This window comes from Brevundimonas sp. GW456-12-10-14-LB3 (assembly GCF_059424365.1).
The window spans coordinates 1-55744 of sequence record NZ_JBWKZJ010000007.1; the positions used below are offsets into that span (position 1 = coordinate 1).

The 55744-nt window shown below is 68.5% G+C and carries 52 protein-coding genes and 1 riboswitch (1 of these 53 cut by a window edge); of the genes, 23 read left to right on the top strand and 29 right to left on the bottom strand.

The window, feature by feature from the left end:
• The coding region (locus AC07XS_RS04675) for a hypothetical protein (protein ID WP_494732653.1) at positions 1-739 on the bottom strand (739 nt) is incomplete at its 3' end.
• 60 nt (positions 740-799) lie between these two features.
• Entirely contained in the window at positions 800-1057 is a 258-nt protein-coding gene (locus tag AC07XS_RS04680) for a DUF1674 domain-containing protein (RefSeq protein WP_054764382.1), read from the bottom strand.
• 93 nt (positions 1058-1150) lie between these two features.
• On the opposite strand from AC07XS_RS04680, the gene htpX reads away from it, so the two are divergent.
• Entirely contained in the window at positions 1151-2137 is a 987-nt protein-coding gene (gene htpX / locus AC07XS_RS04685; protein ID WP_182713781.1) for a zinc metalloprotease HtpX, read from the top strand.
• Positions 2138-2301: 164 nt separating this feature from the next.
• The gene (locus AC07XS_RS04690; RefSeq protein WP_054764380.1) at positions 2302-3906 is read left to right on the top strand and encodes a M20/M25/M40 family metallo-hydrolase; all 1605 of its coding nucleotides are present in this window, start codon (positions 2302-2304) and stop codon (positions 3904-3906) included.
• A 191-nt stretch (positions 3907-4097) separates the two neighbouring features.
• Here the strand turns inward: AC07XS_RS04690 and AC07XS_RS04695 are convergent, their stop codons facing one another.
• Positions 4098-5273, bottom strand: coding sequence for an acetyl-CoA C-acetyltransferase (locus AC07XS_RS04695; RefSeq protein ID WP_182713780.1), 1176 nt, complete (start codon positions 5271-5273; stop codon positions 4098-4100).
• 157 nt (positions 5274-5430) lie between these two features.
• On the opposite strand from AC07XS_RS04695, the gene trhA reads away from it, so the two are divergent.
• The 3 genes from trhA to AC07XS_RS04710 all read left to right on the top strand — a co-directional run bounded on the left by trhA (position 5431) and on the right by AC07XS_RS04710 (position 7207).
• Positions 5431-6144, top strand: coding sequence for a PAQR family membrane homeostasis protein TrhA (gene trhA / locus AC07XS_RS04700; protein WP_054764378.1), 714 nt, complete (start codon positions 5431-5433; stop codon positions 6142-6144).
• An 86-nt stretch (positions 6145-6230) separates the two neighbouring features.
• Entirely contained in the window at positions 6231-6848 is a 618-nt protein-coding gene (phaR, locus tag AC07XS_RS04705) for a polyhydroxyalkanoate synthesis repressor PhaR (RefSeq protein WP_182713779.1), read from the top strand.
• Complete coding sequence (locus tag AC07XS_RS04710; RefSeq protein WP_054764376.1) at positions 6845-7207, top strand: hypothetical protein; 363 nt, start codon at positions 6845-6847, stop codon at positions 7205-7207. Before phaR ends, AC07XS_RS04710 begins: the two co-directional genes overlap by 4 nt.
• A 179-nt stretch (positions 7208-7386) precedes the next feature.
• Here the strand turns inward: AC07XS_RS04710 and AC07XS_RS04715 are convergent, their stop codons facing one another.
• From AC07XS_RS04715 to AC07XS_RS04725, 3 genes are all read right to left on the bottom strand, one after another.
• A complete protein-coding gene (locus tag AC07XS_RS04715; protein WP_182713778.1) occupies positions 7387-7809 on the bottom strand; it encodes a hypothetical protein in 423 nt (140 codons plus the stop codon).
• 68 nt (positions 7810-7877) lie between these two features.
• Entirely contained in the window at positions 7878-8792 is a 915-nt protein-coding gene (locus tag AC07XS_RS04720) for a hydroxymethylglutaryl-CoA lyase (protein ID WP_182713777.1), read from the bottom strand.
• Positions 8789-10492 (bottom strand): ArnT family glycosyltransferase, encoded by a 1704-nt coding sequence (locus tag AC07XS_RS04725; protein WP_182713776.1) that lies wholly within the window; start codon positions 10490-10492, stop codon positions 8789-8791. Before AC07XS_RS04725 ends, AC07XS_RS04720 begins: the two co-directional genes overlap by 4 nt.
• 75 nt (positions 10493-10567) lie before the next feature.
• On the opposite strand from AC07XS_RS04725, the gene AC07XS_RS04730 reads away from it, so the two are divergent.
• Positions 10568-11308: a glycosyltransferase family 2 protein gene (locus AC07XS_RS04730; protein WP_054764372.1), complete on the top strand. Its 741-nt coding sequence runs from the start codon at positions 10568-10570 to the stop codon at positions 11306-11308.
• Between the two features lie 99 nt (positions 11309-11407).
• Here the strand turns inward: AC07XS_RS04730 and groL are convergent, their stop codons facing one another.
• Positions 11408-13054: a chaperonin GroEL gene (groL, locus tag AC07XS_RS04735; protein WP_054764371.1), complete on the bottom strand. Its 1647-nt coding sequence runs from the start codon at positions 13052-13054 to the stop codon at positions 11408-11410.
• 138 nt (positions 13055-13192) lie between these two features.
• On the bottom strand, positions 13193-13480 hold the full coding sequence (gene groES / locus AC07XS_RS04740; protein ID WP_054764370.1) for a co-chaperone GroES: 288 nt from the start codon (positions 13478-13480) through the stop codon (positions 13193-13195).
• Positions 13481-13755: 275 nt separating this feature from the next.
• On the opposite strand from groES, the gene AC07XS_RS04745 reads away from it, so the two are divergent.
• On the top strand, positions 13756-14181 hold the full coding sequence (locus tag AC07XS_RS04745) for a YMGG-like glycine zipper-containing protein (protein WP_182713775.1): 426 nt from the start codon (positions 13756-13758) through the stop codon (positions 14179-14181).
• A 48-nt stretch (positions 14182-14229) separates the two neighbouring features.
• On the opposite strand, the gene zigA is transcribed toward AC07XS_RS04745, so the two are convergent.
• A complete protein-coding gene (gene zigA, locus AC07XS_RS04750) occupies positions 14230-15450 on the bottom strand; it encodes a zinc metallochaperone GTPase ZigA (RefSeq protein ID WP_182713774.1) in 1221 nt (406 codons plus the stop codon).
• Between the two features lie 96 nt (positions 15451-15546).
• Here zigA and AC07XS_RS04755 point away from each other — a divergent pair, with 96 nt between their 5' ends.
• Positions 15547-16116, top strand: coding sequence for a DUF1826 domain-containing protein (locus AC07XS_RS04755; protein WP_182713773.1), 570 nt, complete (start codon positions 15547-15549; stop codon positions 16114-16116).
• A 3-nt stretch (positions 16117-16119) separates the two neighbouring features.
• On the opposite strand, the gene pgi is transcribed toward AC07XS_RS04755, so the two are convergent.
• Positions 16120-17727, bottom strand: a complete 1608-nt coding sequence (gene pgi, locus AC07XS_RS04760; protein WP_182713772.1) for a glucose-6-phosphate isomerase — start codon at positions 17725-17727, stop codon at positions 16120-16122.
• Between the two features lie 113 nt (positions 17728-17840).
• On the opposite strand from pgi, the gene AC07XS_RS04765 reads away from it, so the two are divergent.
• Positions 17841-18317 (top strand): hypothetical protein, encoded by a 477-nt coding sequence (locus AC07XS_RS04765; RefSeq protein WP_182713771.1) that lies wholly within the window; start codon positions 17841-17843, stop codon positions 18315-18317.
• On the opposite strand, the gene AC07XS_RS04770 is transcribed toward AC07XS_RS04765, so the two are convergent.
• The 3 genes from AC07XS_RS04770 to AC07XS_RS04780 all read right to left on the bottom strand — a co-directional run bounded on the left by AC07XS_RS04770 (position 18289) and on the right by AC07XS_RS04780 (position 21496).
• Positions 18289-20550, bottom strand: a complete 2262-nt coding sequence (locus AC07XS_RS04770; protein WP_182713770.1) for a thioredoxin family protein — start codon at positions 20548-20550, stop codon at positions 18289-18291. The two genes, AC07XS_RS04765 and AC07XS_RS04770, sit on opposite strands and share 29 nt — an antisense overlap.
• A gap of 51 nt (positions 20551-20601) precedes the next feature.
• A complete protein-coding gene (locus tag AC07XS_RS04775) occupies positions 20602-21042 on the bottom strand; it encodes an OmpA family protein (protein ID WP_054764363.1) in 441 nt (146 codons plus the stop codon).
• A 112-nt stretch (positions 21043-21154) separates the two neighbouring features.
• Positions 21155-21496 carry a YMGG-like glycine zipper-containing protein gene (locus AC07XS_RS04780; protein WP_054764362.1) on the bottom strand — a complete coding sequence of 114 codons (342 nt, stop codon included), beginning with the start codon at positions 21494-21496 and terminating at the stop codon, positions 21155-21157.
• 134 nt (positions 21497-21630) lie between these two features.
• Between AC07XS_RS04780 and AC07XS_RS04785 the strand changes: the two genes are divergently transcribed.
• The 3 genes from AC07XS_RS04785 (at position 21631) to AC07XS_RS04795 (ending at position 23771) form a co-directional block, all read left to right on the top strand.
• On the top strand, positions 21631-21897 hold the full coding sequence (locus tag AC07XS_RS04785; RefSeq protein WP_182713769.1) for a hypothetical protein: 267 nt from the start codon (positions 21631-21633) through the stop codon (positions 21895-21897).
• Between the two features lie 66 nt (positions 21898-21963).
• Positions 21964-22920 carry a diacylglycerol kinase family protein gene (locus AC07XS_RS04790; RefSeq protein WP_182713768.1) on the top strand — a complete coding sequence of 319 codons (957 nt, stop codon included), beginning with the start codon at positions 21964-21966 and terminating at the stop codon, positions 22918-22920.
• Positions 22920-23771 (top strand): metallophosphoesterase family protein, encoded by an 852-nt coding sequence (locus AC07XS_RS04795; protein ID WP_182713767.1) that lies wholly within the window; start codon positions 22920-22922, stop codon positions 23769-23771. Before AC07XS_RS04790 ends, AC07XS_RS04795 begins: the two co-directional genes overlap by 1 nt.
• Positions 23772-23871: 100 nt before the next feature.
• Here AC07XS_RS04795 and AC07XS_RS04800 read toward each other — a convergent pair whose 3' ends face one another.
• From AC07XS_RS04800 to AC07XS_RS04810, 3 genes are all read right to left on the bottom strand, one after another.
• Entirely contained in the window at positions 23872-24051 is a 180-nt protein-coding gene (locus AC07XS_RS04800; protein WP_008262305.1) for a DUF1328 domain-containing protein, read from the bottom strand.
• A 112-nt stretch (positions 24052-24163) separates the two neighbouring features.
• Positions 24164-24574, bottom strand: coding sequence for a hypothetical protein (locus AC07XS_RS04805; protein ID WP_054764359.1), 411 nt, complete (start codon positions 24572-24574; stop codon positions 24164-24166).
• The gene (locus AC07XS_RS04810) at positions 24574-24918 is read right to left on the bottom strand and encodes an ElaB/YgaM/YqjD family protein (protein WP_054764358.1); all 345 of its coding nucleotides are present in this window, start codon (positions 24916-24918) and stop codon (positions 24574-24576) included. Before AC07XS_RS04810 ends, AC07XS_RS04805 begins: the two co-directional genes overlap by 1 nt.
• A 137-nt stretch (positions 24919-25055) precedes the next feature.
• On the opposite strand from AC07XS_RS04810, the gene AC07XS_RS04815 reads away from it, so the two are divergent.
• The 3 genes from AC07XS_RS04815 (at position 25056) to AC07XS_RS04825 (ending at position 27355) form a co-directional block, all read left to right on the top strand.
• Positions 25056-25709: a fumarylacetoacetate hydrolase family protein gene (locus AC07XS_RS04815; protein WP_182713766.1), complete on the top strand. Its 654-nt coding sequence runs from the start codon at positions 25056-25058 to the stop codon at positions 25707-25709.
• The gene (gene maiA, locus AC07XS_RS04820) at positions 25709-26344 is read left to right on the top strand and encodes a maleylacetoacetate isomerase (protein WP_054764356.1); all 636 of its coding nucleotides are present in this window, start codon (positions 25709-25711) and stop codon (positions 26342-26344) included. Before AC07XS_RS04815 ends, maiA begins: the two co-directional genes overlap by 1 nt.
• 90 nt (positions 26345-26434) lie before the next feature.
• Positions 26435-27355 carry an aldo/keto reductase gene (locus AC07XS_RS04825; RefSeq protein WP_494732654.1) on the top strand — a complete coding sequence of 307 codons (921 nt, stop codon included), beginning with the start codon at positions 26435-26437 and terminating at the stop codon, positions 27353-27355.
• On the opposite strand, the gene AC07XS_RS04830 is transcribed toward AC07XS_RS04825, so the two are convergent.
• Entirely contained in the window at positions 27339-29162 is a 1824-nt protein-coding gene (locus AC07XS_RS04830) for a TonB-dependent receptor domain-containing protein (RefSeq protein ID WP_182713764.1), read from the bottom strand. The two genes, AC07XS_RS04825 and AC07XS_RS04830, sit on opposite strands and share 17 nt — an antisense overlap.
• 145 nt (positions 29163-29307) lie before the next feature.
• Positions 29308-29515, bottom strand: a riboswitch (cobalamin riboswitch).
• A gap of 50 nt (positions 29516-29565) precedes the next feature.
• Between AC07XS_RS04830 and mutS the strand changes: the two genes are divergently transcribed.
• Positions 29566-32250, top strand: a complete 2685-nt coding sequence (gene mutS / locus AC07XS_RS04835; protein ID WP_182713763.1) for a DNA mismatch repair protein MutS — start codon at positions 29566-29568, stop codon at positions 32248-32250.
• Between the two features lie 86 nt (positions 32251-32336).
• Positions 32337-34163: a methyl-accepting chemotaxis protein gene (locus AC07XS_RS04840; RefSeq protein WP_182713762.1), complete on the top strand. Its 1827-nt coding sequence runs from the start codon at positions 32337-32339 to the stop codon at positions 34161-34163.
• An 88-nt stretch (positions 34164-34251) separates the two neighbouring features.
• On the opposite strand, the gene lpdA is transcribed toward AC07XS_RS04840, so the two are convergent.
• The 3 genes from lpdA to AC07XS_RS04855 all read right to left on the bottom strand — a co-directional run bounded on the left by lpdA (position 34252) and on the right by AC07XS_RS04855 (position 40704).
• Positions 34252-35658 (bottom strand): dihydrolipoyl dehydrogenase, encoded by a 1407-nt coding sequence (gene lpdA, locus AC07XS_RS04845; protein ID WP_054764351.1) that lies wholly within the window; start codon positions 35656-35658, stop codon positions 34252-34254.
• A 112-nt stretch (positions 35659-35770) separates the two neighbouring features.
• On the bottom strand, positions 35771-37651 hold the full coding sequence (locus AC07XS_RS04850) for a PAS domain-containing sensor histidine kinase (RefSeq protein WP_182713761.1): 1881 nt from the start codon (positions 37649-37651) through the stop codon (positions 35771-35773).
• 203 nt (positions 37652-37854) lie between these two features.
• The gene (locus AC07XS_RS04855) at positions 37855-40704 is read right to left on the bottom strand and encodes a TonB-dependent receptor (RefSeq protein WP_182713760.1); all 2850 of its coding nucleotides are present in this window, start codon (positions 40702-40704) and stop codon (positions 37855-37857) included.
• 237 nt (positions 40705-40941) lie between these two features.
• Between AC07XS_RS04855 and AC07XS_RS04860 the strand changes: the two genes are divergently transcribed.
• Complete coding sequence (locus AC07XS_RS04860; protein ID WP_182713759.1) at positions 40942-42045, top strand: phytase; 1104 nt, start codon at positions 40942-40944, stop codon at positions 42043-42045.
• Positions 42046-42057: 12 nt separating this feature from the next.
• Here the strand turns inward: AC07XS_RS04860 and AC07XS_RS04865 are convergent, their stop codons facing one another.
• From AC07XS_RS04865 to chvI, 5 genes are all read right to left on the bottom strand, one after another.
• Positions 42058-42330 carry an HPr family phosphocarrier protein gene (locus AC07XS_RS04865; RefSeq protein ID WP_054764348.1) on the bottom strand — a complete coding sequence of 91 codons (273 nt, stop codon included), beginning with the start codon at positions 42328-42330 and terminating at the stop codon, positions 42058-42060.
• Complete coding sequence (locus AC07XS_RS04870) at positions 42327-42731, bottom strand: PTS sugar transporter subunit IIA (protein WP_054764347.1); 405 nt, start codon at positions 42729-42731, stop codon at positions 42327-42329. Before AC07XS_RS04870 ends, AC07XS_RS04865 begins: the two co-directional genes overlap by 4 nt.
• Before the next feature lie 117 nt (positions 42732-42848).
• Entirely contained in the window at positions 42849-43283 is a 435-nt protein-coding gene (locus AC07XS_RS04875) for an HPr kinase/phosphorylase (RefSeq protein ID WP_182713758.1), read from the bottom strand.
• Positions 43280-44905: a two-component sensor histidine kinase ChvG gene (gene chvG, locus AC07XS_RS04880; protein WP_182713757.1), complete on the bottom strand. Its 1626-nt coding sequence runs from the start codon at positions 44903-44905 to the stop codon at positions 43280-43282. Before chvG ends, AC07XS_RS04875 begins: the two co-directional genes overlap by 4 nt.
• A complete protein-coding gene (gene chvI, locus AC07XS_RS04885; protein WP_054764344.1) occupies positions 44874-45578 on the bottom strand; it encodes a two-component response regulator ChvI in 705 nt (234 codons plus the stop codon). The genes chvG and chvI overlap by 32 nt, the downstream gene beginning before the upstream one ends.
• Before the next feature lie 198 nt (positions 45579-45776).
• On the opposite strand from chvI, the gene AC07XS_RS04890 reads away from it, so the two are divergent.
• A complete protein-coding gene (locus AC07XS_RS04890; protein WP_182713756.1) occupies positions 45777-47495 on the top strand; it encodes a hypothetical protein in 1719 nt (572 codons plus the stop codon).
• Positions 47496-47498: 3 nt separating this feature from the next.
• Here the strand turns inward: AC07XS_RS04890 and AC07XS_RS04895 are convergent, their stop codons facing one another.
• The 3 genes from AC07XS_RS04895 to ahcY all read right to left on the bottom strand — a co-directional run bounded on the left by AC07XS_RS04895 (position 47499) and on the right by ahcY (position 50728).
• A complete protein-coding gene (locus AC07XS_RS04895; protein ID WP_182713755.1) occupies positions 47499-47804 on the bottom strand; it encodes a TFIIB-type zinc ribbon-containing protein in 306 nt (101 codons plus the stop codon).
• Between the two features lie 302 nt (positions 47805-48106).
• A complete protein-coding gene (locus tag AC07XS_RS04900; RefSeq protein ID WP_182713754.1) occupies positions 48107-49312 on the bottom strand; it encodes a BaiN/RdsA family NAD(P)/FAD-dependent oxidoreductase in 1206 nt (401 codons plus the stop codon).
• Positions 49313-49336: 24 nt separating this feature from the next.
• Positions 49337-50728 (bottom strand): adenosylhomocysteinase, encoded by a 1392-nt coding sequence (ahcY, locus tag AC07XS_RS04905; protein WP_182713753.1) that lies wholly within the window; start codon positions 50726-50728, stop codon positions 49337-49339.
• Positions 50729-50864: 136 nt separating this feature from the next.
• On the opposite strand from ahcY, the gene AC07XS_RS04910 reads away from it, so the two are divergent.
• Positions 50865-51278 carry a Tat pathway signal protein gene (locus tag AC07XS_RS04910; protein WP_182713752.1) on the top strand — a complete coding sequence of 138 codons (414 nt, stop codon included), beginning with the start codon at positions 50865-50867 and terminating at the stop codon, positions 51276-51278.
• A 28-nt stretch (positions 51279-51306) separates the two neighbouring features.
• Here the strand turns inward: AC07XS_RS04910 and AC07XS_RS04915 are convergent, their stop codons facing one another.
• A complete protein-coding gene (locus AC07XS_RS04915) occupies positions 51307-53469 on the bottom strand; it encodes a primosomal protein N' (protein ID WP_182713751.1) in 2163 nt (720 codons plus the stop codon).
• Between the two features lie 30 nt (positions 53470-53499).
• Here AC07XS_RS04915 and fsa point away from each other — a divergent pair, with 30 nt between their 5' ends.
• From fsa to AC07XS_RS04930, 3 genes are all read left to right on the top strand, one after another.
• Positions 53500-54153, top strand: a complete 654-nt coding sequence (gene fsa / locus AC07XS_RS04920) for a fructose-6-phosphate aldolase (RefSeq protein WP_054766781.1) — start codon at positions 53500-53502, stop codon at positions 54151-54153.
• Positions 54154-54189: 36 nt separating this feature from the next.
• Positions 54190-54903 carry a DUF484 family protein gene (locus tag AC07XS_RS04925; protein WP_182713784.1) on the top strand — a complete coding sequence of 238 codons (714 nt, stop codon included), beginning with the start codon at positions 54190-54192 and terminating at the stop codon, positions 54901-54903.
• A 157-nt stretch (positions 54904-55060) separates the two neighbouring features.
• Positions 55061-55744: the 5' portion of a tyrosine recombinase XerC gene (locus tag AC07XS_RS04930; protein ID WP_182713750.1), read on the top strand. 240 nt of this gene lie beyond the right edge of the window; only the first 684 of its 924 coding nucleotides appear in the window; the start codon lies at positions 55061-55063; its stop codon lies beyond the right edge, outside the window.

Below are 55744 nucleotides of genomic sequence, written 5' to 3' on the forward strand. Positions count from 1 at the left end.
GAGGGGGAGGCGGCGGCAGGGGTTCAGGCTCCCCGTAGATCGGCGGGTGTTCGACATAGGGCGTCGGCGCCGGAACGGACTCTTCCTCCCTGTAATAGCCGCCCGCCTCATAGGCCTGCTCTTCATAGGCGCGCTCTTCATAGGCGCGCTCTTCGTAGACGTGCGCCTCATAGGCGTCTCGGCGGCTCAGGTCGCGCCGATCCTCGTAGCGCATCTCGCGGTCGTGACCGGGATACGGCGGGCGGCAGCCGCAGTCGATCGGCGGGTGAGGCCGATAGGGGCGCCAGCCGATATAGTCGCGACCGAAGCCATAGACCGGATAGCCGACAGGGGCGCTGACGGGCGCAGGCCCCACGAAGACCACCGCCGGGGCGGACGCATAGCTCCCGCCGACGGCGCCGCCCTCGGCATAGCCGCCGCCGACATAAACGACCCCGCCCCCGCCTCCGCCGTGACGGCTGAAGCTGGACGACTGGGAATAGGCGCGGGCGTTGATCGCCGAATAGGCCGAAGCCCCGGCGTAGGCCGAGGCGTTGGCCCCCGCATTCGCATTCACGTTCACATTGACGTTGCTGTTGTGGCCGCCGCCGTAATGACCGCCGCCGGGGTGTCCGCCCTGATGCCCGCCGCCGCAGCCTCCACAGCCGCCGCCGTGAGCGCCGGAAGGACCGCCCGCCAGAGCGGGTGCGGCGGAAAGCAGGAGGACCGCAGACGCGGCGGCGATGATGGGCTGTGTCATTGCGGGACAGACTCCTTGACTTGAGTCTTGTCTCGGCAATTGTCGCGCCGTCGGCGCCCGTCAGAAATCGACGGCCAGACCCTTTTTCTCCCAATCGCCGTAGCGGGTCGGTTCAGGCCCCGTCGGACCGCCGTATTCGGTTTCGGCCGCCGCGCCCTCCTCGGCCATGCGGCGTTCGGCCGCCTCCAGCAGGGCACGGCGGGCGACCGTGCTCAGCGGTCTTTCGGGCGTGGCGTGGGGGACGTCCTGGTTGAAGGCGGGGGTTTCCCCATCCTCCGCCGCAGCTTCGGCCGGATCGGGGGTGGGATGTTCGGTCACAGGTCGGCTCCCTTGAGGACGGCGGCTCATGGCCTCAAATAGTCGATCAAAGCCGCGACGCCACAAAAAGCCGCCGACGGTCCCGGAACGACGATGAACCATCTGAAGACCTTCATTCTTCTGGCCGCCCTCACCGCCCTTTTCGCGGGGCTCGGCTATCTGATCGGCGGCGCGACCGGCATGGCGATCGCCCTGGTCTTCGCCGGCGGCATGAATCTGTTCAGCTATTGGAACGCCGACAAGATCGTCATGAAGATGTACCGGGCCCAGCCGGTCGATGAGCAGCATCCCAATGCGGTGGTCCGCAACTATGTCGCCGACGTGCGCCAGATGGCGCGCGACGCCGGCCTGCCCCAGCCCCAGGTCGCCATCATCCCCAGCGACCAGCCCAACGCCTTCGCCACCGGCCGGAACCCTGAACGCGCCGCCGTCTGCGCCACCACCGGTCTTCTGGACATGCTGACCCGCGACGAGGTGCGCGGCGTGATGGCGCACGAGCTGGCCCATGTGAAGAACCGCGACACCCTGATCATGACGGTGACGGCCACCATCGCCGGGGCCATCGCCGCCCTGGCCAATTTCGCCCTGTTCTTCCAGGGCGGCGACGACCGCGAGCGGCCCGGCGGCCTTATCGGAACCCTGGCCCTGATGATCCTGGCGCCCATGGCGGCCGGCCTGGTGCAGATGGCGATCTCGCGCAGCCGCGAATATGAGGCCGATCGCGTCGGGGCGGAGATCGCCAATGACCCTCACGCCCTGGCCTCCGCCCTGCAGAAGATCGAGGCCTACGCCAAGCGGATCCACAATCCGACGGCCGAGCGCAATCCCGCCTCCGGACAGCTGTTCATCATCAACCCCCTGGCCGGGCGCGGGGCGGACAATCTGTTCTCGACCCACCCGGCGACCGGAAATCGCGTTCGGGCTCTGGTGGAACTGGGCGCGAAGATGGGGATGCGGCCGCGCCAGGCGGCACCCGCGTCCGCCCCGGCGGTTCCGATCTCGGCGGTCCCCGCGACGCATCGGCGCCTGACGACAGGCGTGCCCGCCACGCCGGCCGAACCGCGCGGTCCCTGGGGTTGAGCGTCGCGCCGGGCCTTTTGGATTTGCACTTCAGTCGAGGATTCCGTCAGATAGCAGACGAGAGCATGCTCTCGCTTCGATCTGGAGCCTGATTCACCGTTTCAGCGGAACCGCGAAGCGGTTCCTCCTCAACGGATCAGGCTCTAAGCCAATCAGGGGGTCCTATGTCGCGTCTGCTCGCCTTCGTTTCCGCCGCCGCTCTTCTGGCCACGCCGGTCGCGGCCCAGTCCGTCAACCGGACCACCGTCAACGGCATCATCGACCAGGGGCTGAACCACAGCCAGGTGATGCAGACGGCCGCCTATTTGACGGATCGGATCGGCGGGCGAATGACCAATTCGCCGCAGATGCGCGAGGCGGAACGCTGGACCCAACAGCAGTTCCGCGACTGGGGCCTGTCGAACGTCCGGGCCGAAGGGTTCGAGTTCGGGCGGGGCTGGTCCATCGTCCGCTCCAGCGCCCGCATGACGGCCCCGCGGCCGCTGGACCTGAGGGCCATTCCGGTGGCCTGGACGCCTTCGACCAACGGGGTGATCAGCGGCGGCGTCATCGTGGCGCCGATCTCCAAGGTCGAGGATTTCGACAAATGGCGGGGCAAGCTGTCGGGCAAGATCGTCATGCTGTCCCAGCCCGGCACGGGGTCCGAACCGACCGAGCCGGCCTTCAAACGCTGGACCAGCGCCGAGCTGGCCGAGCGCAACACCTATGTCCAACCCCAGTATTCGCCCGCTGCGATCGAGCGTCAGCTGAAGACGGCCGATTTCGCGGCGCGGCTCGACGCCTTCCTGGTCGAACAGGGCGCCCTGGCCTGGGTGAGGATTTCCCAGCGGGACGGCGGCCTGCTGCACGGCACGGGCTATACCTATCAGGTCGGCGCGACGCCCAAGCTGGCGGGCATGGAGCTGGCGGCTGAGGACTATCGTCGTCTGGCCCGACTGGCCCTGACCGATACGCCGCCCACGCTGGAACTGATGAGCGAGGTCCAGTTCCATGACGAGGACGTCAACGCCTACAACATCCTGGCCGACATCCCCGGCAGCGGGGGAACCAGCGAATACGTCATGGCGGGCGCCCATCTGGACAGCTGGGTCGCTTCGGACGGAGCGGTGGACAACGCCGCCGGCAGCGCAGTGGTCATGGAGGCCGCACGCATCCTTAAGACCCTGAACGTGAGGCCCAAACGCACCATCCGTTTCGCCCTATGGAGCGGCGAGGAACAGGGCATCCTGGGCTCTTTGGCCTATGTCGACAGGCATCTGGCCACTCGCGCGCCCTCGAACGATCCAGCGTTGGCGAACCTGCCGAACAACCGAACCTGGCGCAGCCGCTGGCCGATCGAGCCGCGCGAAGGCTATCGGGATCTGGTCGCCTATTTCAACCTGGACAACGGCTCGGGCAAGATTCGGGGCATCAACGCCGAGGGCAATGTGGCCGCAGTCCCGATCTTCCAGGAATGGCTTGCGCCCTTCGCCAGCATGGGGGCGACCACCGTGTCCCTGCGCCCTTCGGGCGGCACCGACCACGTCTATATGCAGACGGTCGGCGTGCCGGGGTATCAGTTCATTCAGGATCCGCTCGACTATTCCAGCCGCCTGCACCACACCAGTATCGACAGCTATGACCACCTGAAGCCGGAGGACATGCGTCAGGCGGCGATTATCCTGGCCAGCTTCCTGCTGAACGCGGCCAACCGCGACGAGCCCCTGCCGCGCATGCCCCTGCCGACCGAGCCGACGCCGACCGATCCCTTCGAATATCCGGCGGACTGAAGTTGGACTCCCTCTCCCGGCGGGAGAGGGCTTGAGCACACGGCGGCGGAGCCGTCGTCTTTGTGCGATCCGAAGGGCGGCGCGAAGCAGCCGAAGGGTGAGGGTTCGGTGGGTGCGACTTGGCGCACCGCCTGTCCCTCATCCGTCCGCTTCGCGGCCACCTTCTCCCAAAGGGAGAAGGAAGTTTCAGGTCACCCCCGCTCCACGCACATCGCCACGCCCATTCCCCCGCCGATGCACAGGGTGGCGAGGCCCTTCTTCGCGCCGGACCGCTTCATCTCGAACAGAAGCGTGGTCAGGATGCGCGCGCCCGAGGCGCCGATGGGGTGGCCGATGGCGATGGCGCCGCCGTTGACGTTGACCTTGGCCGGGTCGAGGCCCAGCTCCTTGACCACGCACAGGCTCTGGGCGGCGAAGGCCTCGTTGGATTCGATCAGGTCCAAATCCGCGACCGTCCAACCCGCCTTTTCCAGCGCCTTCTTCGAGGCGGGGATCGGCCCCGTGCCCATGATCGACGGATCGACCCCGGCGGTGGCGGAGGCGGCGATGCGGGCCAGGGGCTCAAGCCCGCGCGCCTTCGCCTCTTCGGCGCTCATCAGCACCAGGGCGGCGGCGCCGTCGTTCAGGCCCGAGGCGTTGGCGGCGGTGACGCTGCCCTCCTTGGCGAAGGCCGGACGCAGCTTCTGCATCAGCTCCAGGGTGGCGCCGTGGCGGATGTATTCGTCCTGGTCCACGACCACGTCGCCCTTTTTGCCGGGGATGACCACCGGGGCGATCTCCTCGGCGAATCTGCCGGCCTTCTGCGCCGCCTCGGCCTTGTGCTGGCTGGCCAGGGCGAACTCGTCCTGGGCCTCGCGGGTGATGCCCCATTTGTCGGCGATGTTCTCGGCGGTCTGGCCCATGTGATAGCCGTTGAAGGCGTCCCACAGCCCGTCCTTGATCATGGTGTCGATCAGGGCGACGTCGCCCATCTTGTGGCCCGTGCGCAGCTGCTGGGCGTGGGGCGCCTGGCTCATGCTCTCCTGGCCGCCGGCGACCACGATCCCGGCGTCGCCCAGGGCGATCTGTTGGGCGGCGACGGCGACGGCCCGCAGGCCGGAACCGCAGATCTGGTTCAGGCTCCAGGCCGGGGCGGACTGGCGCACGCCGGCGCCGACCGCCGCCTGACGCGCCGGGCCCTGGCCGGCCGCAGCCTGAAGCACATGGCCCAGGATCACCTCGTCCACCTCATCACCCGCGACCCCGGCCCGCTCCAGCGCCGCCTTGATGGCGATCTCGCCCAGCTTGGAGGCGGGCAAGGACGACAGGGCGCCGAGGAACGACCCGACGGGGGTGCGGGCGGCGGAGACGATGACGACCTCGGTCATGGGATTTCACTCTCTGCGGAATTATCGAGTGGCTCTTTTGCCGCATATGGGCGGCTTCGTCACCTGTCGGAGCAAACACCGCCTCGGATTCAGTCCTTCGTCATCCTGACGGCGCATTGTGTCGGAACGATAGGGACGATCTTGGATTTGATTGGCCATGCTGGGAACGCTGAAACGCCTTGTCACCCATGTCTGCACGCCGGACGAGCTGGACATGATCGAGCACTATCAGACCCGCGCCGAAAGGCTGGCGGACCTCTGGGTCCATGCCGTGGGTCTGATGCTGGCGGCCGTCGGCGGGGTCGTTCTGGCGGGCTTGGCAGGGGTCTATACGGGGGTCGGAGGCGTTCTGGCCACGGCCATCTACGCCCTGTGCCTGATCGGCATGCTGACCGCCTCGACCCTGTATAACTGGACCAACCCGTGCGCGGCCCGTCCGGTGCTGCGCCGCCTGGATGAGGCGGCCATCTTCCTGATGATCGCCGGCAGCTACACCCCCTTCACCACCCAGAGGTTCGAAGGCCTCTGGTCGATCGGCTTCACCGCCCTGATCTGGACCCTGGCCTTCGTGGGCGCCGGGGTGAAGCTGTTCGCGCCGCGCATTTCGGACCGGTTCTGGAGCGCGGTCTATGTCGTTTTCGGCTGGCTGGCCGTCGCGGCTCTGAAGCCGATGGTGGAGACGGTCCACCCCGTCGCCCTGGCCCTGCTGGTTCTGGGCGGGTTGATCTATACGGCGGGGGTGCTGGTCTTCATCAGCCCGAAGGTGCCGTTCCGCCGCGCCATCTGGCACGGGTTCGTCGTCACCGGGGCGACGGTGCATTGGACCGCCGTCCTGGTCGGCGTCGTCCTGGCTCCGGCCATGAGCCACTGAGGCCTTGCGGCGCGCTTGGGATCAGCCTCTAGCGCTTCGCGCCGCAACGGACGATAGTGGCGCGTTGCAAAATCGCGAGAACAAGCGTGGCTGACGAAAACATCAAGGGCGGAAAGATTGGCGAAGGCGATCAGGTCGTCATCAAGAAGTATGCGAACCGGCGTCTCTACAATACGCGCAGCAGCACCTATGTGACCTTGGACGACCTTGCCGCCATGGTGCGCGAGGGGACCGAGTTCGTCGTCTATGACGCCAAGACCAACGACGACCTGACGCGCCAGATCCTGACGCAGATCATCTTCGAAGAGGAAAGCCGGGGCGAGGCCCTGCTGCCGGTCCAGTTCCTGCGTCAGCTGATCGGCTTCTACGGCGGCTCGATGCAGGGCGTTCTGCCCTCCTATCTGGAAATGTCCCTGACCAACTTCAGCCGTCAGCAGGAGCAGTTCGCCAGTCAGATGAGCCGGGCCTTCGGCGCCGGCGCCGGCGCGACCCTGATCGAGGAGGCGGCCAAGACCAATATGGCCGTGTTCGAACGGGCGATGCAGATGTTCCCCGGCTTCGGCTATGGCCGAAGCGAGCCGGCCGCCCCGCCGGCGGCGGAAACCAAGGCGGCCGCAGACAGCGACGCCCTGGAGGAGATGCGCCGCCAGATGGACGAAATGCGCGCCCAGATCGACCGTCTCGCCGAGTCCAAGCCGAAATGACCGATCGGATCCAGGCGGTCAGCGGACCTGAGCGCGTGGATCGCCGCGAAGGTGAAAGGCGCGAGCGCGAACGGCGCGCTCAGCAGGCGGCGGCCAAGGCCCTGGTCCCGGCGCCGCTGACCGAGGCTGAGGCCGAGGCTGCAACGGGGTCCTCGGCAAGACCTGCCGTCCATACGGCCGGCGAACCCGGCGCGGCGGCCTTTGTGGCCCAGCAGATGGGCCAGAAGGGGCAAAGGCGCGGCCTGAAGGGCGGTCCTCCGGTTCTGAACGCCGCGCGCGCCGCCTATTTGGGGGCTGAGTATTCGGGCGAGGCCGAGCGACGGCCGCCGGTCGGGCGCGCGTCCAAGACCGACGTCTGATCGGGCGTTAGGCGTCGGGCGGCACGGAACTTGCTGAAGGCGTATCGAAACGCCTCCGCCAGGACACGCCATGCCCGCCGCCCTCAGCCTCGCCGCCAAGGTCTTCGACGTCGCCGTCGTGGCGCTGATCTTCACCGCCTTTTCCTAAATCGTCTTTTCGCCGCCCCGCGCACCGGCCGTCAGTTGGCTAGGTCGAAATCCTTGCGCGACGCGATGATGGTCACGATGAAGCCGGCCAGCACGTCCAGCAGGATCATCACCACGATCAGAAAGAAGGTCGAGGTGGCGAAGCCGCGGATCAGCAGGAATTCGACCAGGACGATGATGAACAGCACCATCGACAGGGCGTGATTGACGATGGCCACCCTCTGGCTTGACGTCGACTTGACCAGTTCGAAGAACAGCAGGATCAGGCCGACGAACAGGATCAGGTCGCCCGAGCCGACGTTCCACTGCGCGCCGGACGCCATGGGGATGGAGAACAGCGGATCGCGCAGCAGGGCGTCGGCCTGGCTCATGCCGCCGTTTCCGTCGGCGCCGAACAGCACGACGATATTGTAGAGGATCACCGGGATCAGCAGCAGGGGTATGGCGATCAGCATGGCGGCTCCTCTCCCCGGCGCAACGGCTGCGCTTCCTTAAGCCTGATTAACCCTATTGCGAGCGTTCGTCACGCGCGGGGAAAGCCGCCGGCGCGACTGAGGGCGGACGGCGCCGGGCGCCCCAGGGCCGCACCGATCCAGCACGCCGTCTCGATCAGGGCGTCCAGATCATAGCCGGTCTGAAAACCCGCGCGCTCCAGCATATAGACCAGATCTTCGGTGGCGATGTTTCCGGTGGCGCCGGGCGCGAAGGGACAGCCGCCTATGCCCCCGACCGAGGCGTCCAGCACGTCCACCCCCGCCTCCACCCCGGCATAGGCGTTCGCCAGCCCCGTGTTGCGCGTGTCGTGGAAGTGCAGGCGAAGGCGCGCCTCCGGCGCCGCCCGGCGGGCGGCCTCGACCTTGCGCGTCACCGCCCAGGGATCTCCGGCGCCGATGGTGTCGGCCAGGGCGATTTCACCGACGCCCAAGGCGCCGATCGCCCCCACAAGGTCGCCGACCTGCTGAACCGAGACTTCTCCGTCAAACGGACAGCCCCAGACGCATGACAGGGTCGCCGACAGAGAGGGGACAACGTCGGACGTCTGGCTGTTGTGACGGCGGGCGACGATCTCGCCCAGCATAGCCAGCTGGTCCTTGACGACCAGGCCCTGGTTCTTCAGGCCGAAGCCGTCGGTGGCGGAAAGCGAGACATTGACCTCGTCCACGGCCGTGGTCAGGGCGCGATCATAGCCTCGGCCGTTCAGCACCAGACCGATGCGGCTGCGTCCGGCTTCGTGAGGCAGGGCCGCCATCACCGTTTCCGCCCCGGCCATCTGCGGCACATATTTAGGATGGACGAAGGAGACGGCCTCGATCCGCCGGGCTCCGGCCGCCTCCAGCCGCCGCACCAGCTCGGCGCGGACGGCGGGGTCCAGCACGGCCTTTTCGTTTTGAAGCCCGTCACGGGGCCCGACCTCGACGATCTGGATGAAGCGGCTCATCGCGTCGCCGCCGTCGCGGGGGCGGCTTGCGTCGCAGGCTCCGCCGTGCGGGGCGGAGGCGCATAGACGGTCAGGCTCACCTCGTCTCCGGCGGAATAGTTGTAGCCCCGCACCACCCCGACCGCCCGGCCCGCCACACCCAGCCGCCCGGCGGCGGCGCGGAAGGCGTCGGCGTCGCGTCCCTCGACGATGGCCGGCCGTCCTTCGGCCAGGGCGTCGGCCGCGCCTTGGGCGTCGGTCAGATCCGTGTCCCGACCGGTCAGGAAGACGAAGCTGGGCTCATGGAAGCCGGTGATGGCGACCGGTCCGGGGGTGCGGCCCTGGCGAGGATGCAGGTCCGCCGCCTCAAGGGTTTTCTCCAGTCTCGGTGCGATGGCCAGGGGGCGCAGTTGGCGGATGGTGCCCGACAAGGCGGCGTGGGCCACGATTCCAAAGGCCAGGGACGCGACCAGCGCCGCCACCGGCGCCCGGTTCAACAGCAGGAAGCCGCCGACAGCCGCCGCCGCCAGGGTCGATCCGACCGTCAGAGCCGCCCAGGTCTGGGCCGTCGAGGTGCCGTAGACGGTCAAGCCATAGACGGTGATGCCGCAGATCAGGACGGCGGCGAATACCGCCAGGGCCGCGCCGGTGATCCGCGAGACCTTGCCGATCGGCCGGGCCAGGGCGGCGGCGGCCAACAGGGCCAGGGCGCCGAAGGTCGGCAGGGTGTAGTGCCACAGCTTGGTCGGGGCCAGTTCGAACATCAGCCAGCCGGGAACCAGCCAGCAGACCAGGAAGCGGATGGCCGGCTCGGCCCGACGGGACCAGCCGGTCGCGACCGCGGCCGGCAGCAGCAGGGTCGAGGGGAAGAACAGCAGGGGCGCGAGAAGCACATACATTCCCGGGAAGCCGGAATGGCTTTCATGGGCCCCGGCGATCTTGGGCGCCAGGTCGCCGCCGATGGCTTCGCGCCAGAAGCCCCCGTCGGTGGCGATGGTGATGGCGATCGCCCAGGGGCCGACCATCAGGGCCACCAGCGGCAGGCCCCAGCCCCAGCCCAGCCGGCCCAGCCAGCGGACGTCGCGGTCCCAGATCGACAGGGCCAGGATCGCCAGGGCCACGACCAGAAGGCCGATCGGCCCCTTGATCAGGATCGACAGCCCCAGGCCCAGCCAGAACAGAAGCTTGTGGGGCCGGATCGGTCGTTCCCCGGCTCGGGTCGCCATATAGATTCGCGCCAGGGCGGCCATGGCCAGGGTGGTGGCGCCGCACAGCATGGCGTCCGTCTTGGCGATCCCGGCCTCGGTGGACAGAAGGAAGGTCGCCCCCATGATCGCGCCGCCGAAGAAGCCGACGCGCGCGCCCAGCAGGGCCGAACCCGCCCAGGCGACAGCCCAGGCGGCCAGCATGGCCCCCAGGAGAGAGGGGATCCGATAGGGGGCGATCTCGCGATCCTCGGGGTCCGAGGTCAGGGCGACGGCGGCGGCCTGCAGCCAATAGATGCCGACCGGCTTCTTCCAGCGCGGCTCGTCCTGGAAGCGGATGTCCACATAGTCGCCGCTCTCCAGCATCTGGACGGTGGCCTGGGCGAAGCGGCTTTCGTCCCGATCCAGCGGCGGCAGGAGCAGCAGGCCCGGCAGGCCGGCGACCAGCGTCAACAGGGCCGCCAGCAGGGGGCCTCTCCAGCCGGCGATGCGGCGATCCAGATCGAAGCTCTTCATGAGAGACTCCTTACACGGGGACCGGGCCGGCGTCAGCCGTCTCCCCTAAGCCGTCGATCTCGTCTATGGAGCGGCATGACCGCCCAAATCGCTCCTGACGCGCCCCAGATCTCCGTCGTGGTTCCCGTTCACGACGAGGCCGGCGCCGCCGTGCCCCTGGCGCGTGAAATCGCGGCCGCCTTCGCCGGCCGGTCCTATGAAATGATCTTCGTCGACGACGCCTCCAGGGACGCGACCTTGGCCGAGCTGAAGGCGGCCATGGCCGAACTGCCGACCTTGCGGGTTCTGGCCCACGGAACCAATGCGGGCCAGAGCCGGGCGGTGCGCACCGGGGTGCTGGCGGCGCGGGGATCGGTGGTGGTGACGATGGACGGCGACGGTCAGAACCCGCCGGCCGATGCGCCCCGGCTGGTGGACGCCCTGCTTGCGGCCCCCGCAGACGTCGGTCTGATCGGCGGGCGACGGGCCAAGCGCCAGGACAGCGCCGCCAAACGCCAAGCCTCGGTCTGGGCGAACCGCATCCGTCGTCGACTGCTGGGCGACGACGCCGACGACACCGGCTGCGGGCTGAAGGCCTTTCGCCGCGACGTCTTCCTGCGGCTTCCCTATTTCGATCACATCCACCGCTATCTGCCGGCCCTGATGATCCGCGAGGGTTACCGAAACCAGTATCTGGACGTCGATCACCGCCACCGCGAAACCGGCCGGTCGAAATACACCAACTGGGGCCGGCTGAAGGTCGCCTTCGCCGATCTCTTGGGCGTCATGTGGCTGAAGAGCCGGTCGCGCCGGCCGGGGGCGATCTCCGAATTCTGAGCGCGATAATCCAGACGCTCACAGAACGGGCGCGACAATAGAAAAGGGCGGGACCTCGCGGTCCCGCCCTTCTGCATTTCAGCGTCGGAAGGCTTGGACTTAGAAGTCCATGCCACCCATGCCGCCCATGCCGCCCATGTCAGGAGCGGCGGCGCCGCCCGACTTCTTGGGGGCGTCGGCGACGGCGGCTTCCGTGGTGATCAGGATGCCGGCCACCGAAGCGGCGTCTTGCAGGGCCGTGCGGACGACCTTGGCGGGGTCGATGACGCCCATCTTGACCAGGTCGCCGTACTCTTCCGTCTGGGCGTTGAAGCCGAAGGAGGCGTCGTTGTTCTCCAGCACCTTGCCGACCACGATCGAGCCTTCGACGCCGGCGTTTTCGGCGATCTGACGGATCGGGGCCTGCAGGGCGCGACGGATGATGGCGATGCCGGCGTTCTGGTCGGCGTTGTCGCCCTTGACGTCGGCCAGGATCTTGGAGGCCTTCAACAGGGCGATGCCGCCGCCGGGAACGATGCCTTCGTCAGCCGCAGCGCGGGTGGCGTTCAGGGCGTCGTCGACGCGGTCCTTCTTTTCCTTCACTTCGACTTCGGTCGAGCCGCCGACGCGGAGAACCGCGACGCCGCCGGCCAGCTTGGCCAGACGTTCCTGCAGCTTTTCCTTGTCGTAGTCGGAGGTGGTGTCTTCGATCTGGCGCTTGATCTGGGCCACGCGGGCTTCGATGTCGGCCTTCTCACCCACGCCTTCGACGATGGTGGTGTCGTCCTTGGTGATCGAGACCTTCTTGGCCTTGCCGAGCATGTCGAGCGTGACGCTCTCCAGCTTGATGCCCAGGTCTTCCGAGATGACTTGGCCGCCCGTCAGGATGGCGATGTCTTCCAGCATGGCCTTGCGGCGGTCGCCGAAGCCCGGCGCCTTGACGGCGGCGACGCGCAGGCCGCCGCGCAGCTTGTTGACCACCAGGGTGGCCAGGGCTTCGCCTTCGATGTCCTCGGCGATGATCAGCAGCGGACGGCCCGACTGCACCACGGCTTCCAGGATCGGCAGCATGGCCTGCAGCGAGGTCAGCTTCTTCTCGAACAGCAGGATCAGCGGCTCTTCGAGAACGGCCTCCATCTTGTCGGCGTTGGTGATGAAGTAGGGGCTCAGATAGCCGCGGTCGAACTGCATGCCTTCGACGACGTCGACGGTGGTGTCGGCGGTCTTGGCTTCTTCGACGGTGATCACGCCTTCATTGCCGACCTTGGCCATGGCCTGGGCGATCAGCTCGCCGATTTCGGAGTCGCCGTTGGCCGAAATGGTGCCGACCTGGGCGATTTCCGAGTTGTTGGAGACGGGCTTGGAGTTGGTCTTGACCTCTTCCAGGACCAGGCCGACGGCCTTGTCGATGCCGCGCTTCAGATCCATCGGGTTCATGCCGGCGGCGACGGCCTTCAGGCCCTCTTGCACGATGGCTTGAGCCAGAACGGTCGCGGTGGTGGTGCCGTCGCCCGCCTTGTCGTTCGTCTTCGAAGCGACTTCGCGGATCATCTGGGCGCCCATGTTCTCGAAGGCGTCTTCCAGCTCGATTTCCTTGGCGACCGAGACGCCGTCCTTGGTGGAGCGCGGGGCGCCGAAGGACTTCTGGATCACGACGTTGCGGCCCTTCGGACCCAGGGTCACCTTGACGGCGTTGGCGAGGACGTTGACGCCGCGCAGCATCTTGTCGCGCGCGTCGGTGTTGAACTGTACGATTTTAGCGGCCATGCGGGCAGCTCCTTTGGTGTGAGTGGCGAGTGGTTAGTGGCGAGTGGCGAGGGATCTAAGATTGGGGCGACGGCGGCGGTTTCATCCGGAAACCTGCTCGCCACTCGCCACTGATCACTCGCCACTGAGGGCTGAGCCTTAGCTCAGCACTCCAAGCACGTCCGACTCTTTCATGATGATCAGGTCTTCGCCGTCGATCTTCACTTCCGTGCCCGACCACTTGCCGAACAGGATGCGGTCGCCGGCCTTCAGCTCCAGGGCGTTAACCTTGCCAGAGTCGTCGCGGGCGCCGGGGCCGACGGCGACGACTTCGCCTTCCTGAGGCTTTTCCTTGGCGGTGTCGGGGATGATGATCCCGCCCTTGGTCTTGGATTCTTCTTCAACGCGCTTGACCAGCACGCGGTCGCCGAGCGGACGAAACGCCATCGGTTGTCTCCCTTGATCCCCCGAATGGGGCGATTTGAACAATGGGTCAGCCTCTCCGCGACCGCCGTTTTAGCAGCCGACCACGGAGAGTGCTAACGCGAGCGGGAGTTAGTCAGAGGGCGGCGGGGCGTCAAGCGCCGCCGCGTGTGAAACTTCCGCGACGGATGAACGCGCGATGAACCACGGCCTCCGAACCCGTTCAAACGGCGCGCGCTAAAACCACCTCAACGCTCGCGATCCCCGGAAGACGCGAGGCGATTCAGAGGAGACGGACCATGTCCAAGCTGTTGAAAATCACCGCCGCCGTTGTCGTCCCCGCCGCCGCCCTGGCCTTGACCGCCGCCCCGGCTTCGGCCCAGTCGCGTGACCGCGACGACACCGCCCGCAACGCCCTGATCGGCGCCGCCGTCGGCGGACTGGCGGGCGCCGTCTACGGCAATGGCGACGGAACCTATATTGCGGGCGGCGCCTTGGCCGGCGCGGCCCTGGGCGCGGTCGCCTCGTCCAACCGCGGGTCGGACTGCGGCTATTATCGCGGCGGCCGCTGCTACCGGAACCAGGGCCACTGGGAGCGCGAACACGGCATCAACAGCCGCGATCCGCGCTGGGAGCAGCGCCGCGACTATCGCGACTATCGCCGCGACCAACGTTACGACCGTCGCGATGACCGGCGCGACTACCGCTACGATCGCCGCTGGTAGGCGACAGGCCTGAATGAAGAAGGGGCGCCGATCGAGGCGCCCCTTTTGTCATGCCGCGTCCCGACGCGGCCCCCAATGCGGGAAAGGGTCCTCCAGCCTGGCCCAGCCCCTGGGTCCGCGTTCCATCTCGAACCGGGTCAAGAGGGCGGCGTCGAACATAAAGGTCAGCAGATCGCGGTTCATGTCCTTGCCGATCAGGACGATCTCCTGACGCCGGTCGCCGTAGGGCTGACGCCAGACGGCCTCGATCGCCTTCAGCCATTCGGGATTGTCGTCGGGCCAGCGCTCGCGCGGCGCCGAGGCCCACCACAGTCCGCCCCATTCATGTTCGGTCACCGCCCCGGCCTGGCTCCAGGAACCGACATAGTCCATCCGGCTGGCCAGCCAGAAGAAGCCCTTGGAGCGCCAGACGCCGGGCCATTCGCGCTTCAGCAGCTCGTAGAAGCGCCGGGGATGAAAGGGTCTGCGCGCCCTGTAGACGAAGGTCGAGACGCCGTATTCCTCAGTCTCGGGCGTGACCTCGCCGCGCAGGGCCTGGGACCAGCCGGCGGCCTGTTCCGCCCGCTCCATGTCGAACAGGCCCGTGCCGACGACCTGATCCAGGGGCACGGCGCCGCGCACCGCCTGAATGATGCGGGCGCGCGGATTGAACTGGGCCATCATGGCCTTCAGCGTCCCGAGCTGCGTTTCCTCCAGCAGGTCGCACTTGTTCAACACGATGACGTCGGCGAACTCGATCTGGTCGATCAGCAGATTGGCGACCGTGCGCTCGTCGTCCTCGCCGAGATGCTCGCCGCGGGTCTTCAGCCGGTCGGTGGAGGGATAGTCGCGGTGGAAGTTGAAGGCGTCCACCACGGTCACCATGGTGTCGATCCGGGCCAGGTCCGACAGGCTGAACCCGTCCTCGTCGCGGAAGTCGAAGGTGGCGGCGACCGGCATGGGTTCGGAGATTCCGGTCGATTCGATCAGCAGACAGTCGAACCGACCCTCGCGCGCCAGCTTGCCGACCTCGATCAGCAGATCCTCGCGCAGGGTGCAGCAGATACAGCCGTTGGACATCTCCACCAGCCGTTCCTCGGTCCGCGACAGGTCCGCCCCGCCCCCGTCGCGCACCAGGGCGGCGTCAATGTTCACCTCGCTCATGTCATTGACGATCACCGCGACCCGCAGCCCGTCGCGGTTCGCCAGGACGTGGTTCAGCAGGGTCGTCTTGCCGGCTCCGAGGAAGCCGGACAGGACGGTGACGGGCAGGGTCTTGAACTCGGACATGACGGCGCTCCACGGCTGCTGCGCCGAGCTTGACCACAGCCCGGCGACTGTGAGAGTTACGTTATATTATAACATGCACAGTCAGCAAGGTTTTCCATGGCGGTCGGCGCAGTCGTCCAGGGGCAGGCGCCCACGGTCTTCACCACCCTGTTCGAGCCGCAGGTGCGGATGGCGATCTGGTCGCGGCCCAGTCCCATGCCGCCGGACGCCTTGCCCCCGCCGGACTTCACCGCCGACTGCGACGGGCGCTGGATCGCCCTATCGGGCGCGGCGCCCGAGTGGTTTCTCCAGGACATCGAACGATTGGCGGAGATTGTGGCGACGGTCAGCGGATGCGAGGCCTGGCGGGCGCGGTGCGAGACCGTGACCCGCCGCGCCTGCCCGCGGTTTCATCAGGACGCCGTGCCGGTGCGCCTGATCGTCGCCTATGAGGGGCCGGGGCCGGAATGGGCCTTCGCCGGCGAGATCGGCGAGGATCTGGACGGACGCAAGATCGGCACGCGTCGTCGGGTCCGCACCCTTCACCCTGGCGACGTCGCCGTCATGAAGGGCACGGCGCCGGGCTGGGAGGCCTGGCCGGACTTGCCGGTGGTCCTGCACCGCTCGCCGCCGGCCGGGAGACGCGCCCCCCGGCGCGTCTTGACGATCGACGCCGCGCCGGCGTGAGCGTCAGCCCATCAACCGCGTCATCAGGCCGGCGGTCGAAGGGTCCAGATCGGCGGAGGGGCCGCCGGCGTGGACGTCCTTCAGGATCGCCTTGGCCAGGACCTTGCCCAGCTCCACGCCCCATTGGTCGAAGCTGTTGATGTCCCAGATCACGCCCTCGACGAAGGTCTTGTGCTCATAGAGGGCCAGAAGGGCGCCCAGGGTCTGGGGCGTCAGACGGTCCATCAGTATGGCGGTCGAGGGGCGGTTTCCGGTGAAGGTCCGGTGGGTCGCCAAACGGGTCGCCTCTTCTTCCGACAGGCCCTGGGCCAGGCCTTCCGCCTTGGCGGCTTCGGTGGTCTTGCCCAGCATCAGGGCCTGACCCTGGGCCAGGGCGTTTGACCAGAGGGGGGATTCCGGCGCGTCTCCGTGGGTCTTGGCCACGATGACGAACTCGGCCGGGACGATCTTGGGGCCCTGGTGGATCTGTTGGAAGAAGGCGTGCTGGCCGTTGGTGCCGGGCTCGCCGAAGACGACGGGGCAGGTCTGGCGCGTCACGGGCGCGCCGTCGCGATGCACCCGCTTGCCGTTCGACTCCATCTCCAGCTGCTGCAGGAAAGACGGCAGGCGGCGCAGGGCGTGGGCATAGGGGGCCACCGTGCGGTCCGGCCGGTTCAGGCCGTCAACGTTGAAGACCTGGGCCAGGGCCAGAAGGATCGGGGCGTTCCGCTCCAGCGGGGCCGAGACGAAGTGATCGTCCATGGCCGCCGCCCCGGCCAGCATGGCCTCGAACACGTCCCAGCCCAGGGCGATGGCGCACGACAGGCTGACCGCCGACCACAGCGAATAGCGTCCGCCGACCCAGTCCCTGAACGCGAAGGTGCGGCCGCAGCCGAAGGCCGCCGCCTTGTCCGGCGCCGCCGTCACCCCGATGAAGTGTTTCGTCATGCCTTCGACCGGCAGGGCGGCCGCCAGCCAGGCCTTGGCCGCCTCGGCGTTGGCCAGGGTTTCCTGGGTGGTGAAGGTCTTGGACACCACCACGACCAGGGTGGTCTCGGGATCGAGCCCCGTCAGGGCCTCGGCCATGTCGCGGGGGTCGATGTTGGCGACGAAACGCAGGTCGATGGACGGCTCCAGCGGCCGCAGGGCGTCCCACACCACGCGCGGACCCAGGTCCGAGCCGCCGATGCCGACATGGACGATGGCTTTGAACCGTTTGCCCGTCGCCCCCGCCTCGGCGCCCGCGCGCACGGCTTCGGCATAGGTCTTCATGTCGGCGCGCACCGCGTCCACCTCGGCCGAGACCGGCTCGCCCAGGGCCTTGAAGTCGGCGCCGGCCGGGGCCCGCAGGGCCGGATGCAGCACGGCCCGGCCCTCGGTCAGGTTGACGGCCTCGCCGGCGAACAGGGCGGCGCGACGGCCCTCGACGTCGCAGGCGTGGGCCAGGTCCAGACAGGCCTCGAAGGCGTCCCGGGTCCAGCTCTGTTTCGACAGATCCAGATAGAGACCCGCCGCCTCGACCGACATCCGCGCCAGCCGGTCCGGATCGGCGGCGAACTGGTCCACGATACGGGCTTTGCCCGCCGTTGCGGCGGCGGCGTCGAAGGCGGTCCAGGCGTCGTTGCGGGTCATCAGTCGTCCTCGGGAGGAGAAATCTTGGGAAGACAAGGAAGGTAAACACTCGTTTACGGGTCGAGCGTATGCCGGTTCAACGTCCTAGCCGACGCTGAAACAGGAAGTCACCCATGTCCTGCGGCCTTGCTCTCACGATCGCCCTGACCCTGTCCAATCCCGCCGTGGCCCTGGCGGCTGATCAGCCCGCTGCGGCCGCCGGCGCCCCCGTGTCCGTGGCGGCCGAGCCCCTGTTCGCCGACATCGTGGCCCGGTCCGGGAGGCTGAAGGCGATGGTGGACGGCTGGGCGGCGTCAAAGGCTGCGGACGACGCTGGTTTCTTCACCAGCCAGGCCTTCACCGGCTTCAAGGCCCAGGCGGACGAACTGGCGGCCCTGGACCTGCAGGGCCATCTGATTCTGAAGGAACGGGGCACCGACGGCGATCTGAAATGCATCCTGCGCGGCATCTCCGAGGACATGCCGAAAAAGGTTGAGGCGGTTCAGGCCGCCGCTACCCCCGCAGAGCGCGCTACGGCCCTGTCGGAACTGTCTTATTTGCTGAACGACAATGTCGAAGTGATCACCGCCCCGCCTCAGCCTGAGGTCTAGTCGTTTTGACGGGGCGGAGCGCCTCGAGGACCAGGCCTTCAGTCAACAGTTGCGGCAGAACGCGGGGCTCGCCGCCTTCCGCCGGATACAGCAGATACAGGGGCACGCCCGAGCGGCCGTGACGCTCCAGTTCACGGCTGATGGCGTCGTCGCGGCGGGTCCAGTCGCCGACCAGATAGAGGGTGTTCGACGCCTTCATGGCCTCGGCGACGCGGGGCGAGGACAGGGCGGCGCGCTCATTGATCTTGCAGGTGACGCACCAGTCGGCGGTGAAGTTGACCAGGACGGGACGGCCTGCGGCCTGGGCGGCGCGGACGGCCTCGGCCGACCAGTGGGCGGCTGTGAGGGAACCGGTCTCGGCCGCCGCCGCGGACGGCGGCCGGGTGGCGGCCAGACCGGCGAAACCGACGGCGAAGAGCAGGGCCAGGGTGGCGGCGACGGCGCTGACCACGGCGGTCCCGCCCTGGGCCCGGCGCGCCTGGTTCATGCCGGACAGCCACAGACCGAAGGCCAGCATCAGGCCCGCAGCGAGGACCAGGGCCAAGGCGTCGGGTCCCGTCTGGCGCGAAAAGACCCAGACCAGCCACAGGGCCGCGCCGTACATGGGGAAGGCCAGCAGGGCCTTCAGCCGCTCCATCCACGGCCCCGGCCGGGGGAAGCGTCGCAACAGGCCGGGCGACAGGCTGATCGCCACATAGGGCAGGGCCAGGCCCAGGCCCAGCATCAGGAAGATCGCCAGGGCCGCCGGCCAGGGCGCCAGCAGGGCTGCGCCGAGGGCGGCGGCCATGAAGGGGGCGGTGCAGGGGGCGGCGACGACCACGGCCAGCACCCCGGTGAAGAAGGCCCCCACGCCGCCGGGCAGCCGCGACAGGGGACTGGCGCCGGCCCCCTGCAGCCCTGCCCCGACATGGAAGACGCCCGACAGGTTCAGACCGACGCCCAGCATCAGCAGGGCCAGGCCCGCGATCACCGCCGGCGACTGAAGCTGGAAGCCCCAGCCTATGGCCTCGCCGCCCGCGCGCAGGATCAGCAGGGCGCCCGCCAGGACCAGGAAGCTGGACAGGACCCCGGCCAGGAACATCAGGCCGTCGCGCCGCGCCTCGCCGGCCTGATGGGCCGAGACGGCCAGGGCGGCGGCCTTCATCGCCAGTATGGGGAAGACGCAGGGCATCAGGTTCAGGATCAGTCCGCCGACGAAGGCGAACAGGATCGACTGCAGGATCAAGCCCGCGCCGGCCCCTTCGGCGGGGGGGGCGGCCTCGCCGCTGAGGGCCGCGCCGCCGGCCGTTCCGGGCAGGGGGGGACCGGGCTGGGCCGTGATCTCCCAGGCGCCGGCGTCGGTGGCCAGGACGCCGGACACCGGCCGGGTCAGGCCCTGAGCCTTCAGATCGGCCCCGGGAGTCAGGGTCAGGCTCAGCCCCCGGGGGCCGGCCTGGCCCGACTGGGCCGCCGCATGGTCGATCACGCCGCCGTCATAGGGATAGAAATAGGCCTGGGTCACGCCCGGCGCGCGGCCCATGATCTCCGCCAGCGGTCCGCCCGCCGCCGACAGGGTCAGGACGCCGTTCTCGAGCGCGGCGCGCGCCTCGATCCCCGCAGGGCGTGGCGCGGCCTCGAGCACGGCCTGGAGCGCCCGGCCGTGATCCGGGTCCAGCGGCGGCGCCCCCTCCCGGATCGGCAGGTCCAGCCTCAGGCTCATCTGCACCGGCACGCACATCTGGTCGCTGCACACCAGAAGCAGGGCGTCGGCGACCAGGGGCAGGGTGGTGCCGGGTCGGGCCGAGGCCGGGATCTCGATCGGCACGGGCAGATAGACCTCGCCCGAATAGCCGTAGTTGACCAGGCTCATCAGCCGCTGGCGGGTCGGCAGGGGCCAGACGATGTCGCCGGCCTCGACCCCCGGCGGAAGGCGCCAGTTCAGGGTGGTGGGGCCCCCGGAATCGCCGGGGTTGCGCCAATAGGTGTGCCACCCCTCGGCGATCTGCTGTCGCACCGCCACCACGGCGGTGGAACCCGGCGCCGCCCAGCGCGTCAGAGGAATGAGTTCCGCCCGGATGTTCTCCTCGCCCTGAGCGCCCGTCTCGACGGGGGCTTGGCTTCGGACCTGGGCCAGGGCCGGAGAGGCCAGGCCCAGCAGCAGGCCCAGGTTCAAGACCAGCAGCAGGCGCACCCCGACTCTGGAGCCGTCGCGGAGCCGGCCGGCCTTGAACAGGATGGAGAAAAGAAGGCGCATGATCGGCCTTTTAGGCCGGGAGACCGCCCCTGTCAGGGCGCCTTTACGGGATCAGCGAGGATGGGCGTCGATCGCCACCTCGGTGCGGCGGCGCAACGGCTCGGCAGCGCCCTCGGTCGTGACTGCGCCGACGTCCCCGGCGGCGGCCACGTCGAAGACGGGGGCGGGCAGGCCGGCGGTGTTCAAGGCCTGGGCCACGGACCGCGCCCTCTGTTGAGAGAGGCTGAGGTTGGCCGCAGACCCGCCCGTGGCGTCCGCGAGGCCCAGCACTTGGACCCGCCGAACGTCGCAGGTCTTCAGCACATTCGCCGCCGCCGTGATCGCCTGATCGGCCGCAGGCGTAAGCCGAGCCTCGCCTTCACGGAAATAGATGTCGAACCGCACCGGCGCGCACGGAGATTCCCCCGTCACGATTGCGTCTCGCGAAGGCGCGGTGGCGCAGGCCGACACGGCCGCAGCCAAACCCAATGCCGAAATCGTCAGATATCTCATACCGTCCCCCTCGGTTGTGCGTCTGCAGACGCAAAAAGGGCGGCCCGTCGCCGACGAGCCGCCCGGTTGAACGGACGCGAACCGTCTCACGTCCGTTCAGAAACCCTGAAGCTCAATAGCGCCGTTGGCCATTGTCCCAGTAGCATTCGTCCTGGCGGTTGTCGTAGCAGTAGTAGTAGCGACCTTGGCTGTCGCGATAACGCTGCTGGTTGTTGCGGTCCGCCTGAGAGCCGCGCACCGCGCCGGCCGCACCGCCCAGGGCGCCGCCGATCAGGGCGCCGGTGGCCGCATTGCCGCCGCCGACATTGTTGCCGATGACCGCGCCCGCCACGGCGCCGAGGCCCGCGCCGATGGCGCCCTGGCGCACCGTCTGGTTGGTGCCGCCGTAAGGATCGCTGGCGCAGGCTGAAGCCAGAAGACCGGCGCCGGCTATGGCGATGATGGCCTTGTTCATGGTGAATTCCTTTATCCTGGGTTCGCCCCGAATACGAGAACGCTGGACTCCCGCACCGGTTCCCTTGTCTATCACTGTTCCGCTGAAGCGGCTAAAATCGCCGCACGGCAGTCAAGCTTATGGGGGGCAGGACGATGCGATTTTCCACACTGACGCGGGCTTCGGCCGGCGCCGAGGGACCGATCTGGTCGCGGCCTCGCAAACGCAAGCGCAGAGTCTCGGCGGCGTCCCTGGTCAACACCCTGCTGGTTCTGCTGGCCTTGATCGGCGCCCTGACGCTGGTTCTGTCGATCAGGGCGGGTTCGGTCGAGACCGCCGGCCGGACCATGGACGGATGGATCGCGACGGCCTGGGCCCACGGTCAAGCCTTGATCGGCCGAACGCCCAGCCCCAGCCGCTGAGGCGTCAAAGCGACGTTCGAGTCATGCTGAGGGGAACGGCTCGGCTTGGCAGGCGTTCGGCCCGACATGACCGACATCCTGAGCTCTGAGCCCGACACAGGGGCGGGCGGGCCGCGCCCGGACGCGGGCCGCGTCCTGACGCCTCATGCGTCGCTGAAGCGGTTGGTCATTCTGGTGAATCCGCTGTCAGGCGGCGTCGGATCGCGCGCCGTCGCAGAGGTCGAGGCGATCCTGGCCGACTATCAGGTGGAGAGCCAGGTCATGCTGTTGCAAGGCGGCGGCTTCGACCAGGCCATCGCCGACGCCTTCGCCGCAACGCCCGACGTCATCTTCGTTCTTGCCGGGGACGGCACGGCCCGTTCGGTGGCGGCCAAGGCCAGGCCGGACGGTCCGATGATCGCCCCCCTGCCCGGCGGCACCATGAACATGTTGCCCAAGGCGCTTTACGGCACCGGCGATTGGAAGGCGGCCTTGCGCCACGCCCTGGAGGAGGGCGAGCCCCAGACGGTGTCCGGCGGCGAGGTCGGCGGGGAATATTTCTACTGCGCGGCCATCCTGGGATCGCCGGCCCTTTGGGCCCCGGCGCGGGAGGCGATGCGGACCGGAAAGCTGAGACTGGCCTGGGCCTATGCTCGACGGGCGCTGAAGCGAGCCTTTTCCGGCCGATTGAGGTTCAGCCTGGACGGAGGCGGCCGTCGCCGCGCCGAAGCCCTGGTGTTGATCAGCCCGATGATCTCCAAGGCGATGGAGGAGCCGACGGGGCTGGAGGCGGCGGCGCTGGATCCGTCGGACGCCACCCAGGCCTTCCGACTGGCGGCGACGGCCCTGTTCAGCGACTGGCGCCATGATCCCGCGGTCTCGACCCGCCCCGCCAAGCGGATCGACGTGCGCGCCCGGTCCAAGATTCCCGCCGTGATCGACGGCGAACCCCTTCTTCTGAGCCCCGAGGCGACGGTGCGGTTCATTCCCAAGGCGTTTCGCGCCCTGGCGCCCAAACCCCCCGCCGCCGAGGACAGTCTGTAATGGGGCGTATTCTCCAGTTTTCCGATGTTCATTTCGGATGTGAGCACAAGGGGGCGGTCGCCGCCGCCCTGGAATACGCCCACGCCACGCCCAACGACCTGGTCCTGATCACAGGCGACATCACCCAGAAGGGCTATCCCAAGGAGTTCGCGGCGGCGGGTCGTTGGATGCGCGCCATGCCCGAGCCGCGCTTCGTCATCGTCGGCAACCACGACGTCCCCTACTGGGACGCGGTCGCAAGGCTGTTCCATCCCTGGAAAGCGTTCGAGACGGCGACCGGGTTTCCGGCCCACGACGGCCAGTTCTGCAATGAGACCGTCATGGTGCGCGGCGTCGTCACCGCACGCGGCTGGCAGGCCCGGCCCAACTGGTCAAAGGGGGTCATCGATCTGGACCAGACCCGGCGCGCGGCCGAGGCCCTGCGGCAGGCGCCGATCGGGGCGCTGCGCATCCTCGCCTGTCACCATCCGCTGATCGAGATGATCGGGGCGCCGATGACCGGTGAGGTCAAGCGCGGGGACGAGGCGGCGCTGATCTTCGCCGAGGCGGGCGTGGATCTGATCATGACGGGCCATGTCCATGTGCCCTTCGCCCTGGCGATCGACCTGGCGGATCGCTGTTCCTATGCGGTGGGTTGCGGAACCTTGTCGCATCGGGAGCGGGGATCGCCGCCCGGCTTCAATCAGGTGGATTGGGACGCTAAGACCATCACGGTCACCGCCCTGGCCTGGGACGGCGCGGCCTACAGGCCGCATCAGGTGTGGAGGCTTCCGCGTCGCCAGGACACCCGCCGCGCGGCGACGGCGCCCGATCCGAACGCGCCGGGCATGCTGGAAAAGGCGGCGGTCTGACGCCGCCCTTCCATCTCGGCCACGGCCCATAAGGACCTCGGCATGAAGAAAGGGCCGGAACTCGCGTTCCGGCCCTTTCCGTTTTGAAGCTCGACGCCCTTTACAATCGAGGCGCGCCGCGTCCGCGAAGTCCGCCGGCCACAAGGGCGATGACGAACAGGATGATGGCGATCACGGCGATGAATTTGGCGATCTCGAACGAGAAGTTCGCGATGCCGCCGAAGCCGAGAACGGCTGCGATCAAAGCCACGACCAGGAAGATAATTGCCCAGCGAATCATGGGTTTAGCTCCTGCGTTGATGTTTCCGACGGCGGCCTCGCAGCCGTTCGTCCGTCGGTGGATCAACGTTCCCGGTCGCGGGGGGTTCCGCCCGCGACAGAGAAAGGAAAGACTATCGCCGCCGGCGACGGCCGTAGCCGCGATGCTCCATCTTGCGGTCCGCCACCATGCCGGCCACGATCGCGGCCAGGGCGGGATTGCGCAGCAGCAGGAAGGCGGCCCCCAGTCCGCCGACCACCCCGATGACAGGGCGCTCGCGCACCATATGCAGGATCTTGCCGGCCAGACCCTCCGGCTCCTCCTCCTCGTCCTCATCGTCCCCTTCGGCGCGCTTCAGGAAGACGAGGGCGACGATCAGGGCCGTCAAGGCGAACAGGCCGAAGGTGATGGCGGCCGCGCCCAAGGGCGTGGTCATCAATTGGAGGGCGTAGAACACAGCGACGCCCAGGAAGATGACGGCCAAAAAGACGCTGGCGGCGACCACGGCGGTCGCCACGGCGCGCTTGAGGATGCCCTTGAACATCAGCGGCGGCGACCGGCCAGCAGCATGCCCAGCACCAGACCGACGCCCAGGGCGATGGCCGTGGACTGGAGCGGACGCTCCTGCACCCGTTCGACGACATAGCGCTGGGCTTCGTCCAGGCGCTCGGCGGCGTCGTCGTAATATTCGCGGCCCCGAACGCGGGCGGCGTCGTAATAGGTGCGGGCCTGTTCGCGCACTTCCTCGCTCTTGGCGCGCAGGCGGGCCTCGGCCTCCTCGGCCTTTTCGCGCAGGCGCTGGGTTTCTTCGCGAGCGCCGGCCTTCAGATCCTCCTTCAGGGTCTTCAGATCGGCCTTGATGTCTTCTCGAGCCTTGGTGGTGGCCATGATGCGCGCTCCAGTTTCAAGCTTGGCATTAGAATAGGGAACCCCGTCTGCCAACGCCACACCCCTATCGAGGTTCCGTCGTCGCCAATGTCGGTGAAGGCCTCGTCACCTCCGTCCCGGCGCCCTAGATTGGCGCCATGACCGCCTTTCTGTTCGAGCCCCCACCCCAGCCCAGCCTGCCGATCATCGGCGATGCGCGACGGTTTCCCGTGCGGCGGATTCTGTGCGTGGGCCAGAACTACGCCGCCCATGCGCGCGAAATGGGGTCGGATCCCGAGAAGCAGACGCCCTTCTTCTTTTCGAAGCCGGCCGACGCCGTGGTGACCGACGGCGCCGACCCGGCCTACCCGTCCGCGACGGCCCAGCTGCACTATGAGGCCGAGCTGGTGGCGGCCATCGGCGAAGGCGGGCGGATCGTCGGCTGGGCCGCCGGGTGCGATCTGACCCGACGCGATCTGCAGGCCCAGGCCAAGGCGGCTGGCCGCCCCTGGGACGCCGCCAAGGGGTTTGATCAGTCGGCGCCCTGCGGCGCCATAACCCTGGGCGCCCTGCCGAAGCCGGACGGGTCCATCGTCCTGACCGTCAATGGCGAAACCCGCCAATCCAGCGTCCTCAGCGACATGATCCTGAACCCGGACCAGATCGTCGCGGCGGCGGGCGGGCTGTGGACGCTTCAGCCGGGCGACCTGATCTTCACCGGAACCCCGTCCGGCGTCGGGCCGATCGTGCGCGGCGACAAGGTGGCGGTCGCCATCGAGGGTCTAGCGCCCCTGAGCTTCGAGATCGTCTGATGATCCTGCACGGCTATTGGCGGTCCGGCGCCAGCTATCGGGTCCGCATCGGCCTGGGGCTGAAGGGACTGGCTTATCAGACTGCGGCCCTTGATCTGCGCAAGGGCGAACAGAAGGCCCCCGCCTTTCTGGCGATCAATCCCCAGGGCATGACCCCCGCCTTGCAGCAGGGGGAGACGGTCCTGACCCAAAGCCCGGCGATCCTGGAATGGCTGGAGGAGACCCATCCCGAGCCGCCCCTGTTGCCGAAGGACGCCCAGGACCGCGCCCAGGTCCGGGCCATGGCGGCCCTGATCGGCTGCGACATCCATCCGCTGAACAATCTTCGCGTCCTGACCGCCCTGCGTCAGGAGTTCGGCGCCGATCAGGCGACGGTCGACGCCTGGGCGGGGCGCTGGATTACGCCGGGCTTCGACGCTCTGGAGGTCCTGGTCGCGCGCCACGGTGCGGGTTGGAGTTTCGGCGATCGTCCCGGACTGGCGGACTGCTATCTGATTCCACAGCTCTATTCGGCGCGGCGGTTCAATCTGGCCCTGACGCCCTGGCCGCGCCTTCTGGCGGTCGAGGCCGCCGCCCAGGCCCATCCGGCCTTTCAGGCGGCCCACCCGGACCGGCAGCCCGACGCCGACGGCTGAGCGCGCCCGACCCATATCGGTGGTCGATGAGTAAGACTCGCGTAAGGTCTTGATCAACCTCCCTTAAGCTTTGGGGGGCATGATCGGGGGGTGACGCAGTCCCCACCCTCTCCCTCGGCGCCGTCGCCGGTCGATCGCCTGGCCCTGGCCGTGGTGACCGAGCCCGAGCGCGCCGCCAAGCCCCTCATGGCCGCCCCGTCGGGCGCCCGCGAGGACGCGATGCGTTTCCTGTTGCAGACGGGAGCGGACGCGGGGGTCAAGGTGATCGCGACCAAGCCGACCGGCGACGGCGAACGGCTGTTGGGCCAGGCCTGGCCCTTCCCCTCCCCCTTCCACGTCACGGTTCGCACCGTCGGCCTGGGCGAAGGACTGGATCGGGTTGAGGCGCGGGCGCGCCGCTCCTTGGAACGTCTGGGCCTGCCGCGGGGCGAGGCCCTGCTGGTCAACAATCCCGCCGACCTGGCCGGCGCCGAGGGGCGGGCCCTTTGGGACCGGCTGCAGGCCTTGAAGGCCCGCGGCCTGTTTCGCAGCATCGGCTTTTGCGCCACGGTCGAGGACGGACCCGTCCTCCTAGCCCGGCGCCTGGAGGCCGATGTGGTTCAGGTCGCCTGCAATCTTCTGGATCAGCGCGCGGCGGCCGAGGGAATTCTGGATGAGATCAAGGCCCTGGGGGCCCAGGTCCACCTGTCTTCGGTCTTCGCCGGCGGCCTGTTGTTCGCCCCCGGCGACGATCTTCCGGCCCATTTGACCGGCTATGATCAGGCCCTGTCGCGCATCCGACGGCGCCTGGCGGAACGGCGCTGCGATCCGATGCAGGCCGCCCTGGCCTACGCCTTTTCTCTGGAGGCGGTGGACCGGGTGGTGGCCAGCGTGGCCTCCGCCGCCGAGCTGCGCGCCATATTGGCGGCCGCCCATGCGCCCGGTCCCGACCTGGACTGGTCGGAACTGGCGCTGGAGGCGCCGGCGGCCTTCGCCGCCGACGCCCGCAACCTGATCAGTAGCGCAGCCTGACCCCGACATAGGCCGACCGGCCGGGCTCTCCATAGCCGAACACCTGCTGATAGTGTTCGTCGCCCAGGTTCTCGATCCGCGCCGTCAGGGCGACCTTGTCCGTCAAAGCGTAGGCCGCGTTCAGATTGGCCGTGACGAAACCCTTGCGGACCACGGTCGAGAAGCCGCCGGAATCGTCCTGCTCGCCTTCCGCCCGCACGGTCAGGGCGCCCGACAGTCGATCCCCCGTCCAGCCCAGGGTCGCCGAACCGGCGTGTTCGGGCACGCGGAGCAGCCGGGCGCCCGTGGTGCGGTCCGCAGCGTCGGTCCAGGCGTAGGCCAAGGTCAGGTCGAAACCGGCGCCGAGGCGCGCGCGGCCTTCCAGCTCGAGCCCGTCCGACCGCGTCTTGGCGACGTTGACGTAGCGGCCGGCGGAATAGGTGATTTGGTCCTCGACGTTCAGCCGATACAGGGTCGCGCGTCCCTCGAACCGACCGCCGGCGGAGGCCCAGCCCAGGGCGATCTCGACGCTGTCGGCCGTCTCCGGCTTCAGCGCGGGCCACGGCTGGGGCGCGAAACAATAGTCGCACACCGCCTGGCTGACGGTCGGGGCCTTGAAGCCCGTGCCATAGGCGCCCGACAGGATGAAGCCGCCGGCCAGATCATAGGCCGCCGAAATCCGCCCCGTGGTCTTGGAGCCGAAGTCGTCCGTGTCGTCATAGCGCAAACCGCCGGTCAGGTTCAGGGCGCCCAGGTCCGCTTGCGCCATGCCGAACGCCGAGGTGATCGCCAGGTCGCGCGACAGGCCCGAGTACAGGTTGGCTGACGCCTCGTTGCGCTCGATCCCGAAAGCGTAGTCGATGCCTCGGGTTTCGCCGTCCGCCTGCCAGCGATAGGCTTGGCGGTCGCCGTTGAAGGTCAAGGGCGTGCCGTCGCTGTAGGAGGTGCGCTCCAGCTCCGAGGCCGAAATGCTGAACTGATGCGTCAGACCCAGAGCCTGGGCCGTGACACGGCCGAAGCCCGACCACTGTTCGCTGTCCTGGGCGTCGTCGGTGTCGGCCAGCACATAGTCAGGCGCGGGGAAGCCGTCGATGTCGGCGTGGCTGTCGTTCCAGCGCGCCGCGCCTTCGACCTTGACCGCGTCGGACAGGACATAGCGGCCCTTGGCGCCCAGGGTCGTGCTGCGAAAGCCGTCGGTCTCGGGATTGCCGTCCGCCTTGTCCGCCGCCGAAATCCCGTCGGTCTGGAAGCGCGAGACATAGGCGCTGAAGGCGTAGGTCTCATTGGCGACGCCGGCCGACAGACGACCGCGCGCCGTGTCGAAGCTGCCCGCCTCGGCCTCGGCGCGAACGCCATCGATTTCGCGCGTGGTGAAGGAAATCACCCCGCCGATGGCGTCCGATCCCCACAGGGACGACTGCGGACCGCTGAGCACCTCGATCCGGTCGATGTCGGCCAGTTCGAAGCTGGAGAAGTCATAGGCGCCGTTCGGTTCGGCCGCATCATTGACCGGCGCGCCGTCCACCAGCACCAGGGTCTTGCCCGGCGTCGCGCCGCGCATGCGGACCTGGGCGATCCCGCCGAAAGCCCCCGTTCGCGTCACCGACAGGCCAGGCACGTCGGACAGGATGTCGGCGGCGAAGACGGCGCCGCGTTGCTCAATGATCCTGGAATCGATGACCCGGGCGCCGGGCGTCTCGGCGACGATGGCGGGCAGGCGGGTGGCGGTGACCACGATCTCGTCCAGCTGGGTCGCCTCATCGGCGAAAGCGGGTGCGGCGATGACGGCGGCCATGGCCGCCGTCGATGAAAGAATGGAGCGCTTCATTGTGAGCGATGTCCCCGTATCGGCCCGGCGAATGCGCGCGCAGGGTCGTGACCAGCGAGCCGATCCGCCCGGCCGCGAGGCCGGGACGACGCAAGATCGGGTCGCTTCCACGGAGAAACCGCGCCTCTGTCTGGTCCCGGACAGGAGCGAGCGACGTCGGCGGCCAGGTCTCCTGGCTTGCGGGTCATAAACCGCCGTCCTCGCCTTCCCAGTCACCCAGTGGCGCCGAGGTCTAGACCCCGGACGGACGACGCTCTCGCCGCCTACAGTTGCGGGCACAGCCACGGTGTCTCACCGTGTTCCCTTAACCGCCTGATCCGGCCTATCGCAGGGGCGACAAGCCTGTGCAAGAGCCGGTCAACGGGCTTGAGCGCCAGGACGCGATCCGTCACCCTGTCGCAACATGAACGCCCCTGTCTCTCACCCGCCTGACATCGCCGCCGCTCTGGAGGGCGCCACCCCCTTCATGGCCCAGTATCTGACGGCCAAGGCCGGTCAGCCGGACGCCATCCTGTTCTTCCGCATGGGCGACTTCTACGAGCTGTTCTTCAAGGACGCCGAGGTGGCGGCGGCGGCTCTGGGCATCACCCTGACCAGGCGGGGCAAGCACCAGGGCGAGGACATCCCCATGGCCGGGGTGCCGGTCCACGCCATGGAGGGCTATCTGGCCCGGCTGATCCGCCTGGGTCACAAGGTGGCCATCTGCGAACAGCTGGAAGACCCGGCCGAGGCCAAGAAGCGCGGCGGCAAGGCGGTCGTTCAGCGCGGCGTGGTGCGGGTGGTGACGCCCGGCACCCTGACCGAGGACAGTCTCTTGGATGCGCGCGGCGCCAACCGGCTGGCCGCCGCAGCGGTGCGCAAGGGTCGCGCGGCCGTGGCGGTGGTCGAACTGTCTTCCGGCGCGGTGGACAGCGTCGCCTGTGCGCTGGAGGATCTCGGGGCGACGCTCGCCGCCTTCCGCCCGTCCGAGGTCCTGGTCACTGACCGCATCTATTCCGACCCGACGACGCGGGACGCCCTGGACGGGTCCGGCGGCGTGGTTCAGGCCCTGGCCTCGGCCATCGCCGAGCCCCAGGCGGCGCGGACGCGGGTCGAGCGGCTGTACGGGGTTGCGGCCCTGGACGGATTCGGCGCCTTCGAGGAGGCCGAGGTCTCGGCGCTCGGCCTGATCGCCGCCTATCTGGAGACGACCCAGGCCGGCAAGGTTCCGGCCCTGGCCCCGCCCCGCCGTCTGGGCGAGAGCGGGTTTCTGGCCATCGACCCGGCGACCCGGGCCAGTCTGGAGATCGACCGGACGCAGAGGGGCGAACGCGAAGGCTCGCTCTTGGCCTGTATCGACCGCACCGTCACCTCGGGCGGGGCCCGGGCCCTGGCGGAACGGATCGCCCGGCCGCTGCGCGACCCCCTGGCGATCAATGAACAGCTCGACGCGGTCGAATGGCTGCTGGAGCGGCGCGATCTGCGGCGCGACCTCCGCGACGGTCTGAAGGCCTCGGCCGATGTGGCGCGGGCGGTCGGACGGCTGGCCCTGGGGCGCGGCGGTCCGCGCGATCTGGCGGCGGTGCGGGTGGGCCTGTCCGTCGCCGAGGGGATCGCGGGCCTGTTCATCGGTCAGGTGGACCCGCTCACCGGCCAGCCCCGCCGCATCGCCCTGGCCCTGGACCGACTGAGCCTGTCGCCTGAGGTGTCGCGGCTGAAGGCCGATCTGATCGACGGCCTGGTGGACGAACCGTCCCATCTGGCCCGCGACGGCGGTTTCGTGCGCCCCGACTATCGGCCTGAACTGGACGCCGCCCGCACCCTGCGCGACGACAGCCGCCGGGTGGTGGCCGATCTGGAGGCGCGGGCGGTCGCCGAGTCCGGCGTGCCCTTCAAGGTCAAGCACAACGCCGTCCTGGGCTATTTCCTGGAAACCTCGGCCAAGGCGGCGGAGGGCCTGTTGCGGGCGGGGCCGGACAGCCCCTTCATCCACCGTCAGACCCTGGCCAGCCAAGTGCGGTTCACCACGGTCGAACTGTCGGAGCTGGACGCCCGGATCAGCCAGGCCGGTCACCGCGCCCTGGCCATCGAGGCCGAGACCTTCGAGGGCTGGCGGCGCGAGGTCGCCCGCCTGGCCCAGCCGCTGCAGGCGGTCGCGGAGGCTCTGGCCGAGTTGGACGCCCATGCAGCCCTGGCGGAATGGGCCCAGGAGGCCGGGGCGACCCGGCCGGTGGTGGACGACAGTCTGGTCTTCTCGGTCGAGGCCGGGCGGCATCCGGTGGTCGAGGCGGCGGTCAAGGCGGCCGGCGATCCCTATACGCCCAACAACGCCCGGCTGGACGGGTCTGGATCGGACTGCGCCCGGCTGGCTATCGTCACCGGGCCGAACATGGCCGGTAAGTCGACCTTCCTGCGCCAGAACGCGCTTTTGGTGATCCTGGCCCAGGCCGGGGCCTTCGTGCCGGCGCGGGCGATGCGTCTGGGCGTGGTGGACCGGCTGTTCAGCCGCGTCGGCGCCGGCGACGACCTGGCGCGCGGCCGCTCCACCTTCATGATGGAGATGGTCGAGACCGCCGCCATCCTGACCCAGGCCACGCCGCGCAGCTTCGTGGTTCTGGACGAGATCGGCCGCGGCACGGCCACCTATGACGGCCTGGCCATCGCCTGGGCCACGGCCGAGGCCCTGCACGACGTCAACCGCGCCCGCACCCTGTTCGCCACCCACTATCACGAGCTGGCCCAGCTGGAGACGCGGCTGGACCACGTCTGCAACCTGTCCATGACGGCCAAGGAGTGGAACGGCGATCTGGTCTTTCTGCACGAGGCGGCGCCGGGGGCGGCGGACCGATCCTACGGCGTTCAGGTGGCCAAGCTGGCCGGGGCGCCGGCCGCGGTGGTGGCGCGGGCCAAGGCGGTGCTGGAGCGGCTGGAAGGGGAGAAGGCGGCAGCGGCCCGCCTGGACGATCTGCCGCTGTTCGCCGTGGCCGAGCCGGAGCCGCCGCGCGCGCCTTCCAAGCTGGAGGCGGCCTTGCAGGCGGTGGACCCCGACGCCCTGACGCCGCGCGAGGCTCTGGAGACCCTCTACAGGTTGAAGAGCCTGGCTGATTGAGAAGGTCGGCCCTTGCCAGGGATAGAAATCCAGACCCTGTTCGGTAACAGTCGTGGTCCGCCAGACCGAATCGCTGAGGATCGGCCATGAAGCCCAGCGCGCTTTCCCTTTCCGGCAAGACGGCCTTGATGGTCATTACGGCCCTGGGCGTCCTGACCCTGGTGCTGACGGCTGTCGCTGCGGTCCTGCTGACCCGCGACGCTGAGGCCCAGGCCGCCGAGCGTCAGGAAGCCAATATGCGGGTCGCCTGGGACGTGCTGGCCGATTATGGCGACGGCTTCACGGCGCGCGACGGCAGGCTGTATGTCGGATCGACCCCGATGAACGACTTCGTCGAGCCGGTGGATCGGATCAAGACACTCGTCGGGGGTACGGCCACCGTCTTTCTGAACGACCTGCGCGTGACCACCAATGTGGTCAAGGACGACGGCTCGCGCGCCGTCGGCACTCGGCTGAAGCCCGGCCCCGTCTATGATGCGGTGCTGAAGGCGGGCGAGCCCTATCGAGGCCAGGCCGACATTCTGGGCAAGCCTTATTTCGTCGCCTACGACCCGATCAAGACCAGGGCCGGCCAGACCATCGGCGTGCTGTATGTCGGCATCCCCAAGGCGGACTTCATGGCCTCGGTGAACCAGGTGATGATCGCTCTGTTCGTGTGCGGCTTGGCCGCCGCCCTGCTGGGGGTCGGGCTGTGTCTGATCGTTTCCCGCCGGATGTTTTCGCCTCTCAAGGCTCTGTGCGAGCGGATGGAAGCCCTGCGCCAGGGCCGAACCGACTTCGACACGCCCTGGGCCATGCGTGAAGACGACATCGGCCAGATGGCCCGCGCCGTCGCCGCCTTCCGCGACGCTGCGGTGCGCCAGAAGGCCGCGGAAGCCGAGACCGAGGCCATGCGTGAGGCCGCCCGTGTGACGCAAGAGGCGGGAGAAGCGGAACGGGACCGTCTGGCTGAGGAAAACGCCCTGGTGGCGGAGGCGCTCGGACAAGGTCTGGCGGCCCTGGCGCGCGGAGATCTGAGCCATCGGATCACCGCAGACTTCGCCGAGCGCAGCCGCAAGCTGAAGGACGACTATAACGCCGCCGTGGACACGCTGGCGGCGACCATGGCCGACATCGTAGACCTGGTTGAGGCGATGCGGGCTGCAACATCGGAGGTGACGACGGCGACCGACGACCTGTCGCGCCGCACCGAAAGACAGGCCGCCGCCCTGGAACAGACCGCCGCCGCCCTCGATCAGATCACGGTCACGGTGCGCAAGACTGCGCAAGGCGCCCGGTCCGCCGCCGACATCACCGCCGAGGCCCGAAGCGGCGCCGCGACGCGAGAGCAGATCATCGCCGAGACCACAGCCGCCATGGGCGAGATCGAGGCGACCTCGGGCCGGATCGGGGAAATCATCGGGGTGATCGACGAAATCGCCTTCCAGACCAATCTCCTGGCCCTGAACGCCGGGGTCGAGGCGGCGCGGGCGGGCGAGGCCGGTCGCGGTTTCGCGGTGGTGGCCTCAGAGGTTCGCGCCCTGGCCCAGAGGTCGGCGGGGGCCGCGCGGGAGATCAAAGACCTGATCGCCGCCTCCAGCGCCAGCGTCGGCGAAGGCGCCCGACTGGTGTCCCAGACCGGTGCGGCCCTGACCGCCTTGATCGGCCAGGTGGCCGAAATCAACCAGCTGGCCGGCGAGATCGCCGCCTCGGCCAAGGCGCAGGCCGAGGGGCTGGCCGAGGTCAATACGGCCGTCAACCAGATGGACCAGACCACCCAGCAGAACGCCGCCATGGTCCAACAGACCACCGCCGCCAACCAGGCGCTCAGCCAGGAGGCGGAACGGCTGGCCGAACTGGTGTCGCGCTTCCGTCTGGGCGACGGGGCGCCATACGGCGACGCTCAGGACGAACGGACGGTCTGGGCCGCCTGAGCGGGATCGAACAGGCGCAAATGAAAGGCCCGCCCGGATCCTCCGGGCGGGCCTTGTCACATCGACTGACAGGTCGACGGGGGCCGGATCAGGCCTGCATCATCCAGCCTTCGACGTCCATGGCCGCCTGACGGACGGCTTCCGAACGGGTGGGGTGGGCGTGGCAGGTGCGGGCGATGTCTTCCGAGGCGCCGCCGAAGCTCATGGTGACGGCGGCTTCGTGGATCATTTCGCCGGCCTGGGGGCCCATGATGTGGACGCCCAGAACCTTGTCGGTGGCGGCGTCGGCCAGAACCTTAACGAAGCCGTCGGTCTCGTGGTTGATCTTGGCGCGGCTGTTGGCGGTGAAGGGGAATTTGCCCTTCTTGTAGGCGACGCCTGCGGCCTTCAGCTGATCCTCGGTCTGACCGACCCAGGCGACTTCGGGGAAGGTGTAGACCACGCTGGGCACCAGGGCGTAATCGACGTGGCCGTATTTGCCGGCGATGGTGTCGATCACGGCGACGGCGTCTTCCTCCGCCTTGTGCGCCAGCATCGGGCCATGGGTCACGTCGCCGATCACCCAGACGCCGTCGGCGACCTTGAAGTGATCATGGTCGATGAAGCCGCGCTTGTCCGGCGTGACGCCGATGGTCTCCAGACCCAGGCCGTCCGTATAGGGCCGGCGGCCGATGGCGACCAGGACGACGTCGCCCTTCAGGGTTTCGGCGGCGCCGCCGGCCGAGGGCTCGACCGTCAGCTCCACGCCGTCCTTGCCCGACTTGGCGGCCGTGACCTTGGCGCCCAGTTTGAACGCCATGCCCTGTTTGGTCAGGGTGCGCTGGAAGGCGGTGGCGACCTCGGTGTCCATGCCGGGGGTGATGCGGTCCAGGAACTCGACCACCGTCACCTCGGCGCCCAGGCGGCGCCAGACCGAACCCAGCTCCAGGCCGATGATGCCGGCGCCGACCACAATCAGCTTCTTGGGCACGGCCGGCAGGGACAGGGCGCCGGTGGAATCGATCACCTTGCCCGCTTCAAAGGCGACGCCCGGCAGCGGAGTGGGCTCCGAGCCGGTGGCGATCACGATGTTCTTGGCCTCCACCGTCTGGACCGAGCCGTCGGCGGCGGTCACCTCGACCTTGCCCTTTCCGACGATCTTGCCCTTGCCCTTGATCCAGTCGGCCTTGTTCTTCTTGAACAGGAACTCGATCCCCTTGGTCAGGGCGGTGACGCTGTCGTCCTTGGACTTGTGCATCTGGCCCAGGTTCAGCTTGGGCTGGACCTCAATGCCGATCTTGGCGAACTCGCTGTTGGCGGCGTCGAACATTTCCGAGGCGTGGAGCAGGGCCTTGGACGGCATGCAGCCGACGTTCAGGCAGGTGCCCCCCAGGGTGGCGCGCATCTCGACGCAGGCGACCTTCAGGCCCAGCTGGCCGGCGCGGATGGCGGCGTTATAGCCGCCGGGCCCCCCGCCGATGATGACGACGTCGTAGGGAGCGGGGGCTTCGGCCATGATATCCTCTGGTCTTCTGGCGCGCGGGAAAAGCGCGCGGACACTAGCGCCGACCCCGCACGGGTCAACCGCCGCGCATCATATGGGGCGCGGAATCGACCTTTGCAGGGGGTCAGACGACCGGCTCGGCCCTGGTCTGCTCCTGCGGCGACGGCTCGGGCTGGGCGCCGGCGGCGCCTTCAGGCGTCAAATCCAGCGGCAGGGTGATGGCCACCTCAGCCCCCTCGCCCGGGGCGCTCTCCACGGTCAGGGCGCCGGACGCCTGTCGGGCGAAGGCGAAGGCCTGAGACAGACCCAGCCCCGCCGCGTCGCTTCGGGTGGTGAAAAAGGGTTCGGGCGCGCGACGCAGAGTGTCCGAATCCATGCCGGGGCCGGAGTCGCGCACGCTGAGCCGCAGGTCGCCGGCCGAGGCGATCGCCAGACGAACGGCGACCGATCCGGCGCCGTTCGAGGCCTCGACCGCATTGCGGGTCAAGGCGATGACCGCCGCCTCGAATGCGACGGGATCGACCCGCGCCGGCGCGGGCTGGTTCGGGGTCTCGATCATCAGATCGACGTCCGGTCCGGCGATCTGGCGCAGCCGGCCCTCCAGCCCCGCCAACAGTACGCCCAGGTCCAGGCGCCGCAGCAGGGTGCGGTCCTCGTCCTGAGAAAAGGCGCTCAGCCGGCGGGTCATCTGTTCGCCGCGTCGCCCCGCCGTCAGGGCCGCCTGGCCCAGCCGGCGGACGCGGTCAGGATCGTCGGAGTGGCGCAACAGCATGTCCAGGGCGGAGGTCATGACGTTCAGCAGGGCGGCGAAATCCTGCGTCACCCCGCCCGCCAAACGGCCGACATTGGCCATGCGGCGTTCGGCCTCCAGGGCCTCACGCAGATCGCGCTCCGCCTTTTCCGCCTGGGCCAGCGCCTTTTCATGGGCGAGCGCCTGGGCCTCCTGACGGCGGGAGAATTCGGCCTGGGCGGCGGTAAGGGCGGCGGCGACCGCGTCGGAGGCGGCCGCATCGTCGTTTGCCTCGGCGAGGGCGGGCGCAGCCGGGGCCGTATCCTGGGCCTCGGATACGGGCGAGCCGGCCAGAAGGATCGCATCCGCAGCGTCCGCCTCGTCGGTCAGAGGCAGGAGGGTCCAGCGGATCGCCGCGCCCTCGGCGTCGATCGTCTCTATCGGAGGGATATCCTCGCTCGGAGCGGTCAGAACGGCTCTGAGGGTCTGGCGAGCCTCGACCCGGCGGTCGGGCGGCAGGAACAGGTCGGCGAAATCGGCCCCCGCCACGCCCTCGCTGCGGCCCAGCATGACCAGGGCGGCGCGGTTGGCCTGGCGGATCGCGCCGTCGGCCCCGACCACCACCAGGGCGCTGGAGGCGGCGTCGAAGACGCGGTCGGACAGGCTCGGTCCCGCCGGGCGCGCCGAGGGCGCGGCCGGGGGCGCCGGCGGAGGCGTCATCGGTTCGATCGCCGGGGTGGTCAGGACGTCCGTCTCGACGATGGCGGCGATCGAGCCCGTGATCTGGCCGTGCTCGTTCTCGATCGGCATGGCCGTCACCGAAACCAGCATCTTCTTGCGGGTCGCCGCATTGACCATCAGGTGCTGAAAGCCGCGCACCGTCTGGCCCCGCAGAGCCCGTGCGCTGGGAAGGAGGTCGGGCGGCACGGTCTTGCCGTCCGGAAAGGTGATGCCCCAGGTGGCGGAGTGGAACCGCAGCCCCAGGAGTTCGGCGTCGCGACGGCCCAGCAACTGATGCGCGGCGCGGTTGGCGAAGACGAACTTGCCCGTCTGGTCCGTCTCCACCATGGCGACGGGCACGGCGTTCAGGGTTTCGAACAGGCGGCGATCCGAGGACTCCGCCACCTTCTGAACGATGTCCAGCTGATCCGTCGCGCTGGCGTGGCGCACCCGGTTGGCGATGGCGAACCAGATGGCGATGACCGCCGCGACATTGCCGAAGCCCGCCAGGAGTCCAAGCACCAGGGTCCAGTTGACCTCGCCTTCGAGGAACATCAGTCGATCCGTCTCAATTTGGGGCTCACATCCCCCGCATCGGCGTCCCCGTGCAAAAGGCGAACCGGTGAAGCGGAGACTTAGCGTGTTAACCACACGACATCGCGACAGGCCTCGTCAAGCCGTTCCAACCCTCTCAGCCCCAACGAAAAAGGGGCCGGACGTCGCCGCCCGGCCACCTCTATTCGCGGCTCGGCTGAGCCTTACAGTTTGAAGCGAACGCCGAAGAAGACGTTGTAGCCGAACTTCTCGTACTCATAGGTCCGTTCCTTGACCCCGTAGTAGCGGACGCCCGCCGAGTCGGTCAGGTTCTTGGCCTCGCCGAACACTTCGACGCCGTTGCCGAAGTCGTAGCTGGTGGTGAAGTCCAGCTGACCGCGACCTTCGACATAGAGATCCTTGCCCGGATTGGTCGCGTCGATCGCCTCCAGGAAATCTCCGCGGTGGGTGTAGGAGATCCGCGCGCTGAACCCGTACCGCTCATAGAAGAGAGCGGCGTTGTAGGTTTCGTCCGACTGACCCGGCAGGGCGAAGGTGTCGCGACCGGCGAAGGCGCGGCTGGTTTTGATTTCCGCATCCGTCAGGGTGTAGTTGGCGAAGACGCCGAAGCCGGACGCCCAGCCCGGCAGGAAGTCGAACGTCTGCTGCCAGTTGAACTCGACGCCGGCAATGTGGCCGTCGCGAGCGTTGCGGGCCTCGGTCACCTGGGCGACCGTGCTGGTCGGGGTGACGTAGGGCACATTGTCCGTCACCAGGGTGAAGCGGTAGTTGGACAGGTCCTTGTAGAAGGCGTTGGCCGAGATCACGCCCAGAGGACGCAGATAGTATTCCAGGCCCAGATCGACGTTGTTCGACAGGGTCGGCTTCAGATCGGGATTGCCCCGCGTCACGGTCGTGCGGCCGCTGTCGGTCGTTTCCAGAACGCGCGGGACGATGTCCGTATAGTCCGGACGCGAGATGGCGCGGGTCAGGGCGAAGCGGCCGATCAACTGATCGCTGAAGCTGTGGCGCAGCGTCAGATTGGGGAAGAAGTCCGTCTGATCGCGATCGACCGTGACCGGGGTCTGGGCGCCCGACAGGGCGACGCTGGTCGCCGACCCCTCGAAGTCCGTCTTCTCGACGCGCAGGCCCACGAGGACATCGGTCGCGCCGAGGTCGAACCTGGCCTGAGCGTAGCCCGCCAGGATGTCTTCCTTTGCGGTGTAGTCGGCGGTGATCGACTGGGGAATGCGGCGCACGCCAGCGGCCGAATCCGGGTTGGTCGAGCCAGCCCGAACCCGGTCGAAATAGTCCGTCACCAAACCGGCGTCGAATTTGAAGCCGAGGTTATAGTCGTAGTTCTGCGACGGACGATCGCTGAGCAGCGAAGCCAGGGTACCCGGATTTGCGGCGGCGGAGCGGTCGCGGAAACGCTCCTCATCGGCCGTCACTTCGCGTGCGCTGTACTTGGCGCCGAACTTGAGCTCGACTTCTCGTCCGCCGATGATCGTGGGCAGTTCGAAGTTGGTCTTGAAGGCGACGTCGTCCTGTTCGGTCGAGTTGGACCGGAAGGTGTTTTCGCGGAATTTATAGTTGTTGGAGTTCAGGTAGAAGCCGGTCGGGTCGCTGAAGACCGAATAGGTCGGCTGATAGTGGTCGGCCGTGTTGTAAAACATCGTCGGCACCGGGTCCGAGCGATAGACCAGTTCGTCACGGTGCGGATAGGTCTGCTCGCTGTCGGCGAACGACAGGACGGCGTCCCAGACCGCCCCGTTGCCGAACGTCCGCTGGCCGCCCAACTGCACGGTGGAGATGTCGTTCTCTTGCGTGCGGTGACGCAGTTGCTTGTAGATGCGGGCGTTGTTGAAGGTGGCGCTGGTGTCGGTCGATCCCGGTTGCAGCGTGCCGTCGCTGTAGGTGAAGTTCAGCGTGTTGCGGAACTCGTCGTCGCGGAACTGGGCGTAGGAGCCCTTCAGCCAGACGCGGGTCGCCTCGCTGGGGCGCCATTCCAGGGCGCCCGTCACCGCCTTGCGGGTGCGCTCGGTCTCGTAGTCCTTGAACAGGGTGTTCTCGAGACCCCAGATCTGGCCGCCGCCCTGCGCGGGGTTGCGGTTGATCAGCACCCATCCGTTCTCGACGTTGTCGGGACGGCGGTTGGTTTCGGAATAGCTCAACGACACCAGGGCGCCGAAGGTTTGGTTCGGGCCGAAGACGTTGGAAGCCGTCAGGCCGCCGCGATAGTCCTCGCCGCCGTAATCATTGTAGCTGCCGCCCGCGTAACCGCTGAGCGCCAGGCGGCGCTTGTCGAAGGGCGAGCGCGTCTTGATGTCCACGGCGCCGGCGATGGAATCCGCGTCCTGGCTGGGGCGCAGGGTCTTGGAGACCTCGACGGTCGAGACGATGTCCGACGGCAGGGTGTCGAGATCGACCGCGCGGGTCGACGGCGACACGGCGGGGACGGCCACCCCATCCACCGAGATGGCGGTGAAGCTGGACGGCGCGCCGCGGACATTGATGTAGCGGCCTTCGCCCTGGTCGCGCTGGATGGCGATGCCTTGGACGCGCTGCAGGGACTCGGCGACGTTGGGGTCGGGGTAGCGGCCGATGGCGTCGGCCGACAGGACGTTGATGGTGCCGTCGGCGTTCTTCTGCTGGTTCAGCGAACGGGCCACGCCGTCGGTGATGACGCCGGTGACGATCACGTCGCTGACCGTGGCGGCCTCGGCCGCGCCAAGGGCGATGGCGACTTCAGTTCCACCTTGAACCACATTAACGGTCTGGCTGGCCGAGGGCTGGCCGATGTAGCGCACGTCCAACACCGCCGTACCGGTCGGCAGAACCAGGTCGAACTCGCCCTGGGTGTTGGTCACGGCGCGTTGGCCGGTAGCGCGAACGACCACCTCCGCACCCGGGAGGGCGTCGCCGGCGGCGTTGGTGACCCGACCGTGAACCACTTCGCCGGCGACGGCGACCGAGGCGGCCAGGGCGGAGCCCTCATAGGCGTGGGCCGGCAGGGCGGCGGTCACAGCGGCGAGCGACGCGAGCGAGGCGCCCGCGAGGAGATGGAATTTCATGACGATGTCCCCAATGCCGGGTTCAATCCCGACGAATACAGCCGCGCTTAGCGCCGAGCGGCGAAAGGATCGCGACGGTTCAGCGACGCTTGCGGATCGGTTCGGCGTCGCTGGTGTGACAAATCGTCAGTAAGCTGGCGAATCATCGTTCTGTCGTCTCGAAAACGTCACTCATTCGCCGTTGACGCCGTGCGGCGTCTTGCGGATCAGGCGCTTCTCATTCCTTAGGGGGATATCATGAAGGTCAATCAAGGCGCCGTTTGGTCCGGGATCTCGATCTCCGCACTCCTGCTCGCGGCTTGCGCGACCCATGAGGTGGATTTCCAGGGCGAAGGCGAAGGCTTCGTGGGGCCGGGGGCGGAGGTTCAGGCGGTGCTGGAGACCCCCTCGGTCGGCACGGCGGGCCAGGACGCCGCCGACGACCCGGCCGTCTGGGCGTCGTCAACCCCGGTGACGGTCGGGGGCCAGACCACGCTCGGTTTCGTCGCCGGCACGGACAAGAAGTCGGGTCTTTACATCTACGGCCTCGACGGGCGGATCCTGCAATTCCTGCCGGAGGGTCTGCTGAACAACGTCGATCTGGTCGAGGGTCTGACCATCGACGGCCGTCCGCAGATCGTCCTGGGCGCCAGCGACCGCACGCCGGGCAAGACGGGGGTGTCTCTGTATCTGTTCGACCCGGCGGGAACCGGCGACAACCGCGTGCGGCCCTGGGGCGCCATCGCTACGGACGTGGTCGAACCCTATGGTTTCTGTTTCGCGCGTCGGGGCGATGAGGTCCATGCGATCCTGGTCGGGCATGAGGGCGAGCTGCGCCAGTTCATCCTGAGCGTGGACGCCGCCGGCCGTCCGGCGTCGCGCGAGGTGCGCCGGGCCGAGATCGGTTCGATCTCCGAAGGCTGCGCCGCCGACGAGGCGACCGACGCCCTCTATATTAACGAAGAGAACGTCGGCCTGTGGCGCTATGGCCTCAATCCGGCGACGGGCGCGGCGCGCACCCTGGTCCAGCCGATCGCCAAGGACCGCCTTGTCGCCGACGCCGAAGGGCTGACGACCCTGACCGATGGAGACAAACGTTATCTGATCGCCTCCAGCCAGGGTGATTCGACCTTCCCCGTCTGGCGCATCGACGGCGCGGCGCCCGAATACCAGGGGCGGTTCAAGGTCGTGGACGGGGCGGTGGACGGGATCACCGGCACCGACGGCCTGGCCGCCGCCGGCGGCGCGGTCGGCCCCTTCCCCGAAGGGGTGGTGGTGATCCAGGACGATGTGAACGACGTCGGGACCCAGAATTTCAAATATGTGGACTGGCGCGACATCCGCCGCGCCCTCGGGCTCTAGGACCCGCCGGTTCTACTGATCCTCGTCGAACTTGCGGGCGACGAGGTCCGTCAGGGCCTCGATCGCCTCCTGGGCGTCGGAGCCTTCGGCTGAGACCTCGATCTGGCAGCCGATCCCGGCGCCCAGCATCAGCAGGCCCATGATCGACCGGGCGTCCACGGTGACGCCGTCGCGCGAGACATGGATCTCGCTGTCGAAGCTGGACGCCAGCTTGACGAACTTGGCCGAGGCGCGGGCGTGCAGCCCCCGCGCATTGCAGATGTCCAGTGTGGCGGTGACGCTCATTTCTCGCCTGCAAGCACCCAGGACGCGACGGAGATGTATTTGCGACCGGCGTCCTGGGCATGGGCCACACAGGCCTCCAGCGTCTCGCGCCCGCGCACGCTGGCCAGTTTGATCAGCATGGGCAGGTTCAGCCCGGCGATGACCTCGGCATGGGTCTGTTCCATCACCGAAATCGCCAGATTGGAAGGCGTGCCCCCGAACATGTCGGTCAGCAGGATGACGCCGTCGCCGTCGTCCACGGCGGCGGCGGCGTCGACGATGTCGCGCCGCCGGCGCTCCATGTCGTCTTCGGGCCCGATGCAGATGGCCGCCACCCCGCGCTGCGGGCCGACCACATGCTCCATCGCCGAAAGAAACTCCGAGGCCAGTCCCCCGTGGGTGACGATAACAAGGCCAATCATGAGAACGTCACTCGCATCCCCCGAACCATCCCCGGACCTCTCCCTGTCCGACAGGGAGGCCGGACGCGCCCACCTCGGGACCGCAAGGGCCGTGTCATAGACTCGTTGCGCGCCGGTTCAAAGCGTTCCGAGCGCGACTGCGACCATCTCGACGGCGGACGGGGGGCGGGGGTCCAGCGCCAGGAGCGGCAGATCCACCCCCGCGAACCGGCGGGTTTGCGGTTCGGGCAGGCGTTCGACCGCCTCGGGCACGCAGGCGACGGCCATGACGACACGGCCGATCCAACGTGTTCTGGCGGACACGATTCCGACCCCGCGCGCCTCGATCCGCCCGGCGATCGACTGGGGCGCCGTAGCGTAAAGCGAGCCGCCTGAGGCCCAGACTCGGGTATAGTCGTCGCTGACCAGTCGCCAACCGCGTCCGATCAGCCGCAGCGCCAGATCGCTTTTTCCGGCGCCTGAGGGCCCCAGGATCATCACCGCCCGCCACGCCGCCTCGTCCGGTCCGCGCCGGGCCACCGTGGTCGCGTGGATGGGGGCGGCCTCGGTCACGGACGGCGGCCGTTCGCCGGCAGGGCCACCACGAAGCGGGCGCCCAGGATGCGGTCGCCCTCCGTCATATTCTCCGCCCAGGCGCGTCCCCCGTGCGCCTCGACGATCTGGCGGACGATGGACAGGCCCAGACCTGAGTTCGATCCGAAGGCCGCGCCCTTGGGTCGCGAGGTGTAGAAGCGTTCGAATACCGTCTCGAGATTTTCGGGCGGCACCCCCGGCCCCTGGTCCTCGATCCGGATGCGGATCGGCAGGTCCCCCTCCGTCTCCTCCAGGATCACGCGCACCGCTCCGTCGGCGGGGCTGAAGGAGCGGGCGTTGTCGATCAGGTTGCGGAAGACCTGGCCCAGGGGGCCGTCGCGCCCCACCACCCGCAGCGCCTGAGCCGGCGGATCATACAGAACCGGAATGTCGCCGGGCTTGGCCGTCGTCTCATAGACGTTGACGATGTCGCTGAGCAGGGTGTTGAGGGCGATGGGGCGGGGGCGGTCGCGCGACAGCTCCGCATCCAGCCGCGAGGCGTTGGAGATGTCGGTGATCAGCCGATCCAGGCGCCGCACGTCCTGCTGCAGCAGGGCGGTCAGCTTTTCGCGCTGAGCGTCCGTCTTCACCAGGGGCAGGGTCTCCAGGGCCGAGCGGATCGACGTCAGCGGGTTCTTGATCTCGTGGGAGACGTCGGCGGCGAAACGTTCGATCGCGTCCATCCGGGTGGACAGGGTGTCGGTCATCGATTCCAGCGACCGGGCCAGGTCGCCGATCTCATCCTTGCGGTCCTCCAGATCGGGAAGAGAGATGGATCGGGCCCGTTGCAGCTTGACCCCGTCCGCCGCCGCCGAAAGCCGCATGATCGGCCGGGCCACGAACAGATGCAGCAGCAGGGAGGCCAGGAGATTCACTCCCAGGGCCACCAGGGCGAAGGGCACCAGGGCGCGCCTCTGGGCGCCGAGAATCTCATCGACATTGCCGGCCTCGAGGGTCAACACCCCCAGGACCTGACGCACATGGCGGATGGGGATGGAGACGGAGACGACGCGATCGCCCGACTCATTGCGCCGGAGCGTGGTCTGGGGCGCGCCGGCCAGGGCCAGCTCCACCTCGGCCGTCACCTCGCGCTCCGCCGCGTCCTTCTGTTCGGCCCGACGCGCGTTGACGCGCGCCAGATCGCCGGGCGCCTTGGAACCCGCCGGCCGGGCGGGCGGCAAGGCCTGGCCGGGGATGTTTTCGGTGACCTGATAGCTGTCGATGACCTGCAGGCCGTTGATGTCGTACAGGCGCACCCGCTGGCCCTCGGGCACGAAGTTGTCGCGCAGCCAGCGGGCCGCCTCGCCGACGTCCAGCTCCGGCGTGGGCTCGCCTCGCGTGATGCTGAGCTGCCCCAGCACGTTGCCGAGCAGCTCGGCCTGGACCTTCAGCGATTCCTGGCGCGCCTGAATCAACCCCTTGCTCCATTCATTGAGCAGGAGGGCGCCGCCGAACAGGATCAGCAGGCTCAGCAGGTTGAGGGCGAGGATAAAGCCGCCGAGCCGCGAACCGCCGAAGCGGAACAGCGGCCGTCGATGAGGCTCTTCCTCGGCCTCGCGGCCGGGAAGATCAGCTTTCGCGGTATCGGTAGCCGACGCCATACAGGGTCTCGATCGCGTCGAACTCGGGGTCTACGGCGCGGAACTTCTTGCGCATCCGCTTCACGTGGCTGTCGATGGTGCGGTCATCGACATAGACCTGGTCGTCATAGGCCGCGTCCATCAGATTGTCGCGGCTCTTCACGAAGCCGGGGCGCTGGGCCAGGGCCTGAAGCAGCAGGAATTCGGTGACGGTCAGCTTCACCGGCTTGCCGTCCCAGGTCGATTCGTGGCGGGCCGGGTCCATGCTCAGCTTGCCGCGCTTGATCGCCTTGCCGGAGACCTCGGCCGAGGGCTCGGGCTCGACGCCGTCGGCGCCGGTGCGACGCAGCAGGGCCTTGACCCGCTCGATCAGCAGCCTCTGGCTGAACGGCTTGTGGATATAGTCGTCGGCGCCGAGGTTGAAGCCGAGAATCTCGTCGATCTCTTCGTCCTTGGAGGTCAGCATGATGACCGGGAGCTGCGAGGTCTGGCGCAGCCGGCGCAACACCTCCATCCCGTCCATGCGCGGCATCTTCACGTCGAGAATGGCCAGATCGGGCGGCGTGCTCTCCAAGGCCGCCAGACCCGATGCGCCGTCGTGATAGGCGGTGATCTTATGGCCATGGCTTTCCAGCGCCAGCGAGACGGACGTCACGATGTTCTCGTCGTCGTCGACCAGGGTGATATTGGCCAAGGGGTCTTCTCCTGAACTTCCCGTTCCCGAAACCGAGAACGCACGGCAAGCGTAACCGTTCGATCACGGTCACATTAGGGCCAAGACAGATGGGCCGCCAAGCCGCAGGTTTCAACGACGGCGATAGGCGGATGGGTCAAAAACTAACAATTTAGCCGGGCAACGCCGCCTTAAAGCCTTGGCGTCTAGGGTGGTCGTATGGCCGGCCCAATCCATTATGAAGTCTATGTCCGAAGGACCGCTCCGGCGGCCTGGGCCCTGCTGATCGCGACCGAAGACCGAAAAACCGCGCTGGAAACCGCCGAAGAGCAGTTTCAGGCCAAACAGGCCGTCGCGGTGCGGGTCACCAAGGAGACGCTGGACCCCGAGACGATGGAGTTCAACAGCCTGACGATTCTGAATCTCGGGCTGCCGGAGGAGAAGTCGAAGAAGAAGCCGGAAGCGGCGGCTCGTCCGGCTTGCAGCTCGCCCAAGGAACTCTATGCGCCCCATGCTCGGGCCCTGATCGGCCGCGTCCTCGAGGACTGGCTGAAGCGGCACGGGGTGACCGCCTTCGAGCTTCTGCACCGGCCGGATCTGGCGGAACGGCTGGACGCCTCGGGCGTCGAACTTCAACATGCCGTTCAGAAGGTGGCCGTGCCCGAAAGCCAGGCCAGCGGCCAGGATCTGCATGGGATGGTGCGCCACTACCAGCGGCTGGCCGACGCCACGATCTCCCAGCTGATGAAGGCGGGCCGAAGCGGCCAGTTTCCGTCACTGGACGATCTTTCGATCGCCGATGTGGCCCATCGCCTGTCGGGATCGGCCGACCGAGCCTTCATCATGGGCGGCGTGGCGGCCCAGGCCCTGGCCGATCGTCAGGGCGCACGGGCGCGGCTGGACCGGCTGATGGATCTGATGGATGGCGCGCCGACGGAAGGGCCGCCGCGCGCCCTGGTGGTGAGCGTCGTCGAGCAGATTGCGACGGAGATGCTGGCGATCCGGTCAAATCTGGCTGACATCCTGGGGCCGTCCTTGGATCTCGGCGCCAGTCTGGCGGCCCTCGTGCGGATGGTGGCGCCCAAGGAGGTGGAGCGGTTGATCGCCCTGGATCCCCGGATGGGGCTTCTGACCCCGCCCGTGGACGGCCCCGCAGCCCGGCTCGGCAGCCGGATCGCCGCCGGCGACTTTCCGCGTCTGTCGGCCGCCTTGGCCCGATTCATAACGCGCGAACTGTCCAGTTCCCGCCGCCTGCGCCCCGCTGATCCGGCGGGCGAGATCGATATTCTTCGGACCCTGGCTATGGCCCTGACGGCCGCTTCGGGTCGGCTTTTGACCCTGGAGGAGGTTCAGAACGCCTTCGTCGATCGGTCCAGGAGCCTGGTCACGCCCGATTTCGTCGCCTCCTATGTTCAGTCGTGCGCGACCGTATTGGCCGAGGCTGAACATCTGACGCGGCTTTGCGAGAATGTGACCGGCGGCGCCAACAAGCGGGCGGCGGCGCGATGGCTGAGCGGCTGCGTCAAGTCGGTGAGGCTTGAGGCCGAGCTCCGGCAATCGACGCCGGGCGGTCCGAACGCCTCGCAGAAACTGCTCACTCTGGCGCGGCTGCAGCGCTCGGTGCGCGCGGTGCAGTTGGGAGAGATCGACGAGCGTGAGATTGCCGCCTCGATCGGGACCTTGGGCGGAACCCTGGAGGCGGACGCCGGCCTGATCAGCCAGATCGCCCGCGCCTCGGCCGCCGTGACGCAGAAGCTGGGCGTCCTGCTGAGAATGGCGGCCGGCGAGACGGCGCCTCTGGGACCGGCCGCCGATCGCGCCCGGGCGGAAGCGCTGCGCATGCTGCGCGCGTCCGAGGTCAAGGACGCCCTGAGCGTCGAGCCCGAGGCGTCGGCTGCGCTGAACGCCCTGATGCCGGCCGCCGGGATTCGGCTTTAGGCGTCAGTCGAAAATGTCGAAGATGCTGTCGCGCTTCTTCTTCTTGTAGTGATAGCCGTCGTCGCGGCGGCGATCGTCCCTGTAGCCCTTGACCTCTCCATAGTCGGACGGCGCGTTCCAGGGGCGGGTCTGCGGCGAGGGGGCGGGGGCGGCGGCGCGTCCTTCATCGACGGCCGAGGCCATCAGGGTTTCCAACTCGCCGCGATCCAGCCAGACGCCGCGGCAGGTGGGGCACATGTCGAACTGAACGCCGTTCCGATCCAGGCTCTGCATCGGGCTGTCGTCGTTGGGGCACATCAGAAGGGGCATGGCGGGGCTCCGGTCGGTTGACGATCGGGTGCGACGCGACGGGAAGGCAGGGGGTCCGAGACCCGTCGCGTCGATGCACCCGTGCGGTCCGACATCGCATCGCACGCCCAGGGGAGGGGAAACCCGGCCGCGACGACGCCAGAGGGGCCCGTTCCGCAAACCCAAGCTAGGGGGTCGGCGTCTGCGCCGCCATGCGTCGTGGCGCCACAGGGCGCGGCTTGATCCTGCTCTCGCTTCAATCTGGAGCCTGATTCACCGTTTCAGCGGAACCGCGAAGCGGTTCCTCCTCAACGGATCAGGCTCTAGCAGACTTGGCCGGCGGCCCAGCCTGAAGACCAGGCCCACTGGAAATTATAGCCGCCCAGCCAGCCGGTGACGTCCACCGCCTCGCCGATGAAATAGAGGTTGGGGACGGACTTTACGGCCAGAGTCTGCTGGTCCAGGGCGGCGGTGTCGATCCCGCCCAGGGTGACCTCGGCCGTGCGGTAGCCTTCGGACCCCACCGGTTTCACCGTCCAGGCGTTGACCGCCTGGTCCAGCCGCCGCAGGGCCTTGTCCGACAGATCGGCCAGATTGCCCGCCACGCCTTCGCGCGCGCACAGGTTCTCGGCAAGGCGACGCGGCACGATCTGGGACAGGGCGGTGTGGACCGCCTGGCGTCCGTTCGCCGCCTTGGCGGCCTTCAGCGCCTCGAACACGTCGTGATCCGGGGCCATGGCGGCGACTATGGGCTCGCCCTCGCGCCAGTAGGAGCTGATCTGAAGTATGGCCGGACCGCTCAGGCCGCGGTGGGTGAACAGCATGGCTTCGTCGAACCGGGCCTTGCGCGTCTTCTCGGCCGGGGCCGAAGCCACGCGAGCCTCCACCGCCACCCCGGCGAGCGGCGCCAGGGTCTCCAGCAGGCCCGCCTCGAACGTCAGCGGCACGAGAGCGGGACGGGTCTCGGTCACGCGGATGTCGAACTGGCGCGCGACCTCATAGGCCCAGCCGGTCGCCCCCATCTTGGGAATGGACTTTCCGCCTGTGGCGACCACCAGGGACGCCGCCGCGATCTCGGATCCGTCAGACAGGCCGATCGACCAGCCCTGGCCCTTTCGGGCGACCCGGTCGACGCCGGTCCTCATCCTCAGCTCGACCCCGGCCTCGGCCAGGGCGTCGGTCAGCAGTCGCACGATCTGTTTGGCGCTGCCGTCGCAGAACAGCTGGCCCAGCGTCTTCTCATGCCAGGCGATGCCCGCCTGATCGACCCGTTTTATAAAGTCCTGGGGCGTGAACCGGCGCAGGGCCGAGGTGGCGAACCGGGGGTTTTCACCCAGAAAGTTCGCCGGTCCGCAGCCCAGATTGGTGAAGTTGCACCGTCCGCCGCCGGAGATGCGGATCTTCTCGCCGGGATGGGCCGCGTGATCGACGACCAGGACCCGACGGCCGCGCCGCCCGGCCTCGGCGGCGCACATCATGCCGGCGGCGCCGGCCCCGACCACCAGGACGTCGAACGACGCCCGGCTCACGAGACCGGCTCCGGAAGGCGGTTCTTAGTAGCGGTAGTGTTCGGGCTTGAACGGCCCTTCGACCGGCACGGAGATGTAATCGGCCTGTTCCTTGTTCAGCACGGTCAGCTTGGCGCCCAGCTTGCCCAGGTGCAGGGCCGCGACCTTTTCGTCCAGGTGCTTGGGCAGGGTGTAGACCTTGGTCTCATAGGCCGACTTGTTGGTCCAGAGTTCGATCTGGGCCAGGGTCTGGTTGGTGAAGGAGGCCGACATCACGAAGGAGGGGTGGCCCGTGGCGTTGCCAAGGTTCACCAGACGGCCTTCCGACAGCAGGATGATCTTGTTGCCGTTCGGGAACTCCACGTGGTGGACCTGAGGCTTGATCTCGTCCCACTTGAAATTCTTCAGGCCCGCGACCTGAATCTCGGAGTCGAAGTGGCCGATGTTGCAGACGATGGCGTTGTTGCGCATCCGGCGCATGTGGTCGACGGTGATCACATCCTTGTTGCCGGTGGCGGTGACGAAGATGTCGGCCTTGTCTGCGACGTCGTCCAGGGTCTGGACCTCATAGCCTTCCATGGCCGCCTGCAGGGCGCAGATCGGGTCGATCTCGGTCACGATCACGCGGGCGCCGCCCTGACGCAGCGAAGCCGCCGAGCCCTTGCCCACGTCGCCGTAGCCGCAGACCACGGCCACCTTGCCCGACAGCATGACGTCGGTGCCGCGACGGATGGCGTCGACCAGGGATTCACGGCAGCCGTACAGATTGTCGAACTTGGACTTGGTCACGCTGTCGTTGACGTTGATGGCCGGGAAGGGCAGTTCGCCGCGCTCCGACATCTGGTACAGGCGGTGGACGCCGGTGGTGGTCTCTTCCGACACGCCGCCGATGGCGTCGCGGATGGCCGAATAGAAGCCGGGCTTCTCCTTCAGATACCGCTTCATGACCTTGTAGAGGGCTTCTTCTTCCTCATTGGTCGGGTTGTCGAGGACCGAGGGGTCCTTCTCGGCCTTCGGACCGAGCACGCACAGCAGGGTGGCGTCGCCGCCGTCGTCCAGGATCAGGTTCGGATAGCCGCCGTCCGCCCATTCGAAAATCTTGTGGGCGTAGTCCCAGTATTCCTCCAGGGTCTCGCCCTTGACGGCGAAGACCGGGGTGCCGGCCGCGGCGATCGCGGCGGCGGCGTGATCCTGGGTCGAGAAGATGTTGCACGAGGCCCAGCGCACCTCGGCGCCCAGGGCTTCCAGCGTCTGGATCAGAACCGCCGTCTGGATGGTCATGTGCAGGCTGCCGGCGATCCGGGCGCCCTTCAGCGGCTGGTCCTTGCCGAACTCGGCGCGCAGCGCCATCAGGCCCGGCATTTCCGTCTCGGCGATGGCGATTTCCTTCTGGCCCCAGTCGGCCAGAGAGATGTCGCGGATGATGTAGTCGGTCATGGCAGGGGCTCCTGGCCGTAAGGGGGTATTGCGCGCCTCATAGCCCGGCAGGCCTGAAGGAGCAATAAACATATAAGGATGTCCTTATATGCGAGGGCGTAGCCGTTTATTAAGCGCCGCGCGTTAGGGTCACGCCATGGAACGCCGCGCCCTCCTCGGTCTCGCCCTTGTCGCAACGGCCGCCGCCTCGGCCTCGCCGGAGCCCGCCGCAGCCTCTTCGAGCAAGGAGGGCGGCGGCGCCTCCGCCGAAACCTATTTCCGACTGCCGGTCGTCACCGCCTCCATCGCCGGGCTGGCCGGGCGCCGAGGGGTTCTGTCGATCGAAACCGGTCTGGACGTGCCCGACGCCGCCCTGCGCCTTCGCGCCCAGCAGTCTGCGCCGCGTCTGCGCGCCGCCTATAACACCGCCGCTCAGCAGTTCGCCGCCGGCCTGCGGCCCGGCGCGGCGCCCGACATCGACCGCCTGGCCGGCGCCTTGCAGGCGGCGACCAACGCCACCCTGGGCCGCCCCGGCGCCCGGTTGCTGCTGGGCACGGTTATGGCGATCTGACCGCTCGTCTCGGACGGGCGGGCGCGTATCAGAGGAAGGAATAGGGATCGACGTCCACGGCCAGCCGGACCGAGGCGGGAACCTTCACCCGCTGCAGCCAGGCACGCAGAAAGGCTTGCAGATCGACGTCGCGATCCGCGCGCACCAAGAGCCGCTTGCGCCGCCGCCCGCGCACCAGGGCCAGGGGCGCGTCGGCGGGGCCATAGACCTCCAGCCGTTCGGCGTTGGGAATGGCCTGGGCCAGGTCGGCGGCGGTCTTCTCCACCGCCTGCGCATTCTCGCTGGACAGGACGATCGCCGCCAGCCGGCCGAAGGGGGGCAGGGACGCCGCCTCCCGCTCGGCCATCTCCGCCTCGACGAAGGCGTCCCGGTCGCCGGCCGCCAGGGCCTGAAGCACCGGATGTTCGGGGGTCCAGGTCTGCAACAGGGCCCGTCCCGGCCGATCCGCCCGGCCCGCCCGTCCCGTCGCCTGGGCCAAGAGCTGATAGGTGCGCTCGGCCGCCCGCAGATCGCCGCCCCTCAGGCCCAGGTCCGCATCCACCACCCCGACCAGGGTCAGGCGGGGGAAGTTGTGGCCCTTGGCGGCCGCCTGTGTGGCGACCAGTATGTCGATCTCCCCGTGCGTCATCCGCTGGATCAGGGCCCGGGCCGCTTTGGCGTCGGGCGCGGTGTCCGAGCTGAACACCGCCGTCCGCGCCTCGGGAAACAGCTGGCGCACCTCCTCCTCGACCCGTTCGACGCCGGGACCGACCGAGACCAGACTGTCTTCGGCCCCGCACGACGGGCAGAGTTTCGGCCGGGCCATGGAGAAGCCGGTCAGGTGACAGACCAGTCGGCCGGTGTAGCGATGTTCGACCAGCCAGCTGTCGGTGTCCGGCGCCGTCAGCCTGTGCCCGCAGGCGCGGCACAGGACCACGGGGGCATAGCCGCGCCGGTTCAGGAACAGCAGGGTCTGTTCGCCGCGCGCCAGGGTTTCGCCGATCGCCTCCCTCAGGCTCTGCGACAGCCAGGTCTGCGGATCCGGAGGCGCCGCGCGCAGGTCGATCAGGTCGATGTCCGGCAGGACGGCGGTCCCATGCCGCGCGCCCAGCTTCAACCAGTCGTAGCGGCCGTTCTGCGCATTCCACAGCGTCTCCAGCGACGGGGTCGCCGAGGCCAGGACCACGGCCGCCCCCTCGATCCGCGCCCGCGCCACGGCCAGGTCCCGGCCGTGATAGACCAGACCCTCTTCCTGTTTGAACGACCCGTCATGCTCTTCGTCGACGATGATCAGGCGCAGATTGACGAAGGGCAGGAACAGGGCGGACCGGGCGCCGACCACGATATTGCAACGGCCGGCGATCGTCGCCTCCCACACCTGGCGGCGGCGGGGCGGGGCGACGCCGGAATGCCACTCGGCGGGGGCCGCGCCGAAGCGGGCCGCGATCCGTTCGATCAGGGCCTGGGTCAGGGCGATTTCAGGCAGGAGGATCAGGATCTGCGCCGCCGGATCGGCGCGCAGCACCCGCGCGATCGCCTCCAGATAGGCTTCGGTCTTGCCGGACCCCGTGACCCCGTCCAGCAGAAAGGGTCGAAACCCGCCCTGGGTCGCCCCGGCCGCCAGGGCTGAAGCCGCCGCCGCCTGGTCGCCGTTCAAGGTCGCCGGCGCATGGTCGGGATCGGGCGGGGCGAAGGCGGCTTCAGCGGCGATCTCGACGATCTCCAGAACCCCCTCGTCGATCAATCCCTTCACCACGCCCGCCGACACCCCGGCGTCCCGCGCCAGATCGGCGGCCGTCATTGATCGCGCGCCCAGGGCCTCCAGCACGCCCGTTCGCGCGGGGGTGGCGCGGGCCGGCTGACGGTCGCCGACCCGCCGCACCCTCCGTTCCGGCCGGGGACGCGGCGCGCGCAGCCCCTTCAGCGCGGTGGCCGCCATCTCTCCGGGGGGGGACAGGGTCCAGCGCCCGGCCCATTCGACGAAGTCCATCACCCCTGCCGGCAGGGCGGGGTCGTCCAGTTTCGAGTCCACCGCCTTCAGCCGCCGGTTCGAGCCGGTGGTCTCGAACACCTCGGCCACCACGCCCCGGATCAGGCGCGGACCCAAGGGGACGGCGACCTGATCGCCGCGCGCCAGGCTCAGCGCCTCGGGAACCTCGTAGTCGAAGGCTTCCGGCACGGGCAGGGGAATGAGGACCGAGGCGACTTTCAACGAACTGCGCCCTCGGCTATGAAGCCGTCCATGAAACTCTTTCTCGATACCGCCGACGTCGCCGTCATCAAGGACATGGTTCCCACCGGCATGGTGGACGGGGTCACCACCAATCCGTCGCTGATCGCCAAGTCGGGTCGGAACATCGCCGAGGTCATCGCCGAAATCTGCGCCCTGGTCGAGGGCCCGATTTCCGCCGAGGCCGTCTCGCTCGATTTCGAGACCATGGTCAAGGAGGGCGACAAGCTGGCCGCCATCGCCCCCAATGTGGTCGTGAAGCTGCCCCTGACCTGGGACGGTCTGCGCGCCTGTCGCGTCTTCACCGACAAGGGGATCAAGACCAACGTCACCCTGTGCTTCTCCGCCGCCCAGGCCCTGCTGGCCGCCAAGGCCGGCGCCACCTTCGTCTCGCCCTTCGTCGGCCGGCTGGAGGACAACGGCGCCGACGGGATCGCCCTGTTGGAAGAAATCCGGGTGATGTACGACGTCCACGGTTTCGAGACCCAGATCCTGGCCGCCTCGCTGCGGAACGTGGCCCATGTGGCCGCCGCCGCCGTGGCCGGATCGGACGCCGCCACCTTCGGCGCCGACACTTTCAAGGCCCTGGTAAAGCACCCGTTAACCGACAAGGGTCTTGATGCCTTCGTGGCGGACTGGGCCAAGACCGGTCAGTCCATCCTGTAACTCACGCGTCACGGAGAAGGTCTGTTGAGCGGCTCATTGGACCTTTTCGAAACCGCTGAAGCGGAGCCGGTTCCCCATCTGGGCGACGGCCTGACCTGGCCCGAGGTGCGCGGCTGGCTCCAGACCCATTCCCAGACCCTGCTGGACGATCGTTCCTTGTTGGAAGAGATCGGCCTGCGTCCGCACGGACGCAATGTGGTCGAGTTCGGCGCCGCCGCCCTGACGCGGCTTGAGGCGGTGGTCGAGCGCGAGGCCGGCGCCCGGCGCGAGGTCGAGATGATCGCCCGCGCCAATTTCGCCGCCCAGACCCAGACGCATGTGGCCGCCCTGGATCTGATGGAGGCGCGCAATCATTCCGACCTGGCGCGACGGCTGGATGCGGCGGCCCAGGGCCGGTTCGGCCTGGCCGGCGCGGCCATCGCCCTGGAGAAGCCGGGCGGCGTGCCGTTCGGCTGGCGCGCGCTCGAGCCAGGCGCCGTGGACAATCTGCTGGGCGAACACGGCCTGACCTGGCTCGGCCCCATGTTCGAGGGCTTGGACCTGTTCGGCGCGGCCGGGGATCAGGTCCAGTCCGTCGCCCTGGTCCGCATGGCCCCGCATCTGACGCCCGGCGAGCCGCCTCGATCCTGCCTGTGCGCCTTCGGCTCGCCCGAGCCCGAGGGTTTCACCCCCAACATGGGCTGCGAACTGGCGGCCTTTCTGGCGCGGGTGGTCGAGCGGATGGCCGAGCGATGGCCGGTGTTGAACTGACTTCCCGTACTTCACTCACCGTCATCCTCGGGCTTGACCCGAGGGTCGGACGCTCCGTCGCAAATGCGTACGGGGTGGCGCTCGATCCCCGCCATTCGCCTTGGTCAACGCCCGACCCTCGGGTCAAGCCCGAGGATGACGGACAGGAAACGGGCGAATGACCGCCGCCGAGGCCCTGCTCGCCTGGCTGGAGCATCTGGCGCACGAGCGACGGCTGTCGCCCCGCACCCTTGAGGCCTATGGCCACATCGGCCGGCTCTATGTCGCCTTTCTCGAACGCCATCGCGGCGAGACCCTGACGCTGAAGGCCATGGGAACCATCACCGCCGCCGAGGTGCGTGCGCATTTAGCCGACCGCCGCAGCGGCGATCACCCCCTGGCGGCCCGATCCCTCAGCCAGACCCTGTCGGCCGTCCGGGGCTTTCACGCCTTCCTGGACCGGCGGCTGGACACGCCCGCCCCCCAGCTGGCTCTGGTGCGGGGTCCGCGGATCAAGCCGGCCCTGCCCCGCCCGGTCAGCGAGGACCAGGCGCGCGGCCTGCTGGCCGAACCCGACGCCGATCCCGACGCGGAGCCTTGGGAGGCCGCCCGCGACCGCGTCGTGCTCAGCCTTCTCTACGGCTGCGGGCTGCGGATTTCCGAAGCTCTGTCCCTGACTCGCGCAGAGGCTCCTTTGGGCGACTCCCTGCGGATCGTCGGTAAGGGATCGAAGACCCGGATCGTCCCGGTTCTGCCCGCCGTGCGAGCGGCGGCGGACGCCTATCTGGCCCTGCTGCCCTTCATCCTCCAGCCCGCCGACCCCCTGTTTCGGGCCCGGCGGGGCGGCCCGCTCAGCCCGCGC

Bases quoted from the DNA above. Each gene is read 5' to 3' on its own strand.
- AC07XS_RS04730 (WP_054764372.1), top strand. From the start codon at position 10,568: ATGACCGCCCAAATCGCTCCTGACGCGCCCCAGATCTCCGTCGTGGTT.
- AC07XS_RS04855 (WP_182713760.1), bottom strand. From the start codon at position 40,704: ATGAAATTCCATCTCCTCGCGGGCGCCTCGCTCGCGTCGCTCGCCGCT.
- AC07XS_RS04695 (WP_182713780.1), bottom strand. From the start codon at position 5,273: ATGACCGAGGTCGTCATCGTCTCCGCCGCCCGCACCCCCGTCGGGTCG.
- AC07XS_RS04895 (WP_182713755.1), bottom strand. From the start codon at position 47,804: ATGCCCCTTCTGATGTGCCCCAACGACGACAGCCCGATGCAGAGCCTG.
- AC07XS_RS04800 (WP_008262305.1), bottom strand. From the start codon at position 24,051: ATGATTCGCTGGGCAATTATCTTCCTGGTCGTGGCTTTGATCGCAGCC.
- AC07XS_RS04715 (WP_182713778.1), bottom strand. From the start codon at position 7,809: ATGCTGATCGCCATACCCCTGCTGCTGATCCCGGTGATCCTCTACAAT.
- AC07XS_RS04720 (WP_182713777.1), bottom strand. From the start codon at position 8,792: ATGAGCCGCTTCATCCAGATCGTCGAGGTCGGGCCCCGTGACGGGCTT.
- maiA (WP_054764356.1), top strand. From the start codon at position 25,709: ATGATCCTGCACGGCTATTGGCGGTCCGGCGCCAGCTATCGGGTCCGC.
- AC07XS_RS04765 (WP_182713771.1), top strand. From the start codon at position 17,841: ATGTCCTGCGGCCTTGCTCTCACGATCGCCCTGACCCTGTCCAATCCC.
- AC07XS_RS04910 (WP_182713752.1), top strand. From the start codon at position 50,865: ATGGAACGCCGCGCCCTCCTCGGTCTCGCCCTTGTCGCAACGGCCGCC.
- AC07XS_RS04710 (WP_054764376.1), top strand. From the start codon at position 6,845: ATGACCGATCGGATCCAGGCGGTCAGCGGACCTGAGCGCGTGGATCGC.
- AC07XS_RS04785 (WP_182713769.1), top strand. From the start codon at position 21,631: ATGCGATTTTCCACACTGACGCGGGCTTCGGCCGGCGCCGAGGGACCG.
- AC07XS_RS04815 (WP_182713766.1), top strand. From the start codon at position 25,056: ATGACCGCCTTTCTGTTCGAGCCCCCACCCCAGCCCAGCCTGCCGATC.
- AC07XS_RS04840 (WP_182713762.1), top strand. From the start codon at position 32,337: ATGAAGCCCAGCGCGCTTTCCCTTTCCGGCAAGACGGCCTTGATGGTC.
- mutS (WP_182713763.1), top strand. From the start codon at position 29,566: ATGAACGCCCCTGTCTCTCACCCGCCTGACATCGCCGCCGCTCTGGAG.
- chvG (WP_182713757.1), bottom strand. From the start codon at position 44,905: ATGGCGTCGGCTACCGATACCGCGAAAGCTGATCTTCCCGGCCGCGAG.
- AC07XS_RS04805 (WP_054764359.1), bottom strand. From the start codon at position 24,574: ATGTTCAAGGGCATCCTCAAGCGCGCCGTGGCGACCGCCGTGGTCGCC.
- AC07XS_RS04725 (WP_182713776.1), bottom strand. From the start codon at position 10,492: ATGAAGAGCTTCGATCTGGATCGCCGCATCGCCGGCTGGAGAGGCCCC.
- pgi (WP_182713772.1), bottom strand. From the start codon at position 17,727: ATGACCCGCAACGACGCCTGGACCGCCTTCGACGCCGCCGCCGCAACG.
- trhA (WP_054764378.1), top strand. From the start codon at position 5,431: ATGCTGGGAACGCTGAAACGCCTTGTCACCCATGTCTGCACGCCGGAC.
- ahcY (WP_182713753.1), bottom strand. From the start codon at position 50,728: ATGACCGACTACATCATCCGCGACATCTCTCTGGCCGACTGGGGCCAG.
- AC07XS_RS04780 (WP_054764362.1), bottom strand. From the start codon at position 21,496: ATGAACAAGGCCATCATCGCCATAGCCGGCGCCGGTCTTCTGGCTTCA.
- AC07XS_RS04755 (WP_182713773.1), top strand. From the start codon at position 15,547: ATGGCGGTCGGCGCAGTCGTCCAGGGGCAGGCGCCCACGGTCTTCACC.
- AC07XS_RS04870 (WP_054764347.1), bottom strand. From the start codon at position 42,731: ATGATTGGCCTTGTTATCGTCACCCACGGGGGACTGGCCTCGGAGTTT.
- AC07XS_RS04690 (WP_054764380.1), top strand. From the start codon at position 2,302: ATGTCGCGTCTGCTCGCCTTCGTTTCCGCCGCCGCTCTTCTGGCCACG.
- AC07XS_RS04850 (WP_182713761.1), bottom strand. From the start codon at position 37,651: ATGTTCCTCGAAGGCGAGGTCAACTGGACCCTGGTGCTTGGACTCCTG.
- zigA (WP_182713774.1), bottom strand. From the start codon at position 15,450: ATGTCCGAGTTCAAGACCCTGCCCGTCACCGTCCTGTCCGGCTTCCTC.
- AC07XS_RS04890 (WP_182713756.1), top strand. From the start codon at position 45,777: ATGGCCGGCCCAATCCATTATGAAGTCTATGTCCGAAGGACCGCTCCG.
- AC07XS_RS04745 (WP_182713775.1), top strand. From the start codon at position 13,756: ATGTCCAAGCTGTTGAAAATCACCGCCGCCGTTGTCGTCCCCGCCGCC.
- AC07XS_RS04795 (WP_182713767.1), top strand. From the start codon at position 22,920: ATGGGGCGTATTCTCCAGTTTTCCGATGTTCATTTCGGATGTGAGCAC.
- groES (WP_054764370.1), bottom strand. From the start codon at position 13,480: ATGGCGTTTCGTCCGCTCGGCGACCGCGTGCTGGTCAAGCGCGTTGAA.
- AC07XS_RS04770 (WP_182713770.1), bottom strand. From the start codon at position 20,550: ATGCGCCTTCTTTTCTCCATCCTGTTCAAGGCCGGCCGGCTCCGCGAC.
- AC07XS_RS04790 (WP_182713768.1), top strand. From the start codon at position 21,964: ATGACCGACATCCTGAGCTCTGAGCCCGACACAGGGGCGGGCGGGCCG.
- AC07XS_RS04830 (WP_182713764.1), bottom strand. From the start codon at position 29,162: ATGAAGCGCTCCATTCTTTCATCGACGGCGGCCATGGCCGCCGTCATC.
- AC07XS_RS04865 (WP_054764348.1), bottom strand. From the start codon at position 42,330: ATGAGCGTCACCGCCACACTGGACATCTGCAATGCGCGGGGGCTGCAC.
- groL (WP_054764371.1), bottom strand. From the start codon at position 13,054: ATGGCCGCTAAAATCGTACAGTTCAACACCGACGCGCGCGACAAGATG.
- htpX (WP_182713781.1), top strand. From the start codon at position 1,151: ATGAACCATCTGAAGACCTTCATTCTTCTGGCCGCCCTCACCGCCCTT.
- lpdA (WP_054764351.1), bottom strand. From the start codon at position 35,658: ATGGCCGAAGCCCCCGCTCCCTACGACGTCGTCATCATCGGCGGGGGG.
- fsa (WP_054766781.1), top strand. From the start codon at position 53,500: ATGAAACTCTTTCTCGATACCGCCGACGTCGCCGTCATCAAGGACATG.
- AC07XS_RS04775 (WP_054764363.1), bottom strand. From the start codon at position 21,042: ATGAGATATCTGACGATTTCGGCATTGGGTTTGGCTGCGGCCGTGTCG.
- AC07XS_RS04810 (WP_054764358.1), bottom strand. From the start codon at position 24,918: ATGGCCACCACCAAGGCTCGAGAAGACATCAAGGCCGATCTGAAGACC.
- AC07XS_RS04860 (WP_182713759.1), top strand. From the start codon at position 40,942: ATGAAGGTCAATCAAGGCGCCGTTTGGTCCGGGATCTCGATCTCCGCA.